Here is a 54,864-nt window from a genome sequence, read left to right as displayed (position 1 = left end):
CGAGCCGGTGTTCTTCGATCCCAAGGGGGAGCGCATCCATGCTCGAGGCACGCTACCGCACCGCCCGGGCGCTCCCGCTCGGCCGCACCGAGGCGCCGGCCGGCGCCGGACTCCTGATCCGGCCGGCCGAAGCCGAGGCGCGCTTCTCCCTGCGCCTGCGCGGTCCCCGCACGTCGGCGGCCGGTTTCCCCCTCGACCGCCCGATCAACACCCTGTCAGGCGACGAGACCCGGTGGATCGCCCGCCTCGGCCCCGACGAGTGGCTGATCGGCGCGCCCGAGACCGATGCCGACATCCTGGCCGCCGCCGTGAGCACCGACCTCGCCGGCCGGACGCACGCCCTCGTGGACGTGTCGCACCGCAATGTCGGGATCGACGTCCGCGGGGACGCGGCCGCGATCGCCTTCAACGCCAGCTGCCCCCTCGGACCTCGGCGACGCCGCCTTCCCGGCGGGCAGCGCCACCCGCACGCTCCTCGGCAAGGCCGAGATCGTGCTGATCCGTCGCCCCGGCCCGGTCCCGACATACCGGGTTGAGTGCTGGCGGTCCTTCGCGACCTACGTGTATGGCTTGCTGCAGGAAGCCGCCTTCGGGGCCGGCCCGCTGGAGAGAGCCGCCGCGCGATGATCAGCGCCTTCGATCTGTTCAAGATCGGGATCGGCCCGTCGAGTTCCCACACGATCGGGCCCATGGTGGCCGCGCGCCGCTTCCGCGACCGCGTCGCCGGCCGGGCCGGCGTCGCGCGGGTGTCCGCGGAGATCTTCGGCTCCCTCGCCTGGACCGGGCGCGGCCACGGCACCGACGTGGCGATCTTCCTCGGCCTGCTCGGCCACGAGCCCGCGACCGTCGATCCGGACGCCGTGACGGGCTACACGCGAACCCTGGCCGAGACCGGCGCCATCGGCCTGCCGGGCGTCGCCTTCGACACGACGAAGGACCTTGTCTTCAACTTCGCCGAGGTCCTGCCCCGCCACACCAACGGCATGCGCTTCAGCGCCCTGGACGCCGACGGCGCCGTGCTGGACGAGGTGGTCTGCTACTCGGTCGGCGGCGGCTTCGTCGAGGAGGAGGGGGCGGGGGAGACCGGCGGCCTCGGCGCCGTCGCGGTGCCTCACCCGTTCGAGAGCGGTGCCGACCTGCTGCGGATCTGCGCCGAGACCGGCCTCACCATCGCGCAGGTGCAGATGGCCAACGAGCGCGCCCTGCGCACCGAGGCGGAGATCGAGGTCGGGCTCGACGCCGTCCGCGACGCCATGCTGGCCTGCATCAGTCGTGGCCTGCGCATGGACGGCGAGCTGCCCGGCGGCCTCAGGGTCCGGCGGCGCGCGAAGCGCCTGCACGAGACCCTCGAGGCGAACCGCCTCACGAACAGCCGGCCGGCCCACGAGATCATGGACTGGATCAGCCTGTTCGCCCTGGCGGTGAACGAGGAGAACGCGTCCGGCGGCCGGATCGTCACGGCGCCGACCAACGGTGCGGCCGGGATCGTGCCGGCGGTGCTGCGTTACATCATCGACTTCTATCCCGGCTGGAGCGAGGCGCGCGGCCGCGACTACCTCCTCGCCGCCGCGGCGATCGGCGGTCTGATCAAGCGCCGGGCCTCGATCTCGGGCGCCGAGGTCGGCTGCCAGGGCGAGGTCGGCTCCGCGGCCGCCATGGCGGCGGCCGGGCTCGCGTCCGTCCTCGGGGGCGACGCGCGGCAGGTCGCCAACGCCGCCGAGATCGCCATGGAGCACCATCTGGGCATGACCTGCGACCCGATCGGGGGGCTCGTCCAGATCCCCTGCATCGAGCGCAACGCCTTCGGTGCCAACAAGGCGGTGGCGGCCGCATCCCTCGCCCTCCACGGCGACGGGGTGCATTTCGTCAGCCTCGATCAGGTCATCGAGACGATGCGCCAGACCGGCCACGACATGCAGGCCAAGTACAAGGAAACCTCCCTCGGCGGCCTCGCGGTCAACGTGGCCGCCTGCTGAGCGCGACGTCCCGCGCGGCCTCGCAGGGGACCGTGTCAGGCCGCCTGCGACGCCCCCGGCAGCGCGAACGGCTCCGGCGCGTGCCCCTCCGCGCGGAGCGCGGCCAGTAGGTCGTCGGGCGCGAGGTTAAGGGTGCGCGTGCTCACCAGGGGATGGACGTTGATCCGCGCCTCTTCGAGCAGGCTGTCCTGGACGAAGATCCGCACGCTGCCCGGCGCGGCGTTGAGGGCGGCGAGCGGCGACACCGCGCCGCTCGCGACGCCGAGCTGCTCGCCGAGCGCCTCGGCACTGGCGAAGGACAGGCCGCCCCGCGCGCCGAGGACGGCCCGGAACGCCTTCAGGTCCACCTGCGCGTCGTGACGGAGCGTGGCCAGGAAGTACGTCTTCTTGCCGTCGCGCAGGAACAGGTTCTTGGTGTGCGCGCCGACGATGTCGCCGCAGGCCGCCATCATCGCCTCGACGGTCAGGACCGGCGCGTGCTCGTAGAGCTTGTAGGCGACCCCGAGCGCGCGCAGCCGGGCCAGGAGATCGTCGGAGGTCATAGCCATCGGGTTCCTCATCGGGATTCGCGGGCCGGCGGGCCGAGGACGCCGATCCGGCGCAGGTGAGCCAGAATCTCCGGGGCGGCCTCGTCGGGCTCGGGCCGGACGAGGAGGCGCCCGCCGCCGGACGCGGCCTCTCCGGTCGCCGCCCTCAGCCGCTCCGCCGCCGAGCCGCCGGACGGCGCACCTTTCACGATTTTCGGCCGGCGGCGATAGGGGCGCTCCTCGAAGACCGGGACGGGGGCCGCCGCCGCGGCCGGGTCGCCCGCAACGGTCTCGATCACGCCGTGCGGCGCCTGCCCGTAGGCGAAGGGGAGCGGCGCGGGCGCGTCGGGATGGATCGTGGCCAGGACCGGCCCGTGCAGGCGCACGCGGCGGCGGGCACCGCGGCCGAGGGTCTGGTCGAGGGACAATTCGCCCGCGTCGCCGGCCGCGAGGGCGCCGATATCGGGGATCAGGAGGCCGTCGAGGGCCTCCGCGACCGCGTAGGGAACCATCCCGGTCTCGTCGCCCCCCTGGCCGGGACGGCCCGCGAGGATCAGGCCGGGCGCCATCCCCGCGAGGCGCGTGGTAGAGGGCCGGCACCGGATCTGCCCCCGCCGGCACGCGGACGTGGACGATCCGGGACAGGCCGTGGCCCAGCGCGTCCGCGACGGCGGCCGCGGCCGGCCCGGCGTGGAGGCCCACGGCCTCGCCGAGGCCCGTCGCGAGGCGGATCGCTTGAGCCTCCAGCCGCGGCAGGGCCGTCGCGCCCGAGACCGGATGCCGTCCCGCGGAGAGGAGCACGACGCTGGTCACGGGCTGCCCACCGGGCACGCGGCTTCCTCGGCCAGGAGCCGCAGCAGGGCGGGCATGACCGCCTGCGCGTCCTGCACGATGGCGAGGCCCGCCCGCTCGATCATCGCCGCGTGCAGGTCGGTGTTGACTGCCACGACGTGCTCGCAGCCCGCGACACCCTGCAGGTGCTGCGGCGCGCCCGAGATACCGAGGGCGAGGTAGCAGGTCGCCGCCAGGATGGTGCTGGAGGCGCCGACCTGGGTCCGGCGCGGCATCTGCCCGGAATCGCACAGGACCCGGCTCGCGCGGAGCGCCGCGACGAGCTGCCGGAACGCGTCGAGGTCGGTGACGCCGCTACCCGCCGCGGTGACGAACGCGGCGAGCGCGAGCGGCACCGTGGCGGGGTCTGCCGGGACGTGCCGCACCGAGAGGACCGCCGTCCCGGCGGGCGCGGGCTTCGCCACCGCGACCGCCAGCGGCCGAGCCTCCCAGGGCGGCCCGGCATACTCGGCCACCGCGTCCGGGGCCGCAGCGTCGAGCAGGCCCGGCGCGGCCCGCTGCTCGACGCTGCGGCCCCGCGCCGGGCGGACCAGCCCGGAGGCGGAGACGCCCTCGGCCTGGGTGAACAGCGGCGCGCCGAGCCGGACCGCGACCCGGCGGGCGACGTCGCCGCCGTCTATGGATTCCGGGAACAGGACGTGCCGCGGATCGAGCGCCGTCAGGGCCGCGGCGATCCGGGCGGCCCGGCCGGCGGGATCGTAGGCGCTATCGTGGAAGGCCCGCACGGCGCCGTCGTCGTCCCGGACGATCGCCACCGAGGTCTTGCCGATGTCGACGACCATGACGTCGCCGGCCTCCGGCACATCGGGCTCGACGCCGACGTAGATCCAGTGGCGGCCGAAGATGACCGCCATGTCGGCCTTGAAGACTTCGGGGCTCAGGTAGAACTCGGCCGGCAGGCTGTAGCCGCGACGGCGCTCGCGCCAGAGACGCTGCAGAGAGGTCGGCGTCACGTCGAGCATGGGACCTCCGGAGCCATTCAGGCCCCGAAACTATCGTCGCCGGACCGGCCGCCCGCTGCCACGCCAGCGACACTCGCTTGGTCAACGGCGACGTGGCGTGGACCGGCCCGTGCCGAGGGCCGGGGCGCCGCTACTCGGCGGCCGACCGCGTGACGGTCTCCGCCCCGTCGTCCACGCCGAAGCGCGCGATGCTGTCCTCCAGCCGCAGCGCGGCGTTGATCAGGGCCATGTGGGAGAAGCCCTGCGGCGTGTTCCCGCGCTGCGCCCCGGTGGCCGGGTCGATCTCCTCGGCGAGCAGCCCGACATCGTTGCACCGGGCGATCAGGCGCTCGAAGGCGGCCCTGGCCTCGCTGGTCCGCCCGTCAAGGGCGAGGCAGCCGACCCGCCAGAAGGCGCAGGCCGTGAACGTGCCCTCGTCGCCCTCCAGGCCGTCCTCCATGCGGTAGCGGTAGATCAGGTCGCCGGCGCCCAGCTCGCGCTCGACCGCCGCCAGGGTCGCGCGCATGCGCGGCTCCCGCGGGTCGAGGGCCCCGAACAGGGCGACGCGCAGGACCGCGGCGTCGAGATGGTGCGAGTCGTAGGCGCCGACATAGGCCCGCTTCTCGGCGCTCCAGCCCTTCTCGAGGTATTCCGACCGGATCTCGGCGGCGACCCGCTCCCACTCGGCGATCCTCGTCTCCGGCACGCCCGCGATGTTGCGGGCGATCCGGGCCGCGTCCCGCAGCGCGACCCAGAGCATCGCCTTGGTGTGGACCTGCTGGCGCGGCCCGGTGCGCAGCTCCCAGATGCCGTTATCCGCGTCGTGGCGGTGACGGATGGCCCGGGCAGTGAGGTTGTCCAGCACCTCCGGCAGCCGGTCGTTGACCTTCTCGGGCGGGTCGTAATCCACCGCCTCGAGGAAGACGCACAGGGCCCGGAGCAGCTCGCCGTAGATGTCGTGCTGGTCCTGGCACTCGGCGATGTTGCCGATCACCACCGGCCCCACGCCGTTCCAGCCGGCGAGGTGGCTCAATTCCTCCTCCGGCTGCATGTCGCCGGCGATGCCGTACATGAGCCGCGTCTCCCGCCCGAAGGTGCCGTCGCGCTCGCGCAGGAAGCGCAGGAACTCGGACGCCTCGCGGACGTAGCCCAGCATCACGAAGGCGGTGACCGTGAAGGCGGCGTCCCGCATCCAAGTGAAGCGGTAATCGTAGTTGCGGTTGCCCGGCACCGCCTCGGGCAGGCCGGCCGTGGCCGCCGCCACGATCCCGCCGGAGGGCGAGTAGGTCAGCAGCTTCAGGCACAGGGCGGACCGCATCACCGCGTCCCGGTAGACGCCGCGATAGGTGCTGCGGGCGCTCCAGCGGCGCCAGTAATCGGCCGTCGTCTCCAGGCGCCGCCGGGCGCCGGCGAAATCGTCGATGCAGGCGTCGTCCTGGTCCTCGCCGTGAGTGAGGACCAGATAGGCCGTCTCGCCCTCCGCGAGGTCGAACCGGACCTCGGCCGCGTCCCCCGCGAGGGTCGGGCACGCGTGCGCGTTGACCCGCACGCGCCAGTCCCCGGCCTCGAACAGGACCGACCCGCCCTCGACCAGCGGGGTGCAGGGGCGGCGGGCGTAGTCGAAGGTCGGGCGGACCCGGAACACGCCCGAGACCCGGCCCTGCTCGCAGGTCAGCAGCCGGATCAGGCGGCTCTCGCTCTCGCCGTCCGGCCCCTCGTCGGGCTCCGGGCTCGGCGGGTTGACCGGCATCAGGTCGACGAGGCGCGCCCGGCCGGTCTCCGTGGTGAAGGTCGTCTCCAGGATGTTGGTGTCGGGCAGGTAGCGGCGCGCGCTCCCGGTCGGGCCGTCGAGGGCGAGGCTGCACGCCCCGCCCTTGTCGTCGTCGAGGAGCTTCACGAACAGCGCCGGCGAATCGTGGCGCGGCCAGCACAGCCAGTCGATGGAGCCGTCCCGGGCGATCAGCGCGCAGGAATGAGTGTCGCCGATGAGGGCGTAATCGCTGATGGGCTTCGACACGGGGCTTCCGGATGGCGGCACCCGGTCCGCCGGGCAGGACAGAGTCCTGAGGTAGCCGGGCGGCGCCGGGCGGGGAGTCCCGATCGACGATTCGCCGCACGGCCGCGCGCGATCGCTCCCGGTCGGTCAGGCCCCGGGCCGCGGCAGCATGCGGTCGCTGATGATCCGCCGCTGGATCTCGCTCGTGCCCTCGAAGATCGTCGTCAGCCGCGCGTCGCGCCAGTAGCGCTCGACCCGGTGCTCGGTGGTGTAGCCGTTGCCGCCGTGGAGCTGCATCGCCTGGTTGGTGACCCGAACCGCCATCTCGGTGGCCAAGAGCTTCACCATCGCCGACTCGCTCTCGGCGGCCTCGCCCTGGTCGAGGAGGTGGGCGACCTGATGCCAGAAGGCCCGCGCCTGCGCGACCTCGGCGGCCATGTCGGCCAGCGCGAAGCGCAGCGCCTGGAAGTCGCCGATCGGGTGTCCGAACTGGACGCGCTCCTGCAGGTAGCTCTGGCAATCCTCGACCGCCGCGCGTGCGACGCCGACGGCCCGGGCCGCCGTGTGCACCCGGGCGATGTTGAGGCCGCGCTGGACGGCGGCGAACCCGCCGGAATCCGCGTCCGCCCCCTGGTCGCCGTAGAGCCCGGTGAGCCGGTCGCTCTCGGGCACGCACACGTCCTCCAGCCTGAGCTCGAAGGTCTGGAAGCCGTGATAGCCGATCTTGTCGATCACCCGGCCGGTCACGCCGGGCGGGAATCTGTCGCGCTCCTTGAGCACGAGGAACGGCTCGAGGCCGGCCGAGCGCGACTCGCCCGGCTCCGGGTCGCGGGTCCGGGCCAGGACCTCGATGAAGTCGGCGCCCTTGGCGAATCCCGCCCAGCGCTTGGTCCCGGTGATCCGCCACCGGTCGCCGTCGCGCACCGCGCGGGTCTGCACGCCGGCGAGGTCGGACCCGGCATCGGGTTCCGACAGCGAGATCGAGCCGATCCACTGCCCCCGGGCCGAGCGCCGGATCAGCTCCGCCCGGCGCTCCGGGTCGAGGGTCTGGGTGCCGAGGCCCTGACCGCGGGCCAGGATGCTGCCCACCGAGAGCCAGGCCCGGGCCAGCTCCTCCGAGACGAGGCAGTACTCGAACACGCCGAGCCCGAGGCCGCCGTGCTCCGCCGGGATCGTGATCCCGAACCAGCCCTTCTCGGCCATGGCGTCGATGAGCGACCGCGGCATCTCGGCCTTGTGACGGTCGAGCTCATCGGCGAGCGGCAGGACGGTGTCGCGGGCGAAGGCCCGGGCCTCGTCCTGCAGCGCCGCCCGCGCCTCGGTGCGCCAGGGCGAGGCGAGTTCCGGCGGCTTCGGCGCGATCAGGTCCTTCCGATCCTCGGTTCCGGTCATCGTTCCCCCCTGCGATGTGACGCCGTGCGGCAACTCAGTTCAGGTCCGTGCGGGAAACACGCGCTTACAAAATGGTTCCGTGCCCCATCTTCGAATAATCGGCGGACGGGGTCATAATAGCTTGATGATGCAGGCCGAACCGCAGACCGACTCCTTCGCGATGAGCGCACCCGCAACACCCCACATCCTCGTCGTCGAGGACGATCGGGAGATCTCGGCGCTGATCGCGCGCTACCTGCGCGGCAACGATTGCCGCGTCACGCTGGCCGGCGACGGCGCCGACATGGACCGGGTCCTGGCGGAAGCGCGGATCGACCTCATCGTGCTCGACCTGATGCTTCCCGGCGAGGACGGGTTGAGCCTGTGCAGGCGCCTGCGCGGCACCTCGCAGATCCCGATCCTGATCCTGACCGCGAAATCCGAGGACGTGGACCGGATCCTCGGCCTCGAACTCGGCGCCGACGACTACCTCGCCAAGCCGTTCAACCCGCGGGAGCTGCTCGCCCGCATCCGCGCCATCCTGCGCCGGGTCGCCGCCGAGGCGCCGGACGCCGACGAGCGGCGGCGCCTGCACTTCTCGGGCTGGACGCTGGACGTCTCCCTGCGTCAGGTCCTCTCGCCCGAGGGTGCGCGGATCTCGATCACCGGTGCGGAGTTCGACCTCCTCCACGCCCTGTGCCTCCGGCCGGGGCGGGTGCTGTCCCGGGACCAGCTCCTCGACCTCACCCAGGGTCGGGCCGCGGGCCCGTTCGAGCGGAGCATCGACGTACTGATCTCCCGGATCCGCCAGAAGATCGAGCGCGACACCCGCAACCCCGAATTCATCCGCACGATCCGCTCCGGGGGCTACCTGTTCACGCCGGAGGTCACGCGGTCATGAGCGGGCTGGGGCGGCTCCGCGCGCGGCTGCGTCCGAAGACCATCGCGGGCCAGATCGCGCTGCTCGTGGTCGCCGGCATCGCGGTGGCCCACGTGGTCGCCACCGCGGCGTTCCTGATGCTGCACGAGTCGCAGAATCCCGACACGCTGCCGGGCGTGGCCGCGAGCCGCCTCGGCGTTCTGGTGAGACTCATGGACGCCGCCGACCCGGCGGCGCGACCGGCGCTGCTGGCGAGCGGCCGCAGCCTGCCGCTGATCCAAGTCGAGCCCTGGGACGGGACGGTGCCGCCGGGGGCGAAGCCGGCCCCCGACCTGCCGGTGATCCGCAAGCTGCGCTACGGCGCCGGCCGGCCGGTGACGATCACCGACCTCGCCGCGGCCGACCCGGCGCGCGACAAGTCGGACGGCCGCCTCCATATCGGCATCGTCACGCCGGCGGGTGTGCGGGTCCAGGCGACGCTGCCGAACGACCCCCTGAGAGGCCCCCGCCAGGGGGCGCTGATCTTCACCGTGGTGTTCCTGGCGCTGACGCTGGCGCTGCTCTGCGTCTGGGCCACGCGCGCCCTCACGGCGCCGCTGAAGCGGCTCGCGGGCGCGGCGGAAGCCTTCGGCGCCCGCGACGACCACGTGGCGCTGCCGGAGGCGGGGCCGCGCGAGGTGCTCGCCGTGTCCCGGGCGCTGGACCGGATGCGGTCGCGCGTCCGCCGCCTGATCGACGACCGGACGCAGATGCTGGCGGCGATCAGCCACGACCTGCGCACGCCGATCACCCGGCTGCGCCTGCGCGCCGAGTTCATCGAGGACGAGAACGCCCGGGCCTCGACCCTGCGCGACCTCGACCAGATGAACGGCCTCGTCGAGGCGGCGCTCTCCTTCGTGCGCGACGGCCAGATCCGCGACGCGAACAGCCACAGCCTCGTGGATCTCGCCTCGGTGGTGCAGACGGTCTGCGACGACTTCTCGGATTTCGGCGCCCCGGTCAGCGTCAGCCGCAGCCGGCACGTCCTGGTCCAGGGCCGGCCGGAGGAGCTCCAGCGGGCGGTGACCAACCTCGTGGACAACGCCGTGAAGTACGGCGGCCGGGCCGACGTGCAGATGGAGGCCTCCGAGCGCGGCGTCCGGGTCTGCATCCTAGACAACGGCCCGGGGATCCCGGAGGCGGAGCGTGAGGCGATGCTCCAGCCCTTCGTGCGCGGCGACCGGGCGCGCAATCTCAACGAGGCCAGCGGCTTCGGCCTGGGCCTCTCGATCGTGCAGGCCATCGTCGAGGCCCATAACGGGCGCCTGCGGCTGGAGAACCGCCCCGAGGGCGGGCTCTGCGCGGCGATCGAGCTGCCCCTGGCCGCCCAGGCCTTCGCGGGGCGCGCGGCGTACAAGCCCGCGCCGCTCCCGGCCGAGGCGGCCTGAGGCCGCCTCGGGTCCCGTCCGCTTCTACGCCGCCCGCACGTTGCGGAGGAACTGCGCCACCTCGGCGCGGAGCTGCTCCGAGCGGGTCGCCAGCGAGTCGGACGCCTGCGCGACCGAGTCCGCGGCCTCGCCGGCATCGCCCGCGACCCGCGCGACCTCGGCGATCTCCAGGGTCATCGTGCCGGTGCCGGCCGACGCCTGCCCCATGCTGCGCACGATGTCCTGCGTGGTGACGCCCTGCTGGTCCACCGCGGCGGCGATGCTGGTCGACACTTGGTTCATCGCCTCGATCTGGGCGGTGATGCCCTGGATTGCCCCGGCCGCGTCGCCCGTGACCGTCTGGATCGAGGCGACCTGACGGCTGATCTCCTCGGTGGCGCGGGTGGTCTGGGCGGCGAGCTCCTTGACCTCGGCGGCGACCACCGCGAAGCCGCGGCCCGCCTCGCCGGCGCGGGCGGCCTCGATCGTGGCGTTGAGCGCCAGCAGGTTCGTCTGCCCGGCGATGGTCGAGACCATGCCGACCACGTCGCCGATGCGCGTCGCGGCGGCGGCGAGGTCGGTCATGGTCTGCTCGGCCCGGCGGGCCTCGCCGACGGCGGTGGCGGACATGCCGGCGGCCTGCTCGACCTGCCGGCCGATCTCCTGGACGGTCGCGCCGAGTTCCTCGGCCGCGGCCGCCACGGTGTTGACGTTGTCGGAGGTCTGCTGCGCGGCCCCGGCGACGCTGGTCGAGCGCTCGGAGGTGCTGGAGACCGCGGCGCGCATCGTGTCCGAGGCGCCCTGAAGCTCCGTGACGGCGCCGGTCAGGCCCTCGACGATGCCGCCGACCGAGTGCTCGAAGCCGTCGGCCAGCTGCTTGAGCATGGCGCGCCGGCTCTGCTCCTCGCGCAGGCGCGCGGCCTCGGTGGTCTGGAGCTGCTGGGCGGCCTCCTCCAGCGACATGTCGCGGATCGTGACCACGGCGCGGGCGATGTCGCCGATCTCGTCCCGCCGCGCGCTGCCCGGCACGTCGGTCAGCGCCTGGCGATCGGCGAGGGCCTTGAGGGCGCGGGTGAGGGCACCGAGCGGCGCCACGATCGAGCGGGCGAGCAGCAGGCCGAGCAGGGCCGTTCCGGCGAGCACGAACAGGCCGGTCAGGATCAGCGTGCGCGACAGGGCCTGGACCGCGTCGATCGCCTCCGCCTGGGTCTGCTCCGCAACAACCGTCCAGGGCGCGCCCAGGACGGTCACCGGCGAGGCGGCCGCCATGTGGGTGCCGTTCTCCGCCGCGAAGTCGACGGGACCGCCGGCCTTGACCCGGTCGGCGGCGAGGCCGATCCCGGCGAGGCCCGCGCCGGCACGGACGCCGGGGTTCAGCGGCGGGTTGCTGCGCAGGAGGCCGTCCGCGCCGACCGCCAGGATCTGGCCCGTGTCGCCGAGACCGGTCCGCTTCGACAGCGTCTGGTCGAACAGGGCGGGCGTGACCCGCATGACGATGAAGCCGATCCGCTCGGCCGCCTGCGCGGTGCCCATGGCGACGTTGGCCCGCTTGGTCATGGCGCGGCCGAGGAAGGCGGCCGGGACCCCGTCCACCGGGTAGGCGGCGAAATCCTCGTACAGGACCGCGCCCGGGTCGGCGGATTTCAGGCGTTCGACGAGGCGCGCGAGCGCCGTCCCCGCCAAGCCGTCCTCCGTGACCGCTTTGCCGAAATCGGCGCCCTTCGTCGTGGTGTAGTCGATCCGGCCGTTGTCATCGATGAACATCAGGTCGGCGTAGCCCGGCTGGGCGACGAGCTTGCGCGCCACCTCCTGAACCTTGACGTGCCGGCGGGCATACATCGACGACATGCCGCTGCCGTCGAGGGCGACCCGCGCCTCGGCGGTCTGCGGCGCGCGGAACGCCGCGATGACGCTCTCGGTGTCGGGCTTCGCCGGGTCGAGGTTCTCGAGCAGGTCGGGGAAGTTCGAGACGATCTGCGGGTGGGCCGCCACCGCCAGGAAGTCGGCCTGCGCCCGATCCGCCACCAGCTCGATCGCGTCCCGGCGCGCCGCCGCGGCGAGTTCGAGGCGCTCGTGGGCCGCGGTCATCAGACCCGCCCGCGCCGAGTACCAGCTGAATCCGCCCATGGCGATGGCGCTCAGGAGCGCCAAGCCGACGGTCGTCGCGGGAAGGCGCGTGCTCAGCCGCGATAGCGAGATCATGATGCCCCTGTATTCTTTGGAAGATTGGTTTGACGTGAACCAATCGCCCAATCCTTATAAAAATCTCGTAAACACCGATACACCGCTCAAAACTTGAGCACACGCGTAACATACAACTTAAAGAACAGTCTGGGCACCATGATTCCAAGTTGTGAATGGTCGAGCGCCCGTTTCGGCAAGATTTCGCCGCGCGGGTCGTCACGGACGCCCGCGCGGCGTTGAGGGATGCGCGGCATCCGGCCAAGTTTCGGCCAGCCCGTTTCGGCCAGCCCGTCGTCCCGCGGCCGCCCCGGACACACCGTCACGGATCTTGCTGGCCGATCCCGTCTCGCGGTCGGCATCATCGGCCGGTTATGAGTCCGGGTGGTAGAGCGACCGCGGAGCACGGGCGCTTCGCGACGGCGATGGAGGTGGGATGAGCGGCGAAGACCAGCCGGACCGGGCGCGCAGCATCGCGCTGATCGGGGCCCCGATCGAGGTCGGGACCAGCGAGGCCGGCGCCCTCATGGGCCCGGCGGCCCTGCGCACGGCCGGGCTGGTGCGGGCGCTCGCCGAACTCGGCCACGCGATCGCGGATCGCGGCGACGTCGCCCCGGACGGACCCGCCGGGACGCGCGGGCTGGACGGTGTCGCCGCCTGGACGCGGGCCCTGTCCCGCGCCGTGGAGGACGCCCTCGACGCGGGGGCGCTGCCGCTGACCGCCGGCGGCGATCACAGCCTGTCCCTGGGCTCCGTCGACGGGGTGATGCGGCACTGCGCGCGGCGCGGCCAGCCCGTCTTCGTCCTCTGGCTCGACGCCCACGCCGACTTCAACACGCCGGCGACCTCGCCCTCCGGCAACGTCCACGGCATGCCGCTCGCCGCTCTGTGCGGCGAGCCGGGCTTCCCGCCGCTCTTCGCCGAGCCGGCGCCGGCGCCCCTGCCGCCCGCCGACGTCCACCTGTTCGGCCTCCGGTCGATCGATGCCGGCGAGCGCGCCCTCGTGACGGAGCGCCGGGTCGGCGTCACCGACATGCGCACGATCGACGAGTTCGGCGTCGTGGCGCCCCTGCGGCGGGTGCTCGACCGCGTCGCCGCGCGGGGCGCGCACCTCCATGTCAGCCTCGACATCGACTTCCTCGATCCGTCGATCGCCCCGGCCGTGGGCACCACCGTTCCGGGCGGCGCCACCTTCCGGGAGGCCCATCTGATCATGGAGATGCTCCACGATTCCGGTCTGGTCCGCTCCCTCGACGTGGTGGAGCTCAACCCCTTCCTCGACGAGCGCGGCCGCAGCGCCCGGGTGCTGGTCGAGCTGGTGGCCAGCCTGTTCGGCCGGCGCATCCTCGACCGGCCGACCCTGCCGATCGAGGCCGTGCCGGCAGAGCCGGCCGGGCGCGCCTGATGCACGGCCCTCTCGCGCCCTCATCCGCGCCCGAGATGACCGCGCCCGCGCGCCAGCGCTCGGACGGGCGCGTCCAGCTGCGTGTCGGACTGGCCCGTCCGGGCGGCGCGACGCGCATCCTGGATCTGGCAGAAGCCGGGCCGTCGCGGCTGCGCTTCCCCCGGGGCACCGGCGCGCCGGAGGCGGTTCTCGTCAACACGGCGGGCGGCGTCGCCTGCGGCGACACCTTCGCCATCGACCTCACGCTCGAACCGGGGGCCGAGCTGGTTCTGACCACGACGGCGGCCGAGAAGATCTATCGCTCTGACGGCCCCGTGAGCCGCATCGTCAACACGCTGAATCTGGGGGAGGGGGCCGGCCTCGCCTGGTTGCCGCAGGAGACGATCCTGTTCGATCGGGCCCGGGTGCGGCGGCGCTTCGTGGCCGATCTCGCCGAGGGGGCCGCGCTGCTCGCCGTGGAGGTCGTAGCGTTCGGCCGCGCCGCCCGGGGCGAGCGGATCGGCGACGGGCTGTTCGCGGATTCCTGGCGGATCCGCCGGGGCGGGCGCCTCGCCTACGCCGACGACCTCCTGCTGGAGGGGCCGATCAGCGACCACCTCGCTCGCCCGGCCATCGGCGGCGGCGCCCGCGCCTGCGCGACGATCCTCGACCTCTCCGCCGGGGCGGAGGCGCGCCTCGAGGAGGCGCGGACCCGGCTGGCCGAGGCCGCGTCGCACGGGACGACGGCGGCGGCGAGCGCCTGGAACGGCCATCTGGCGGTCCGCGCGCTGGGCGACGCGGTCGGGCCCCTGCGCGGGCTCGTCGCCCGCTTCCTCGCGGGCTACCGCGGCCTGCCGATGCCGCGGGTCTGGCAGAGCTGACGCGGTCCGCGCGATCCGGGCCTCGGGGCCGTTGCCTGCGACCGCCGACCTCTGCTAGAGACGCGCACCCGGAGCTGTCCGCCAAGCTCCGGACGGGACGGCAGCGCCGTTCGGGAAGGCCTCGTGGCGGAGTGGTTACGCAGAGGACTGCAAATCCTTGCACCCCGGTTCGATTCCGGGCGAGGCCTCCATCCTTCCCAGACAAATTGTGCCGGCCGTGACGGGCCGGTGCGCGCCCGTCAGGCGCCGTGGACCTGCACCATGAAGGTCTCGATCGCCCGCTGCAGGCTGTGGGTCCCGGCATTGACCCGGGCGGCGCTGCCGCGCACCTGCCCGGCCTGCGCCTCGTTGGACGCGGCCGCGGCCTGAACGCCCGCCACGCTCTCGGAGACCTGCCGGGCCTCCGCGGCCGCGCCGAAGATCGCCCGCGCGATCTCCTGGCTGGCCTGCCCCTGCTGGTCGGTGGCGTCCGCGACCTCGGAGGCGATCAGGCTCATCCGGGCGATGGTCTCGCCGATCGTGCCGATGGCGCCGACCGTGCGCCCGGCGGCCCCCTGGATCGCCCCGACCTGCCCGGTGATGCGGTCGGTGGCGAGCGCCGTCTGGCCGGCCAGCGCCTTCACCTCCGCGGCGACCACCGCGAAGCCCCGCCCCGCGGCGCCCGCGCGGGCCGCCTCGATCGTGGCGTTGAGCGCGAGGAGGTTCGTCTGCTCGGCCACCTCGCGGATCAGCGTGACAACGGCGCCGATCTCCTCGGCCGCCTGCGAGAGGCTCATCACCGTCTCCTTGAGCCCCTGCGTGTCGGAGAGGGCCGAGGTGGCGATCGCGCTGGTGTGACGGACCCGCGCCTCGATCTCCCGCGCCGAGGCCGAGAGTTCCTCGGCCGCGCTGGCGATGCTGTCGACGAGGCCCGCGCTCTGCTGCGACGCTCCGGCGACGACGGCCGACTCGGCCGCCATCGCGCCCGCGTTGCCCGAGAGCGTGTCGGCCGCCGCCTGCATCGCCTCGGCCGAGTCGGCGAGATCGGTGACGGCGCGGTGCGTCTCGGCCTCGAAGGTGCGCGTGGCCGCGGCCAGGGCCTCCGCCCGGCTGCGGTCGCGGTCGCGCCGCGCCTGCGCCTCGGCGTCGAGGTCGCGCTTCTCGATCAGCGCCGTCTGGAACGCCGCGATGGCGGCGGCCATCTCGCCGATCTCGTCGCGGCGGTGCGTGAACGGGATCGCGCGGCCGAGATCGTTGGCGGCGAGCGCCGTCATCCCCTCCTTGAGCCGATGCAGCGGCCGCCGCACCTGGCTCACGATGATCCAGATCGCCGCGAGGAGGCCGAACGCCAGCGCCGCGGCCGGCACGGCCACCAGGGTGATCCGCGCCCGACGGCGGTCGGCCGCGTCCGCGGCGCGACGGGCGTTCAGGCGGTTCAGCACCTCCCGTCCGAGAATGCCGATCTCGGCCACCATGCGCTCGCGGTTCTTCACGGTTGCCTCGTCGGTCGCCTGGATCAGCGCGGCCTTGGGCGAGACCGTGAGACCGAGTTCGGCCGTATCGGTCTGGTAGGCGACGAATTCCTTGACGAAGAGGTCGAACCGCCGCCGACGGTCGGCGGGGAGTTGATCCTCCATGGCCTCGAGGAAGGGCACCCGCACCTGCTCCACGGTGGCGAGGGCGTCGTGGAGCGCCGACAACCGTGTGCGCGCCTCGGTCGTGTCTTCCGCGGTGTAGAGGGCCGTAGCCTGCACCACCGCGTGCTCGATCGCCTGCCCCAGGGCGCCCGCCTGAAGGCCGGCGTTCCAGATCCGGTCGGTGGCGGCCGCCCGCTCCTGCTCCCAGTTCGATTGTCGAACCGCGAAGGCAGCGATGCCGATCGCCACCAGGGCCAGCAGCCCGATCACCGCGGAGAGCTTCAGGCCGAGTGAGATGCGCATGGCGACGAGCCGCTTCTGGCCAGAGATTCGTGTGACCGCAGCTATATCGAAGCAAATCTTTTTGAACAGGTAAATATAGCCGGCAAAAACATTTATCTTATACTCCGAAGATCCGAGATTTTTGCCATCGCGCGGCCCGGCTCAACCTCAGCATCCAGAGGCTCATCGGAGGAAGAATTCGCGGATCTCGGCCGGTGCCGGATTGTCAGTTCAGTCTCGCGAGCGCTGTCGGCAGATGCGCCGGCAGGCAGGAGGACTGTTTCGCCCGGACGAAGCTGGATCGCCGCGCGCCCGACCGCGCGGGACACGGGTCGGCGATCACGGCAGGCGGATCTCGGTCCGACCTGGGATGCACGGCTCCGGAAGCGGTAGGGCGGCCACGATCTCGCGACGGAGATCGTCGCGCTGGGCCTCCACGAGGTCGGGGAGGATATCGGCCTCGTGCTCGTCCAGGGCCGCGATCAGGCGGGGATGGTCGGCGCTCCACTCGAAGGCGACGCGCACCTCGCGTTCGGCGTAGGGGTCCTGTGGGTCGAGGCAGCGATGGGTCGGCATAGCGGCAGGGTCGTCACACCGGCGCGCCGGCAGGCGGTCCCCGTAGGAGCGGGAGACGACAGACGGATGACTTCCACCGGCCGCGGACCGGCAGAGCCGGCGACGGGCCTCGGCGACGATGTTGCCGATCAGTCACATTCCGGGCCTCCCGACCTCCGCGGGAGGCGCCACGCGCTGTGTCGGGGGGCGCAGCGCGTCGGTTTGGACGCGGATCGTGCATCGAGGCCCTTGCGTCCCGCCATCCCGGTGTGTAGAGACCCCCTCGTGATCCCCGATAGCTCAGTTGGTAGAGCAGGCGACTGTTAATCGCCTTGTCGCAGGTTCGAGTCCTGCTCGGGGAGCCATCCACTTACCAACATCTTGATCGAACTGAGTTTTCGGCTCTCTCACCCGTCCCGGGTTCTGAGGTTCGGGAACAGCGTTGCCGTTCCGGCATCCGTCAATACGTGCGACGTGCCGTGTTCGACTGGCGCGATGCGGGCATGCCGGCGCCTCTGCCGACCGGTGCCGTCGCAGATCGATCCTCCACACTCCCCGCGGGATCCGGCGCGCGGTGGCGCCGATGGATGGAGGGATGTTTCGCGCGCCCTCGAACGTCTACGTCGTGCGCCCGTGCCGCCCGCCCCGATGTGGCGCGGCGCGCTGAGCCACGACGACAGGCACGGCGGTGATCCCGATGTCGGGCGGCATGCTCGGTTCCCTGGCCCTGGCGGCCGTCTTCACGCTGGGGTGCTTCGGCATCCACAGCGCGCGCCGGCATCCGGACGCGGTGACCATCGGTCTGTTCCTCCTGCTCGGCCTGCTCGCGTCCCTGTATGTCGGCCAGCACGTCGGACCGGACGCGCACCATCCCACGTGGCAGCACGAGGCCCTGGATCGCGAGAGCGCGCCGACGTCGCATCCGACGATGTGACGGACGTGGCACCGCGCTGTCGGAACGCGCGGCGACATCGACCTCGATTGACCGCGACGGCCGTCGCGTATGGCCGATGGCCTCGCGGTGACCTAGTTCCCGGAGCCCTCCTGCGAGAGACCGGCCATGGCTTTCCCCGATGCGAACGAACCCAGCGTCACGTCGATCAGCGCCCTCGAGCTGGTCAATACCCTGATCGAGCGCAAGGAGAGTGGCGAGCCGGTCGACGCCGACATCCTGTCTTTCCTGACCGACATGGAGCGGCTCGGGCTCACCGACACCGATGCCTACGCGACGCTCGACGCGTATCGGCCTGGGCCCGCACTGGGTGCGACCGGCGGGGCTGACGCGAGCGAGGCGGACGCCTAGCGCCGGCGATCCGCCGCGCCGATCCGGCCGGCCGTGACGATGGCACCTTCATCCCCGCAGACGCCGCGGCGTCGGCGGGGATGGTCCGAGCCGGATGCGGCCGTCGTCAGGACGGTCGCGGCTCACCGGCAGCGGTGGCGACGTCCATCCCGGCCGAGATAGGTTCCGCTCTGCGGGTCGTAGGATCGGAACCGGCGCGCGCAGTAACGGTCGTCGTCCGCGACGCGGTAGGTTTCGGTGTCGGCGTAGCCGTACGTGACGGGCGCATAACCGCCGTAGTACCCGGTGTCGTAGCCGTATCCCGGATAACCGTAGCCGCCGTACAGACCGCCCACGGCGACGCCGAGGCCGCCGAGCCCGTATCCGCCCCGTCCGTAGCCGTAGCCGTAGGGGCGGCCGTAGTAGCCGCGGTTGTAGCCGTAATGGCGATGATGACCGTAGCCCCGGTGGGCGCCTAGCCCGTGCCCGAACCCGGGATTGGCGAATCCGCCGCCGACAGCCGGTCGGCCGAAATTGTGGTTGCCGAAGCCGTTATTGGCGAAGCTACCCCCTCCGGCACCGGCAGCCGGCCCGAAGGCGTGATTGCCGAAGCCCCGGTTGGCGAAGCCGCCGCCCGCGGCGCCAGCCCCGACACCGGGACTGCTGAAGCCGCCGCCGCCGACGGCCGCGGCTCCGAAATTGTGGTTGCCGAAGCCGTGGTTGGCGAAGCTGCCCGCCTGCGCCTGGGCTCCGGTCGGCGCCCCGAGAAGAGCGCCGGCAAGGATTGCCGACGCGAACGCTGTGACTGTCGTGTTCATGGTCGCCACTCAGGCTCTGTTGCGTCTACTCTGATCAACGTCGCGCCCGAGACGGCCAATCCCGCTTCCTTTTGTCCCGCCACAGATCGGAGAGCGGCGCGCCGCTCGTGAGCCGGAGACCTACGAGCGCTGCTGGGCCTTGAGGCTACTCTGCGCCCCGGACTCGTCCGTCTTCGGGTTCGCGAGGCCGCTCGTGTTGCCGTCGGTGTCGGCGCCCGTCTCGGCAACCACCTGCCGGTTGCCGGCGTGGTCCTGGTACTGCTCGGTCTGGACGTTCTTGCTGTCCAGCCCGCGCTCGTCGCTGTGCCGCGACTTGTCGCGGTTGCTGAGCACCATGTTCTCCGGCAGCACGCCTTCGGGCAGGTCCGACATGGCCCCGGATCCGGTCCCCTTGCCCTGAGCGCCGGGACCGACTTTGTGCCGACTGGCATTCGCCATGATCATTCTCCGATGCGGATCATCACGTCTCGGGCACGGCGGGTCGCGGTGCCCGCGCGGATCGGGCGGTCAGCGATCCTGCTGGTAGCCCTGGTTGGTGGTGTTCACCTTGGAGTTTCCGGCCTGGCCGACCTTGTCCGGATCCTCGTTCTGGGATCCGGCGCGCCCCTGCGTGAGCGGCGCTTCGGTGGCGCTGCCGGGGCCTTTGTCGGACCGGTTGGCCGGCGGAACGGGCGGTGGCTTGGTCGTCATGTGCACCTCGTGGTGACGAGTAAAGAGCCAACCCGACAGGGTACTCATCGTTCCGGGCGCAGTTGTTCCGGCCACGCTCGAGAGCTGAGCCGTGGCGCGCGAATAGAACGACACACGCACCTCCGCTCATCGCGACTGCGATAGAGCGATTGATCGACTGTTCTACTTCGGACAATCGCGCGACGATGGCGGCACGTCGCGGCTGTTCGGGAACCGCGCGAGACGATGCGAATGGGCCCGGATCTCCGTGGCGGCGACGGCGACACCGCCCGAGAACCTGCGCCGTCGCGACGACCGGCGCGCGCGACCCGACCGGATCCATGCCGATGCGGTATCTGTCGGCCGGCGCGGCCGGCAGATTCTGCCGCTCGGCCGAACCTGCCGGCCGAGAGCCCGGATGCGCCGCTGAAATCATTGGGAAAATTCTGGAACGACCCGTGCCTGACCACCGTGAGGGCGGTCGCGGAGGCGTACCATGTCGGTCAACACGGTTTCGGGCAGTTCACTCCAGCGGGACCTCGTCAGCGCCCTCAGGCAGGCGCGCGCGGCGAACGTTGCCCGCCTCGATGTCGGCACCGCCGCGACGGCGAACCAGGAGACCGGCAAGCAGGCGGCCGCGGACGACACGGCCCCGTCGACCGGGACGGCCTCGACTCCGACCCTGTCGAACGACCTGATGGCGTCGCTCCTCCAGCTGCAGTCGGACTTCAGCCAGATGGGGCTGCAGAACGGCGTCACGGCGCCCGCGGAAGCCGCGGCCAACGCCGACGACACGTCGACGACCGGCACCGCCACCGGTACGGCGCCCGGTCAGGCCGCGGGCGGTGCGTCCGCCGTCCATCACCATCGCGGCCATCACGGCCACCGGCCGGTGTCGGATGCCGAGCAGAGCGAGGGTGCGGCCCAGGCCGGCACCGCGACCGACGCGTCCGCGGCCTCATCCGCGGCCTCGTCCGCGAGCACGTCCACCAGCACGTCCACCAGCACGTCCGCCACCGCGACCGCCGATCCCGCGACGGCGACCGGCAGCGGCAGCGACCTGCAATCCTTCCTGCAGCAGGTGACCAAGGCGGTGACCGCCTACGCGGCCGGCGGACCGCTCGGCATCGCGGCCGCGCTGACCAGCACCACCAAGGCCTGACGATCCCGGGCCCGGCCCGCGGCTGGAGCGGCGTGGCCGCCTCTGGCATGATCGGGGCAACCGGAGAGCGCCATGGCCCTGACCGTCCCCGTGATCCTCGGCAGCGTTCGGAGCGACCGCATCGGCATCCGCGCCGCGCGCTTCCTGATCGCGCAGCTGGAGTCCCGCGGCCACGCCGCCCCCCTGGTCGATCCGGCCGAGTTGGCGCTCCCGCTCCTCGATAGGATGTACAAGGAATACCCGGCCGGGACGGCGCCGGAGCCCCTGCAGCGCTGCGCCGACCTCTTCCGCCGCGCCGACGCCTTCCTGGTCGTCACGGCCGAGTACAACCACGGTGTGCCGCCGGCACTGTCGAACACTCTCGATCACTTCCTCGAGGAGTATTTCTGGCGGCCCTCGGCCATCTGCTGCTACTCGGCCGGCCAGTTCGGCGGCGTCCGGGCCGCGATGCCGCTGCGGGCCATGCTCGCCGAGATGGGCATGTCCAGCATCCCCTCCCTTCTGCCGATCCCGCGACTCCAGAAGGTCATCGACGCGCAGGGCGTTCCCGCCGAGCCCTGGCTCGCGGCGGCGGCCGGCCGCTTCCTCGACGAGCTGGAATGGCACGCCGAGGCCCTGCGGGACCGGCGCCGGGGCGGCACGCCGTACTGACCCGCGGAGCGCGCTCCGGACGCCGCGGGCCCGGGTCGGACGGTGGCTCGAGCGGTGCGGCCCCAGCATCGCCCCTGCCGGAGCGGAGGTATTCGGACGGCGAACCGGGCCTCCAAGCGGGCGTTTCTGTGCGCTGAATCTGTCGAGACGGCGCATTCGATTCTGGAAATGCCCAAATACTCGGCACACGATTGTAGAACAACTGTGCCGGATCGGGCCCGCGAGACGTTGAACCCGCGGAGCGCTCATGTCGCGAGACAGTATTGCGCTGTTGCAAAAAGGTGGCTGCACACGGCCCCGAAGTATGAGAGCTTGGACGTGTTCCCGAACCCGGACCGATTCCGATGAAGATCGACGAGAGGGCGCTCCTGCAGGAGCGCGTGCGGACGCTTGTCCTGCGCCACGCCCTGGAAGCCGTACTGGACCGCCTCGCGTCGGTGGCGCGCGAGGCCGGGAAAGATGCCGAGACGGAATTCCTGAGCCTGGAGCAGTCGCTCGTCTCGGCCGCGCGCGGTCTCGCCGATCGGGCCACCGCCCAGAAGCTGGCGGTGCTGGTCGCCGTCGAGGACGCGGGCACGACGATCCGGGCCGCGTTCGACAACGCCCATGACCGCCTCGAGGCGCTGCGGCCGGCCCATCTCACCCTCGTCGCACCGACGGCGGCCGTCGCCGCCTAGCTGCGCGCGGTCTCGGGCTGAGCCCGGAGCGCCCGGCGCGGAAGGGATGTCGGTGCGGCCGCGCCTCGGGCTGGGACGCACCGCCGCGGGATCGTCGAGGATAGCGAGGATCCGGAACGCAGGGACCGGAATCCGGGACCGAACGCCCCGCCGCGCAACCGATACAGGCGGCGTCTCCTGCCGCACCGCTCGAAGATCCGGTCCCCGACTCGCCGTGGCTCACCGAACACGTCCGCGAGGCTCCGCGCCGGCGCGGCCGGGGCTGGCGGAAGCCCGGATCGGGCGGGCGCGTCCGCGACGCGCCCGCCAGCTCACTGCCAGCTCACTGCTTGGCGCGGTTGATGATCGCCCAGAGCGCGTGGGCGACGGGCTCGGTGACGGTGCGACGGTACTTGCGGTGAACCAATTGCCCGTTGTGGTAGACGTCCTGCTCCACGTAGAGCCGCTCGCCGTCCCAGCGGACGATGTTGTCGGACTCGGTGGTCTCCTCGACGCCGAGATCGCCTCGGAGAATCGAGTTGCCTGTCTGGGTCAGCATACGCGCGTCCTCGTTCACGCAGTCGGTTCTACCCGGGAAGCGCCGCCGCGGCCCGTGCAGCGCGATCCCAGGCAGCCCCCGATGTGGGCAGCATAGGAGGGCATCGGCGGACTTGCCAGCGAGGTGATGGACGCAAGCGCCCGACCGTCACGTCGTCCCCGCCGGCACCGCGATCCGGGCACGACCTTAACGTTACCCATGTGCGCTTCGGCACGTCCAGCTCGGCCGTAAGGTGCGATCCTTCACAGGCGCACCCAGTCTGTCCGCACGACGCGGGCGGGATCGGCGGCGCGACGGAGGCGTCCATGCTCGCTCGCCCGTTCCGCCTGTTCGCCCCGGCGCTCGCGGCCCTCGGCCTCGTGGCCCTGCGCCTCGCGAGCCCGTTCATCGGGCCGGTGTCGCCCGCGCAACCGGCCGCGAACGACGACGCGGGCGTCGTCTTCCGGCACTATCTCTGACGCTCAACCCCGGCGGCTCAGCACGGGAGCGGCGGCCGGCAGCGGGCAAGACGCGCCGGCCGCGGGCCCGAGGATGATGTCGCCCTGGCGCGGGTTGTTGACGGTGAACGGGGCCGTCTCCTGGAGACCGATGAAGCCGCGCCCGATCTGCGGCACGAACAGGTCGCCCCCGAACCGGACGAAGCAGCGGTCGAGCACCGCCTCGTAATCGAAGGTCCGCTGGGTGACCGGGGTCCCGCCCGCGCCCGGCGCACCGCAATAGGCCGCGATGTCGATCTGGCCCGGCCGCGCCAGCCGCACCGGGAGCGACTGGCCGGGCAGCAGCGTGGCGGGCGGGCCGCCGTCCTGACGGGCGACCAGAACGAGGTTCGACCGGTTGTAGACCCGGCGCAGGCAATCCGCCGACGCGCCGGAGACGACCGAGACCGACCCGACGATGCCGAGCACGAGGCCGGCCCATGCGCACGCTACACGCTTCGTCACCGCAATTCCTCCGCCGGCCGGGCGCTCGACCGGCCGAGGCCGTCGATGGTGCCGTCCCTGACTTGAACAGCGGCCAGCTTGGCCGCGCAAGACGAACGCGGCAAGACCCGCCGCGTTCACGCGCGCATCGTAAATTCCCGCGCCCGCCTCGGGATCAGCGGCGCTCGTAGAGGAGGCGGGCCCGGATCGTCCCCGGGATGGCGCGGATCTCGGTGAGCAGCGCCTCGGCATCCGCGTCGGTGGCGTCGGTCTCCAGCACCACGTAACCGACCTCGCCGTCGGTCTGGTAGAACTGCGCGGCAATGTTGACGTGGCCGCGGGAGAACACGTCGTTGAGCCGCCCGAGCATGCCGGGCAGGTTGCGCTGGACGTGGATGAACCGCGTCCCGGTCGGACGGGCCGGGAGCTGCACCTGCGGGAAGTTCACCGCGCCGACCGTCGAGCCGATATCGGAATAGTCCACGAGCTTGCGCGCCACCTCGGAGCCGATCCGCTCCTGCGCCTCCTCGGTGGACCCGCCGATATGCGGGGTGAGGATCACGTTCTCGAGGCCCTGGAGCGGGCTCACGAACGCTTCGGCGTTCGAGCCGGGCTCCACCGGGAAGACGTCGACGGCCGCGCCCTTGAGATGGCCGTCGCGCAGGGCCGCGGCCAGCGCCTCGAGATCGACCACGGTGCCCCGGGCGTTGTTGATCAGGAAGGCGCCGGGCTTCATCGCCCGGATCTCGGCGGCGCCGATCAGGTTGGCGGTGGCGTCGGTCTCCGGCACGTGCAGCGAGACGACGTCGCTCTGCGCCAGCAGGGCGTGCAGCGTCTCGACCGGCTCGGTGTTGCCGTGGCGCAGCTTGTCGGTGTGGTCGTAGAACAGCACCCGCATGCCCATGGCCTCGGCCAGGGTCGAGAGCTGCGTGCCGATATTGCCGTAGCCGACGATGCCCAGCGTCTTGCCGCGCACCTCCAGCGAGCCCACCGCCGACTTGTCCCATCGGCCCGCGTGGGCGCCCACCGAGCGCGGAACGATCCGGCGCAGCAGCATCACGATCTCGCCGATCGTCAGCTCCGCCACCGAGCGGGTGTTGGAGAAGGGCGCGTTGAAGACCGGGATGCCGCGGTGGCGCGCCGCGTCCAGGTCGACCTGGTTGGTGCCGACCGAGAAGCAGCCCACGGCCAGGAGCCGGTCCGCCGCCTCGAAGGCGGCCGCGTCGAGCTGCGTGCGCGAGCGGATGCCCACCATGTGCACGCCCTGGAGCGCCTCGTGCAGGGCCTCCCGGTCCAGCGCCTTCGGCAGCCGGGTCAGGTTGGTGTAGCCGGCCGCCCGCATCAGCGCCACGGCGCTGTCGTTGATGCCCTCGAGCAGCAGGACGCGGATCTTGTCCTTCGGCAGGGAAAGCTTGTCGGGCGTCATGGGCGTCGATCGTCTGGCAGCAGGCCGGGCCGGGCGGTGCCGGCAGGCCCTGGAGTCGAGCGGCCTGGGATAAGAGGGCGCCGTGTGCGTTGCAACATGGCGCGGTGACGGACCGCCCCGCTTGACCGCAGCCCCGCCCCCGGCCTGCCGCATGGCTCCCGCAAGGCTCTCGCATGGCTCATCGAATGCCGGCCGGTCCGGGCGCGGCACGTCCGGCGCGGGCACCACTCTGCCAAATATTCGGGCAGCTCAAACTGTCTTGAACTGACGTGATCGACGGAACTCGACCCCGGCTCGCGGCTTATTGGGCCCTGTACTGTAACGACCCGCCTGCCGCTCCTCCGGCCGGCGTCCTTCCTCACGGTCCCCGACGATGCATATCCGCACCGGCTTCTCGATCGCCTTCGACACGTTCGGCCCCACGCCGATGAACCTGCTCCTCAACGTGCGCCCGGAGCGGCGGGGCGACCTCCTGACGCCGGAGGTGATCGCCTTCGATCCGCCGGTCGCGGCGTCGCAGCACGTCGACGCCTTCGGCAACGTCTGCACGCGCATCGTCGCGCCGGGCGGCCGGATCACCATGGCGGCCGATTTCACGATCGCCGACAGCGGGCTGCCGGACGATCAGGCCCCCGGCGCCCGACAGATCGCCGTCCAGGACCTGCCGGACGACGTCGTGCCGTACCTGCTCGGCTCCCGCTACTGCGACACCGACAAGCTGTCGGGCATCGCGTGGTCCCTGTTCGGCGGCACGCCGGAGGGCTGGGCCCGCGTCCAGGCGATCGTCGACTTCGCCCATACCCGCCTGCGCTTCGACTACCAGCAGGCCGACGCGACCCGCACCGCCTTCGACGGCTACACCCAGGGCGTCGGCGTGTGCCGGGACTTCGCGCACCTGGCGATCGCCCTGTGCCGGTGCATGAACATCCCGGCGCGCTACGCCACCGGATACCTCGGCGATATCGGCGTGCCGAAGGACCCGGCGCCGATGGACTTCTCCGCGTGGTTCGAGGTCTTCCTCGAGGGCCCCGAGGGGCCGCGCTGGTACACGTTCGACGCCCGCCACAACCGGCCCCGCATCGGCCGCATCGTCATGGCCCGCGGCCGCGACGCCACCGACTGCGCCCTGACGACGAGCTTCGGTGCCGCCCATCTGGTCCGGTTCGACGTCCACACCGACGCAGTGGTCGAGCCGCCGGAGACCCTGGCCCGGGCCGCCTGAGGCGCGCGCCCGCCGCGTCACCCGGCCCAACCCGCTAGATCGCCTCGGCGGTCTCGCGGGCCGGCGCCGGGTTGTTCGCCAGGTGCAGGAACGTCTGGTCGAACTCCGCGACCTCCGTCAGCGCGTCCCAGTTCTCAATCGTCAGGATGCCGCCGCTCAGCGTGACGAGCCCCCGTCCGCGAAGGGTGCGCAGGACCCGGTTCAGGTGGACGCTCGTCAGGCCGAGCGCGTCGGCGAGTTCGGACTGCTTGGGCACCAGCGGGCAGCTCAGGCCGCGCGCGAGCCCGACCGCCTTCTGCCGGAGATAGAGTTCGCAGAACAGGTGGGCCACGCGCCCCAGCGCCTGCCGCCGCCCGAGGCTGGTGATCCGCTCGCGGTAATGGGCGGCGTCGATGAGGCTGTCGCGCCAGAGGGTGCCGGCGAGCCCCGGATTGCGCAGGAGGACCGCGCGCAGGTCGTCGTGCGCGATCAGCGCCACGACGCAGGGCGTCAGGGTGGCGAGGTTGTGATCCATCCGGTGCAGGTGGAGGCTCTGCAGATCCGGCACGTCGCCCGCGATGTAGAACGACAGGATCTGCCGCCCCCCCTCGGCGAGGGCGGCGTAGCGGTAGACCCAGCCCTGGAGGACGAGGCAGCTGTGGGTCGGTCGGTCGCCGAACCGGACGATGTCGTGGCGGGCCGGCAGGTTCCGGACCGTGTGCGGCAGATCGAGAAGCGCCGCGCGGTCGGAATCGGCGAGCCGCGCGATGCTGTCGAGCTTGCGCGCCAGCATCTCCATCGGGGTGTTGTACCCGTTCGGCATCGGGGGCTCAGGCCCCGGATCGCGCGGAGCGCGCAGTGCCGCCGCGCCGACGGCGGGCAGCCCGAGAGTCGAGATCAGGACAACCCACGCTTCACCCCCTTACGCCCCGGATCGCCGACCGGCGCGGACCTCGGTCGAGCGGGGTTGCCCCCTCGGCCGTCGGAAGCGCGACCGCAGACGTTCGACGGCGGACAAGTTTGCCGGATCTGCGGCCGGCGGCAAGACCACCGATATCGCCCGGACCCCGCGGACCGTCCTCCGCCCCGCGAGCCTAAAACCCTAATCGGTTGAAGTCGCAAGGCCGATGCTGTAGGGGACGAGCGTCCTCCCGGATCCGCCCTCGCGCGCTCGTCTTCTGGCGCGCCCGCCGGGCCGCCGGACGGACCGCCCTCGTCATCCGTATCGACGCGTCGGCAAACCGGGTCCCGCGGGACCGGTCGCCTCTCCCGAAAGACTCCGGGAAGGCCGCGGCGAACGGGGGCGCCTGCAACGCGAGCCGCCGACGCAACGGGCCTCCGCCGGGGGCCGTTCAGGAGACAGAATGACCGCAGGTACCGCTCTGGGGCGTGGCCCGAGCCGCGAGGATTTCGCAGCCCTCCTCGAGGAGAGCTTCCTCGAACACGAGATCACCGAAGGCTCCGTCGTCAAGGGTCGCGTCGTCGCGATCGAGAAGGACGTGGCCGTCATCGACATCGGCGCCAAGACGGAAGGCCGTGTCGCGCTCAAGGAATTCACCGGTCCCGGCCGCGAGGGCGAGCTGAAGGTCGGCGACGAGGTCGAGGTCTACGTCGACCGGATCGAGAACGCGCTCGGCGAGGCCGTCATCTCGCGCGACAAGGCGCGCCGCGAGGAGAGCTGGGTCAAGCTCGAGAAGTCGTTCGAGAACAACGACCGCGTCACCGGCACGATCTTCAACCAGGTCAAGGGCGGCTACACGGTCGACCTCGACGGCGCCGTGGCGTTCCTGCCGCGCTCGCAGGTCGACATCCGCCCGGTCCGCGACGTCACCCCGCTGCTGGGCACCCCGCAGCCGTTCCAGATCCTCAAGATGGATCGCCGCCGCGGCAACATCGTCGTGTCGCGCCGGACCGTCCTCGAGGAGAGCCGCGCCGAGCAGCGCTCCGAGCTGGTGGCCAACCTCGAGGAAGGTCAGGTCATCGACGGCGTCGTCAAGAACATCACCGAGTACGGCGCGTTCGTCGACCTCGGCGGGATCGACGGCCTGCTGCACGTCACCGACATGGCGTGGCGCCGCGTGAACCACCCGTCCGAGGTGGTCACGATCGGCCAGACCGTGAAGGTCAAGATCATCAAGATCAACCACGAGACGCACCGCATCTCGCTCGGCATCAAGCAGCTGCTCGCCGATCCGTGGGAGGGCATCGCCGCCCGCTACCCGGAGGGCGCCAAGCTCAAGGGCCGCGTGACCAACATCACCGATTACGGCGCCTTCGTGGAGCTGGAGCCGGGGATCGAGGGCCTGATCCACGTCTCCGAGATGAGCTGGACCAAGAAGAACGTCCATCCGGGCAAGATCGTCTCCACCTCCCAGGAGGTCGAGGTTCAGATCCTGGAAGTCGATCCGGTCAAGCGCCGCATCTCGCTGGGCCTCAAGCAGACCCTGCAGAACCCCTGGGAGGCCTTCGCCGAGAAGCACCCGGTCGGTTCCGAGGTCGAGGGCGAGGTCAAGAACAAGACCGAGTTCGGCCTGTTCATCGGCCTCGAGGGCGACGTCGACGGCATGGTACACCTGTCGGATCTCGACTGGAACCGTCCCGGCGAGCAGGTCATCGAGGAGTTCAAGAAGGGCGACATGGTCCGCGCCCAGGTTCTCGACGTCGACGTCGAGAAGGAGCGGATCTCGCTGGGCGTGAAGCAGCTCGGCGGTGACCCCTTCGCCGAGGCCGGCGAGATCAAGAAGGGTCAGATCGTCACCTGTGAGGTGGTCGAGGTGAAGGATGCCGGCGTCGAGGTGAAGATCGTCGACACCGACATGCAGACCTTCATCCGCCGGGCCGAACTCGCCCGCGACCGCGGCGACCAGCGCCCCGAGCGCTTCGCCACCGGCGAGAAGTTCGACGCCCGCGTCGTCCAGTTCGACCGGAAGGCCCGCCGCGTGCAGGTCTCGATCAAGGCCCTCGAGGTCGCCGAGGAGAAGGAGGCCATGGCCCAGTTCGGCTCCGCCGATTCGGGCGCCTCGCTCGGCGACATCCTCGGCGCCGCCTTCAACAAGAAGCGCTCCGACGACGAGTGAGACTCCGGCTCTGCCGCCCGGCCTGTCCGGGCGGCGGTTCCGCTTCGTTGAGACCCGCGCGGGACCCTGGTCCCGCGCGGGTTTTTCATTTCGCGCCGGCAATCCAAGGTTGCCGGAGGCGGGAGGCGGGCCGGGTCGCGCCGCCCGGCGCGACAGCGACGGGCCGCCCCGTCATTTTCTTCGCGCGCCCCGTATCCAGGCCCGCGGAAAATGCTCTAGAACACCGGCCTCGCTCGGCTCGGGCCGGGCGAGCCGAAGGAAACCAAGGACTTGCCCGGCGCGGGGGTACGCCTCCCGCACCCCGTCGAGGGGCCGGTCGGGGTGCTTTAGGGGAAGCGACAGCATGGCAGCCGATGCCGAACTGCTGATTGACCGGCGGCGCCTGCGCCGCAGGTTGTCCCTCTGGCGCGTGCTCGGCGTCGGCGGCCTCATCGTGGCGGTCGGGGCCCTCGGGTACCGGGTGCGGACGGGCGCGGACGGCGCCTTCGCGGTGCAGCCCCAGATCGCCCGCATCTCCGTCTCGGGCTTCATCGCCGGGAGCGAGGCCACCGCCAAGCTGATGAAGCGGGTCGGCGATTCGGACGCCGTGAAGGGCGTGATCGTCTCGATCAACTCGCCGGGCGGCACGACTACGGGCTCGGAGGAGATCTTCCGCAACCTCCGGGCGCTCGCCGCCAAGAAGCCGATCGTGGCCTTCGTGGACGGCACCGCCGCGTCCGGCGCCTACATCACCGCGATCGCGGCCGATCACATCGTCGCGCGCGAGACCAGCCTGGTCGGCTCGATCGGCGTGCTGTTCCAGTACCCCGACTTCTCGGGTCTGCTGGACAAGGTCGGCGTCAAGGTCGAGTCGGTGAAGTCGTCGCCGCTCAAGGCCGAGCCCTCGGGCTTCACCCCGACCTCGCCGGAGGCGCGCGCCGCGCTGGCCTCCGTGGTGGGCGACACCTACGCGTGGTTCAAGGGCCTCGTCGCGGAGCGCCGCGGCATGGATCCGGCCCAGCTCAGCACCGTCTCGGACGGACGGGTGTTCAGCGGGCGCCAGAGCGTGCCGCTGAAGCTCGTCGACGAGCTCGGCGGCGAGCGGCAGGCGGTGGCGTGGCTGGAGAGCGCCCGCGGCGTCCAGACGAACCTGCCGATCAAGGACTGGAAGCCTGCCTCGGAGAGCCGGTTCTCCCTGTGGTCGGCCGCCGGGATCGGCGCCGACCTCCTCGGCCTGGAAGGCCTGGCGGCGCGGCTGCGATCCGTCGGCGCCGAGGCCGAGGCCGCCCGAGGCGGGATGCTCGCCCTCTGGCGCCCGGAACCCTGAACGACCGCCGCCGCGCAGCCCGCCCCGATCCCGCGAGAAGATCCCACGCCATGATCAAGTCGGAGCTCGTCCTCAAGATCGCCGAGCAGAACCCGCATCTCTACCAGCGCGACGTGGAGATCCTGGTCAACGCGATCCTCGACACCATTTCCGACGCGCTGGCCCGCGGCGACCGGGTCGAGCTGCGCGGCTTCGGCGCTTTCTCGGTCAAGCGCCGGGAGGCGCGCCGGGGACGCAACCCGCGCACGGGTGCCGCCGTTGCCGTGTCCGAGAAGGCGATCCCCGTGTTCAAGACCGGCAAGGAGATGCGCCAGCGCCTGAACGCCGCCGGGATCGGCGAGAATGCCTCGGCCGCCGAGTAGGAAGGACCTGTGAGCGCGATGATCCGTTTCCTGAAGAGCCTCGTGCTGCTGCCGATCGCCGCCCTGGTGATCCTCCTGGCGGTGGCCAATCGCGCGCCGGTGCGGCTCTCCTTCGATCCGTTCAACGTGGACGCGCCGGTCTTCAGCGTCGATCTCCCGCTCTACGCGATCCTGTTCGGCGCGGTGGCCCTGGGCATCGTGGTGGGCGGCATCTTCACGTGGCTCGGCCAGGGCAAGACCCGCGCGCGGGCGCGCTATCACCGCCGCGAGGCCGTCCGGCACGAGCGCGAGGCGACCCGCCTGCGGGCCTACGCGCCGGAGACCGAGACCTCGGGCGTCTACACGGTCCCGAATACCGGCCGGACGGCCCTGCCGGCCCCGCGCTGAGGCGGCCCCCTCAGCGCCGGCCGCGCGCGGCCGCCACGAAGGCCGCGATCTTCGCCGGATCCTTCACCCCGGGCGCCGTCTCGACACCCGACGAGACGTCGACGGCGCCGATCCCCGTGCGGGCGAGGGCGTCGGCCACGTTTCCGGCGTCGAGGCCGCCCGACAGCATGGTCCCGGGCGGGAGCGCGGCGCCGCGCAGGATCTCCCAATCGAAGCGCCGGCCGTTGCCGCCCGGCAGGGCGGCGTCCGGCGGCGCCTTGGCGTCCAGCAGGATCCGGTCGGCGACCGCCGCGTAGGCCGGCAGGGCCGCGAGATCTGCCGACGTCGCGATGCCGAGCGCCTTCATCACCGGCCGTCCTGTCCGGGCACGGATCGCCGCGACGCGCTCCGGGCTCTCCCGGCCGTGAAGCTGGACCAGATCCGGATCCACCGCCTCGACGGACGCGGCGAGAAGCGCGTCGTCCGGATCGACGAGCAGGATGACCCGCTCGGCCCGGCCGCGGGCCAGGGCCGACAGCGCGGCGGCCCCCGCCAGCGCCACGTGCCGGGGACTGCGGGGGAAGTGCACGAGGCCGATCCAGTCCGCCCCGGCTTCCAGAGCGGCGGTCAGGGTCGCTTCGGAGCTGAGCCCGCAGATCTTCACGCGGGTCGGGGGCGGGGAGGAGGCCATCGGCCTCCTATAGCCGATCCCGCACCGACGAGCAGGCCCGCGGCGCGCCGAGCGGTCATACCGGTCGCGCCCGCACCGCCCACCCGGCAGTGCCGGCCGGCAGGGCCGCTCGCCTAGTACAGGGCCGGCACGTAGACGTTCGGGATCGGGAAGCCGCTGAAGACGAGCTTGCCGTCGACGAGCCGGAGGGGCGGGAGCGCCTTCAGCGGCGTCCCGTCGGCCGGCGCGTCGGGGCCGGGACGCTGGGCCAGCCCCAGGAGCCCGCCGACCAGCTGGCCCACCAGGGCGCCCCGGTCCGAGCCGAAGCGCTGGCCGACGATGCTGCCGACCAGCGCGTCGACGCCGGCCGCCCGCAGGTCGATCTGCCCGGCGGGCCGGTGGGCGGCGTCGAGGGCGAGGCTGCCCTTCGCCTGGACGCGCTGCGCCCCCTTGGCCAGCGACAGCGCCGTCAGGTCGAGGGCGCCGCCCGCCTGACGCCAGCGCTCCAGCTCGCGCGCCACCGTCCCGGTGCGCAGCACGGTCGCCTGCGTCAGGGTCGCGTCCAGGGCCAGATCGGCCGGATCCGGCGTTCCAGTGACGGCGTCGAGCTGCGGTACCGCCGCCTGGTTCAGGCGCAGGCTGACATCCACGGCGCCGTCGGAGTCGAAGCGGCCCGGGCTCGGCCGGGCATGCAGCTCGAGATGCCGCCCCGAGACCGCGATCGGGCCGGGCTCGGCGCCCTTCACGGTGATGTCGGGCTTGTCGACGACCAGGGACGCGCGGCTGAAGCCCCCCGCGGCGCCGTGGAAGCTGCCCTGGAGCGCGGTCCAGGACGCGTCGCCGGTCAGCGGGCCCTGCTCGGCGTGGAACGGGCCCGCGCTCTCGAAGACGACCAGGCGGGGCTGGTAGATCTGCGCCACCGCCGTGCTCGGCCCGAGCCGGAAGCGCCCGTCGGCGCGCTCGAGGGTCACGGCGCTGCAGCGCAGCTCCAGGCGGAACGGGTAGCCGCCGAGGGATCGGTCCGCGCAGGTCCAGGTGCGTCCGGCGGTCGCCTCGCGGGCGATCCAGCCGTCGATCTCGCTGGCCGCGCGCTCCCGCATCCACAGCCAGCCGGCCGACCAGCCCACGACCACGAGGGCGAGCAGGATGTAGGGCAGGAACAGCCCCCGCCGGGATCGCCGCGCGCGCCGTACCGGAGCTGTCTCAGCGGCACCCTCCGGCCGCGTCCGATCCTGCACCATGCGTTCCGCTCCCCGACCCGTCCCCGCGGGGACATCGTGACCCCGGCTTGTGGCCACGCAAGGGGCGAAACTGGGGCAGCACCGCCACGGGTCGACCGCTGCGGACGCGATCCGTCCGCGCGCGGCGCGTTCCCGGTCAGACCTGCGCCGGCTCGACGGTGTCGACCTGCAGATCCTCGACGATCGCCGTCCGCTCGGCCTCGTTCTCGGCGAGGCGGTGAACGTGCATCTCGGTGGCACCCCGGCGGCGGACACGGTCGAGCCAGGTCCGGCGCAGATGGTCGCGCGGGCTCTCGCTGGAACTCGCCACCGAGACCATCTCGGCGATGCCGGCGTTGTCCCGGCGGACGGCGATCACCACGGCCTGCGCCATCTCGTCGAGGTCGAAGCCGCCGGCCGGGTGGACACCGACCACGTAGCGCCGGCCGGAGCGGCCGCGCCAGGCCGAGAGCGGGAGCGCTGGGGAGCCGCGCAGACCCGCGGTCGTCTTGAGGCGTTCTTCACGCACATCCTGCCTCCGAGTGCGATCGTCCTTCAGGTCGCGGAGCGCGGCCGACCAGGACAGGGCTCTTCTGTTCGCCATTTGTTCTAACCTAACGCGCGATATCCACAGGCGTCAAGGGCGACGTTCCTAGAGCGAGATGTGGCGACGATGCCCGTTATCCACAAGCCGCCGGGCGACGGTCCGACGCGGAAAACCGCGCTCGCGAACGGCTCAGCGTCGGGCGTCTGCGGCGGCCGGCGTCTCGTCGGCCGGCACGGCGTGCCCATCGGCCGCGAGGCCCTGGAGGCCGCCCTCGACGAGGGCGTTCGAGGCCGTCTCGAGCCGCTCCTGGGCCAGCGCCTGGAACTCCTGGCGGGGCAGGCCCGGCGGGATGGGCGGCAGGAACTCGATCACCGCCCGGCCCGGCCGGCGCACGAGGCTGTTGCGCGACCAGAACAGGCCTGTGTTCAGCGCCACGGGGAGGCAGGGCACGTTCAGGGCGGTGTAGAGGTGCGAGAGCCCCTGCTTGTAGGCGGGCGGCGCCCCGACCGGACGCCGGGTGCCCTCGGGGAAGATGATGAGCTGGCGGCCGTCCCGGATCGCCGCGCCGGCGGCGGCGTTCATCAGGCTCATGGCCCGGCTGCCCTTCGACCGGTCGATCGCCACCATGCCGCTGCGCGACAGGTACCAGCCGATCAGCGGGATGAGCAGCAGCTCCTTCTTCAGGATGTAGGCGAAGTTCGGCAGCACCGTGCAGAGGGCCAGCGTCTCCAGGGCCGACTGGTGCTTGGCCGCCACCAACAGGGGGCCGGCCGGGATGTTCTCCAGCCCGCGGAACTCGACCCGCGTTCCCGCGACGACCCGCAGGAGCCACAGGGTGATCCGCCCCCAGGCGCGGGCGAGCCGCAGCACCGACCGGCCGGAGACCAGCATGGGCAGGCCGGCGAAGGCCAGGACCGTCGTGACGGCGTAGAAGCAGACGTTGAAGGCGAGAGAGCGGAGGGCGAGCATCGGGAACCGTGTCGTGGCGGCTCCCCTGTAGCGCGCCCGCGTGTCCGCGGCCAAGGGCGACGTGCCGGGCGGCGTCAGGTCCCCTCGGGGCGATGCCCGTCTCGGAGGAGCCCCGCGCCGCGCCCGGCGACCAGCCAGTAGACCAGGCCGGCGCTGGCACCGACCGCGAACAGGATCAGCGTCAGGCGCGCCTCGCCCGCGAGGAGGGCGGCGTCGCGGGCGCCGCCGGACCGGAGCGCGCCGCGCGTCAGCCAGGGGAGGGCGGCGGTGAGCAGACCGCAGCCGGCGCCGTACCACAGCAGGCCGCGGCGCCCGAGGATCTCACCACCGAGGCCGATCACGGCCGGGGGCACGAACAGCAGCGCGAACAGCGCCTTGGCGAGGCCGGCGAGGAGCAGGGCGAGCCCCTCCGGCGGCAGCCCGGCCGAGAGGTCCGACAGGGCCATGTCGAGTCCAGCGAGCGCCCCGCCGGACAGCCAGGCCTGCGCGGCCGGGTCGACGAGCAGCGCCAGGACCAGGACCGCGAGGCCCGCGGGGACTGCGAGCAGGAGGGCGAAGGTCCCGAGAATCAGGCGACCGAGGGCGTGCATGCCGCGAGCCTCTACACCGGGCGTCCCCGCCCGTCGCGCGGAAGCCGCGCCCGATCCTCGCGGATCCGGCGCGGCTTCCATCGTTCCGCGACCCGGGGGGCGTGTGCCGTCAGCCGTGGGCCGGGGCCGCGCCGCCGGGATCGCCGTGCGTGTGCTTCTTCCGGAACCGGCCCAGCCAGATCGAGAAGTGGCGGATCACCACGTAGAAGACCGGGGTCAAGAACAGGCCGAAGAAGGTCGCGCCGATCATCCCGAAGAACACCGCGGTGCCGAGCGCCTGGCGCATCTCGGCGCCGGGGCCGGTCGCCACGACCAGGGGCAGGGTGCCGAGGATGAACGCGAAGGCGGTCATCAGGATCGGGCGCAGGCGGAGACGGCAGGCCTCGACCGCCGCCTCGACCGGGCCGCGATGCTCCCGCTGCTCGATGTCGTGCGCGAACTCGACGATCAGGATCGCGTTCTTCGCCGCGAGGCCGATGAGCACGATCAGGCCGATCTGGGTCAGGATGTTGTTGTCCTGCCCCCGGAACTGCACGCCCGCGAGCGCGGCTAGCACGCCGGTCGGCACCACCAGCAGGATCGCGAGCGGCAGCGCCCAGGATTCGTACTGCGCGGCGAGCACGAGGAAGACGAGCAGCACGCCGAGAGCGAAGACCGCGCCGGCCGTGCCGCTCGCCGCCTTCTGCTGGTAGGCGATCTCGGTCCAGTCGTACGAGTAGCCGTCGGGCAGCGCCTTCTTGGCGATCTCCTCCATGGCGGTGAGCGCCTGTCCGGTGGAGACGCCGGGCTTGGCCACGCCCTGCACCGGGACCGAGTAGTACAGGTTGAACCGCTGCACGATCTGCGGACCGGTCACGTCCCGCACCGAGGCGAGGGTGCCCATCGGCACCAGGGCGCCGGTGGAGGAGCGCACCTTGATCTGCGAGATGTCCTGCACAGACGTGCGGAACGCCGCGTCGCCCTGCAGGCGCACCTGGTAGATGCGGCCCAGGGTGTTGAAGTCGTTGACGTAGGTGCCGCCGAGATCCGCCTGGACCGACGAGAACACATTGGCCAGCGGCACGTTCAGCATCCGCGCGATGGTGCGGTCGATGTCGAGGAAGAGCTGCGGCGTCGAGTTATCGAAGGTCGTGAAGACGCGCTGCACGTCCGCGCTCTGGTTCGCCTGGGCGATCACCTCGCCGGCGGCGGCCATGAGCGGGCCGATATCCGAGGACTGGCGGCTCTCGATCTGCATCTTGAAGCCGCCGCCGTTGCCGAGACCGCGGACGGGCGGGGGCGGGATGACGATGACCCGCGCCTCCTGGATGTCCGAGGTCGCCTTCAGCACGTCGCCGGTGATGACGGCCGCGCTCCGACCCACTTCCGCGCGCTCCTTCGCCCCCTTGAGGGTCAGGAACATCACGCCGGCATTGGTCGTGTTGGTGAAGGTCGCGCCGTCGAAGCCCGCGATGATCACCGCGTTGGCCACGCCGTCGACCGTCCGGGCCTGTTTGGCGGCGCGCAGGATCACGTCCGTCGTCCGATCGAGGGACGAGCCGGACGGGAGCTGGACGACGCCGATCAGGTAGCCCTGGTCCTGGTCGGGGATGAAGCCCGTGGGGGTCGTCTGCGCGAGGTGGAGCGTGCCAGCGATCACCGCGGCGTAGACCAGCAGCATCACGCCCAAGCCCACGATCCCGCCGGTGAGCACCCGGATCGTCCGGCCGTAGGCGTTCGACGTGGCGTCGAAGGCGCGGTTGAAGCCGTTCGCCAGCCAGTTCACGAACCGGGTCAGGAAGAACTTCGGCTCCTTGCGGGCGTGGTGGGGCACCAGCAGCAGCTTGCAGAGCGCCGGCGACAGGGTCAGCGAGTTGAAGGCCGAGATCAGGGTCGAGGCCGCGATGGTGAGCGCGAACTGCTTGTAGAACTGGCCCGAGATGCCCGGGATGAACGCCGTCGGCACGAACACCGCGGCGAGCACCAGCGCGATGGCGATGACCGCGCCGCCGACCTCGTCCATGGTCTTGTGTGCGGCGTCGCCCGGCGACAGGCCCTCGGCCATGTTGCGCTCGACGTTCTCCACCACCACGATCGCGTCGTCGACCACGATGCCGATCGCGAGCACCAGCCCGAACAGGGTCAGGTTGTTCAGCGAGAAGCCGAAGGCGGCCATCGCCGCGAAGGTGCCGATCAGCGAGACCGGGATCGCGATGACCGGGATCAGGGCGGTCCGCCAGCTCTGGAGGAACACCAGCACCACGATGACCACGAGGCCGACCGCCTCGAACAGGGTCTTGTAGACCTCGTGGATCGATTCCTCGATGAACTCCGTCGGGTTGTAGGCGATGCGGTACTCGACGTCCGGCGGGAAGTTCTTCTTGACCTCCTCCATCACCTTCTTGACCGACGCCGCCGCGTCGAGCGCGTTGGTGCCCGGCCGCTGGAAGGCGCCGATGCCGACCGCGGGCGTGTCGTTGAGGAACGAGTTGGTCGTGTAGTCCTTCTGGCCCATCTCGACGCGGGCGATGTCCTTGACCCGGACGAGGCGCCCGTCCTGCGCCTTGATGATCACCTCGGCGAACTGCTCGGGCGTCTTGAACCGGGCCTGCGACTGCACGACGAGCTGGAACGCCTCGCCCTTGGCGGCCGGCGGACCGTTCAGCTGGCCGGCGGCCACCTGCACGTTCTGCTCCTGCAGGGCCGTCGTGACGTCGGTGACCGAGAGGCCGTAGGCGGCCAGCTTGTTCGGGTCGACCCAGACGCGCTCCGCGTACTCGTTACCGCCGAAGATCGTGATGTCGCCGACGCCGTCGAGGCGCAGCAGCTCGTCGCGGATGTTCAGGTAGATGTAGTTGGCGAGGTAGTTCTGGTCGTAGGTCTTGTTCGGCGAGAGCAGGTGCACGACCAGCATCAGGTCGGGCGAGGCCTTGCGGACCGTGACGCCGAGGTTGCGCACGTCCGGCGGCAGGCGCGGCTGCGCCACCGAGAGCCGGTTCTGCACTAGCACGTTGGCGATATCGAGGTTGGTGCCGACCTTGAAGGTCACGGTCAGCAGCATGTTGCCGTCGTTGGTCGACAACGACGTCATGTAGAGCATGTTGTCGACGCCGTTGACCTCCTGCTCGATCGGCGTCGCGATCGTGGCGGCCACGGTCTCGGCGTTGGCGCCCGGATAGGAGGCGCGCACCGTCACGGTCGGCGGCACGATCTCGGGGTACTGCGAGACCGGCAGGCTCTCGTAGGCCACGAAGCCGAGGATCAGGAAGACGATCGACGTGACGGACGCGAAGATCGGTCTGTCGACGAAGAAATGGGCGAAACGCATCGGTCAAACCTCTGAGGCCCGCCGGTCTCCCGGACGGGGCCCTGCGTCGTCGGTGCGGGGCGCGCCGCGCGGCGCGCACCTAGGCGTTCGTGTCGAGCCCCGGGGGCTCAGGTCTTGCTCGGGGGCAATTCGATCGTCTCGGGGGTGACCTTCGCGCCCGGACGGACACGGGACAGGCCGTTGACCACCACGGTCTCGTCGCCCTTCAGCCCTGACTGGATCACCCGGTAGCCGTCGACCTTCGGTCCCAGCACGACGTCCTTCTGCTGGATCACGTTCTCGGGCCCGACGATGTAGACGATCCGCTTGTCCTGGTTGGCAGCCACGGCGTCGTCGGGCAGCAGGATGCCCTGGAACGGCTTGGTCGCCGGCATCGAGACGATGCCGAACAGGCCGGGCTTGATGAACAGGTCGGGGTTCGGGACGGTCGCGCGCAGCAGGATCGTGCCGGTGGCGTTGTCGACGCGGTTGTCGACGAAGTCGAGCGTGCCCTTGCGGGTGGGCTTCGCTTCCCCCGACAGGGCGATCAGGATCGGCACGCCCTTACCCTGCTGGGTCTGGCCCATGCCGATGCCGAGGCTGTTCTGGTACTTGAGGAACGACTTCTCATCGACGGTGTAGCTGAAATAGATCGGGTCGAGGGACACGATCGTCGTCAGCATGGTCTGGTCGGCGCTGACGATGTTGCCCTCGGTCACCAGGCGGCGGCTGATGCGGCCGTTGATCGGCGCCTTCACCTCGCTGAAGTCGTAGTTCAGCTGGGCGTTGTTGAGAGCGGCCTGGGCGCTGTCGACGTCGGCCTGGGCGGTCTGCGAGGCCTGCCGGCGCTGGTCGGTGACCTGCTCGGAGATGTTGCCGCTGCGGGACAGGGTCTGCGCGCGCTCCAGGTCCGTCTGCGAGAAGGACTGGCGCGCCTTGGCGGAGGCCAGGGCCGCCTGGGCCTGCTCCAGCGCCGCCTTGTAGGGGCGCCGGTCGATCACGAACAGGACGTCGCCCTTCTTCACCGTCTGGCCGTCGACGAAGTTGATCTTCTCGAGGTAGCCGGTGACGCGGGCGCGGACCTCGACGTAATCGATCGCGTCGAAGCGGCCGGTATACTGATCCTGCTCGACGATCTGGCGCACCACGGGCTTGGCCACGGTGACCTTGGGCGGCGGGCCGCCCGGCGCCTGCGCGCGGGCCGGAGTCGCGAGGGGGCCTGCCGCGAGAGCCGCGATCAGGCCTGACAAGACGGTGAGTAGGCTGGGAAGCCGGCTGCGCATCGGGTCCTGCTGTCCGTTGGCCGACCGTCCGGTCGCGCCGAGCTTGACGATTGTTCCGCCGCGGGTGCGCCGTAACCCGCGGTCGACGGTGTTGCTTGTGCGCGAACGCACATCACGGTCCCGCGAGCCGGATTGAAACGGCAGATCAGGCGACCGTTTCGCCCGCGCTGTACCAGTCCTTGAAACCGCCCTTGTAGTGTTCGGCGAGGTCGAGCCCGGCATTCTGCGCCGCCATGAGCGCGTGGACCGAGCGGACGCCCGAGGCGCACGAGAACACCGCCCGCCGGCCGTCCTCGGCGACGAGGGTCGCGACCGCCTGTGGGTCGAAGCCGGAGAGCGGGTGCGAGACGGCGCCGGGGATGTGCCCGGCCTCGTACTCGTGCGGCTCACGGACGTCGATGATCAGCATCGAGCCGTCATCGAGCCCCTGCTTGACCGTCTCGCGATCGAGGTCGACCACCCGCATCGGCAGGATCTCCGTTCCGCCCGCTCTCGGCCAGGCTGGCTGACTGACGCTTTTCCTTATTCGTCAGACCCCGGCGGCGCAACGTGCGTCGTCGTCCCGCGGTCGCGGGCCGCGACCGTCGGCCGGCGGGCAGGCGTCTGGGTCCGGCGCGGATCGGCGGTCGCCGTCAGAGCGCCGCGAGGGTCGGCGCCACGGCCGCGAAATGCGCGGGCCAGTCCGGCGGCCGGTACCCGGTCAGACGGCCGGCCAGTTCGGCGCGGAGCGACCCGTCGGGCCGCGCGAGCGCCTCGATCGCCTCGATCCAGCCCGGACCGTCCAGGGGATCGCGGAACAGCGCGAAGCCGTCGGCGATCTCGCGGTGGACGGCGATGTCGGAGGCGATCACCGGCAGCCCCGAGGCCGCGGCCTCGACGACGGGGATGCCGTAGCCCTCGGTGAAGGACGGCATCAGCAGGGCGGTGCAGCTGCGCATCAGCGCCGCCAGACCGTGGGTCGACAATCCCGAGACCTCGATGACGTGGGCGCGCACGCCGGGGCAGCGCTCCAGCATGTCGATGGCGCTCTCCGCCTCCCAGCCCCGGCGCCCGACCACGACGAGCCGGGGTGCCGCCGCCCCGTGGCGCTCGGCCAGGAGCCGCCAGATCTGGAACAGCAGCAGGTGGTTCTTGCGCGACTCGATGGTGCCGCAGACCAGGAAGGTCGGCCGGTCGGGGGTGAATCGGGGCCCGGCGTGGCCGAAGGCGGCCTCGACCCCGAGATGCCCCACGGCCACCGGCGGCCGCCCGAACCCCTCGGCGGCGAGATGCGCGAGGGTGCGCCTGCCGGTATCCTCCGAATTCACCAGGATGGCGGAGGCGTGCCGCCCGATCGTGCGCAGGCGCGCCCGGTGCCGGTCAGCCTCACCGGACCGGCCGTATTCCGGGTGGGTGATCGGGATGAGGTCGTGGACGAAGAACGCCGCCCGCACGTCCCGCCGGGTATAGAGCCAGTCGAACCGCCGCGGGTCGTCGAGGCGCAGGTGCGAGGTGTGCAGGTAGAGCGCGTCCCGGGGCAGGATCGCGACCGACCGGCCGCGCAGCGCGATGTCGACGGTCTTGCGCGCCTGGATCCGCCGCCGGTCGGTGGACCCGGCCTGCGGTGCGGTGACGGGCGGCGGCGCGGCGGCGGGATCGCCGCAGCGGGACGCGAGCCGCCGGTAGACCGGGTCCGACGCGGCGTCCCGGTCCTCGACCCAGCCGGCCGCCACGGCCTCGACGATCTCCAGCGCCTGCGCGCGGTCGAGGATGCGCGGCCCGAACGCCGTGGAGACGACGCCGACGCCCGTATCCGCCCGGCCGAGATAGGCGCGCGCGTAGGCGAGGTCGACGCGGTCGATGCCCGACGGGCTCGCGTGGCGCAGCCGCGTGACGAGGCGCGTGAGATCGAAGGCGATCGGTCGGTCCGTCATGATCCTCTGGCAATCGCGGGGGCGAGGCCTCCCCGTAGCGGGCCTGACCCGCGAGAGCCAGCACATCCGCGCGGCCCGCGCGCGCCGAAGGGCTTGCGCGGGCGCGGCGCGGAGGCTAAGAGCCGCGAGCCCTAGCGGCGTCGGAGTGTAGCGCAGCCCGGTTAGCGCACTAGTCTGGGGGACTAGGGGTCGTGGGTTCGAATCCCGCCACTCCGACCATTTCAAGCCTTTGGGCAACAAGGCTCTGTCCTGGAACGATCGCTGGTCAGTCCGCGAGCAAAGGCGGAACGCGCGGTGCACGTGGGCACTATGGGCCACCAGAGCCACCCAGGGTCTGTTCTCGGTCGGTGCATTCCTGGCGGCGAAGGGTCGCCGAAGCCCATGGCCTCGAACCCGACCGTCTCCGCGCTTCGCGAGGCCGCCGAGCTCTCTGACGAGGCGATCGACTTGGATCCTCAGCAGCGCGGCCGGCGGCAGAGGCGCGCCTCCCCGACTTTCATCGCCCGCAGGTAGGCGCGGCCGTCCAGGCTTCGCCCTGCCTGGGCCACCTCGGATCACTCCACCGCACGTCGACGAAGCGGTGCGGAGCTGCGGGTGCTGTCGGTGTGCCTGGTGACGACGCGGCGCGGAGGGTCAGGATCGACGGCGCTGGCGCCCGGCCGATCTCAAACCCTGCACGCCGACACGCGCCGGAACCGCGACCTCTCCGGACTCGTGATCACGGGACCTGCGGGAGGCGCATCTCCTTGCGGAAGCTCCTGTCGAAGGCGGTGGCCGGCACGAAGCGGCGCAGCAGGCTGACCTGCCTCGCCTTGGGGCCCGCCGTGTAACGGCGCTTCGGGCTCGTCGCGGTGGCGGCTTCGACGATGACCTTCGCCACGACCTCGGGCGCATCGGCGGACTTCATGACCTCGCTCAGGAACCGGTCTCGACCGGCGCGCTCCGCCTCGTAGATGCCGAGCGGCGCGTCGGGGCGCACGAGGTTCCGGTCGAAGGCCGTCCGGGTGAAGGCGGGCTCGACGAGCACGATCCGGATCCCTTGCCCACGAACCTCGTGGTCCAGCGACTCGGAGTAGCCTTCGACGGCGTGCTTGCTGGCGCCGTAGAGCGCCATGTAGGGGGCCGGGATCAGGCCCTGAACAGAGCTGACGTTGACGATCCGGCCGCCCTTCTGCGCGCGCATCAGGGGAAGCACGGCGCGGGTCGTCCGGATGACGCCGAACAGGTTCACGTCGAACATGGCCTGAGCCTGCGAGACCGACGATTCCTCGGCCGCGCCGCTGATGCCGAAGCCGGCGTTGTTCACGAGGAGGTCGATCCTCCCCGTCTCGCCGAAGACGGTCTCGACCATCTCAGTGACCGATCTCTCATCGGTGACGTCACAGACGATGGTAGCCATCCCGCCGTCCACGGCCGGAGACGCCCTCCGGCTGGTCCCGAATACGCGGTAGCCCGCAGCCTGAAGGGCCTTCGCCGTCTCCAGCCCGATGCCGGACGAGGCGCCTGTGACCACCGCGGTCTTGATGCTGCCCTTGCTCATATCGCCCTCCGATCCACGCGGCACCTTGCCCGCTGCGACCCAATATAAATTATGATCATCATTTTTTAAAGCAAGCCAGATCCGAGTGCCTCGCCAATCCGGTCCAGGGTCTCGGAGGATTCATCGGCGATCTCCGTCATCGATCGCGAGCGCGGGTCGGTCGGTTCGAGGATCCTGCCGAACTGCTCCTCGGGTGCTCCCAGCACCGTCGCCTCGAGATGGGCGGGCGCCCCGCTCATCCCGAAGGAGACGCGGCCCCGGGACGCGGACGCCGTTCGCCTCGGAGGCGCCGGCACCCATCGGCCTCAGCCGCGTCGCAGGCCTCGTCTCAGCGTCCCGAATTGGCGGCCGCCGTCAGGCCCGGCGGAACAGGTGATGTGCTCAGACCGGGACCCGCCAGGAACATCCGGCCGGTCGCGAAGGCCGCCGCGTTGACGAGGCCCATGGCGACGAAGCCGGCCGAGAGGGCGACGAACATCCCGACCAAGCCCAGCCCGAGCCTCGCCGCGATCCAGGCTCCCCCCAGGGCCACGGCCATCCGAAGGACGCTCGCGGCGAGCGGCCAGCCGACACGGCCGGCCCCCTGGGCCGCGAAGTAGAGGGCGAGGCCGGCCCCGAAGAATCCGTAGAACGGTCCGACGACGCGCAGGTAGGTCGAGCCGGTGGCGAGCATCGCCGGATCGAGCCCAAACAGGCCGAGCCACCCGGCAGGATGGAGGGCGGCCGTGAGGCCGATGGCCTCCGTCAGGACACCCGCCACGAGGGCGCCGGTCAGCGCGGCCTGACGGGCGCGTGCGTGCATCCCGGCCCCGAGGGCGGTCCCGACGAGGGCGGCGATCGGCGAGCCGAGCCCGAACACCAGGGGGACCAGCAGGTACTCCAGCCTCGCGCCGGTCCCGTACCCCGCCACCGCCGCCGGTCCCGCCGTCCCGACGAAGCCGGTCGCGGCGATGACGGTGACGTTGGAGGCCATGCTGGCGATGCCGGAGAGCAGGCCGACGCGCAGGATCTCGCGGGACGGCGCCCAGGTCAGCCTCGGCGGGCGAGGGCTCGGGCGCAGGACACCCCGGCCGGACCAGATGTAGGCGGCGAAGACGGTGGCGCCGACGGCGTAGTAGGCGGCGAAGGCGACACCGCCGCCCACGACCCCGAGGCGGGGGAACGGCCCCCACCCGAAGATCAGCGCGGGCGAGAGCGGGATCAGCAGGACGGCCCCGGCGCAGGTGACGCCGGCCGGGAGCGCCATGTTGCCGGTCCCGCGGATCACCGCCGCCAGCGCGTTGAACAGCCAGATCAGGATCGCCGCGCCGAACACGACGGTTGCGTAGGCCGTCGCGGCGCTGAGCGAGGCACCCGTACCGCCCATCGCCGCGTAGAGGCGCGGTCCCAGGGTCAAGGCGAGCAGGCTGGTCACCGCGCCGAGGCCGAGGCCGATGGCGGCGGCGTGCCACGCGAGCAGACCCGCCGCGTCCTGCCGACCGGCGCCCAGGGTGCGCGAGACCGCCGACTGGATGCCGCCGCCCATGCCGCCCGCGGACAGCATCTGGACGAGCATGACCACCGGGAAGACGAGCGCCATTCCGGCGAGGGCGTCGGTGCCGAGCTCGGCGACGAAGTAGGTCTCGATCAGGCCGATGGAGGTCTGGACGACCATGACCGCGACATTCGGCACGGCCATCCGGGCCAGCGTTGGCAGGAGAGGGGCCGTCAGCAGTCGGCGCGTCCTGATGTCCATGAGGGCTTCCTCGTCCGTGACAGCTTCGGCGGCCGGCTACGCGATGCCCGAGGAGCGCACTCGGGAGGTCGGGCCCCCTCGTCCGGCTTCGGGGGTATTGGACAGGAGCCCCGGCCGGCCATCCGAGACCTGGATGTTGGCGTCGACGATCGTCACGCCGGTGGGGCCTCCGAACTGCTCAAGGCCCTCGATCTCGGCGCCGCTACCCTCGACCATCCCCGCGGCCGGCGCGACCTCGGAGGCCTGGACCAAGGCTGGCTTCAGGGTCACGGAAATCCGGGCCGCCCAGGCCGGTGCGTACGATGACCAGTCCGCATCCATCGCCGGCTCCCCCGCGGGCACTCGACGGTTTGATATGACGCCCATAATCTATTATGATCGTCATCTATCGTCAACGGCCTTCCCGTCTGCCAAGCGAGGCTTTCTTGGACAATCGGGCCGCGCATCCCGAGCCGGCGGTCGGCGAGGCCCGGGGCCCACGCGAGGTCCTCGAAGCCCGGGGCGTTGCCTGTGTCAGCGCCGATCTCCCGGCCGTCGCGACGCGCGGTCGTCACGCCCTCCCTGGTCAAAGGGATTCTGCGGGACCTCGAGCCTTTCGCGACGCCCGATGCGCCGAACCCGATCCTGGCCCGCTTGCCTGCAATCCGCTCGCAGCAGTGCGGTGACACGGCAGCAGCCGCAGCGCCCGCACTCGGATGCCAGGGTGATGATGGCAGGGGTCAACGCGACTTCTTCGGCCGACACGGAGGGCACATCGCGTCGCCTGCCGCGGTGCTGGTCGACGGTCCGGCAGGCGTGGCGTTCCGGGAGACTGTACCTCTCCCGGATGTCTGCAACCGCCTAGCGGCGTCGCTCGGATGCTACGAGGCTCCGGCCGCCACGTCCGCCAACATCTGCTTCTTCAAGGTCAGATCGGCCACGAGCCGCCGCAGCCGAGCCTTCTCGCGCTCCGGATCCTTCATCTTCCGAGCCTGATCGACTCGGAGACCGGCGTACGCCTTGCGCCAGCGTGAGGCACTCTGCTCAGAGATCTCCGCTTCCGCGCACGCAAGCGCCAAGTTCTTGCCCCGGGCTGTCTGCACCTCGATCTGGTGCAGCTTCGGCGCGACCTGCTCCGCGCGCGTCGTCCGACCGCGCCGCCTGTCCGGCTCCTCCGGTCCTGGCAGATCCTCTCGATCAGCTCGGTCCGAAGGCGGCTGGTCAGGTCAGCCTGGACGCAGGCCGGGCGCCGTCCTCGTCGGAGGCTTAAACCGTCCCGCCTGCCCACGCGTCGACCGGGCCTCGGCATGCCCTCGAGGCTACGCCTTCAGCCCCGACGGCACCGCCGCGCGGGACGTTCTCGCTGCCGCTGCACGCCCGCCGGGGCTCGAATCCGGACGGGCCGCCCGGTTCGCCGGTCGGAGCTTTCCTGTCTCGCCCCTAGGCCTTCATCTCGGCGAGCATCTTCGCGCCCTCGGTCAGAAAGAACGCCTTGATCTTCGGATTGCGGACACGCAGGGCGCAGTGTCTCGCGATCTCGCTCATCGACCGGTTCTTCGGATTGTTGAGGAGATCGGTCAGGTACGTCTGAGCCTGGGCCTCGGTGTCGATGGTGAATGGCTGGGGGTCCACGAAGCACCTCTCGCTTTGACCTGCCCGGCGCGCCGTGGCGCGCCTCTCGATGCCCCGCCGACCGATGAATGGCGAGTCCGTGTCGAGCGCCCTTAGCGCGTCGCCTGCAAATCGATGATCGGGCCGCCGATGTCGAAGAATTCGTCGTCGGTGAACTCTGCCAACTCGATCTCCGCGCGCGGACGCTGAAACGGCAGGAACGCGGAGATCATTCCGAGACACAGCGCCCCGGCAATCAGGACGGCCAACAGCGCGAGGGTCATGGTCAACATCGGAACGCAATGCGATGTCAGACATATAGAACGGTAATCTTAAAACTTGCTTTCGGTGCATGGGATACCGCCCGGTAACCGCGGGCCGCGAACCTGCCGCCGGGCCGCGTTGCGTATCGGCTCGGCTCACACGCTGGTGAGATCAGGCGCTCCCCCGCCCCGTGAGCAGATCGGGGCGGGGCCGAGCGGACTTACCGACCGAGCGACGGGCCGCCCGACGTGCCGCCAGTGCCGGGCGGCCCACTCGTGGGGGTGCCGCCAATGTTGACGCCCGGCGTCGTGCCCGGGATCGACGAGTTGCTCGGGTTGGCCTCATTTCCACGGGTGACCGGGCTCGGTCCGAGATCCCGGGCACCCGGGCCGGCACCTCCGGTTGTCGCCGGCGGGGCGACCCCGGTGTTTCCCGCGCCGCCCGTCACCGTTTGCGCTGAGACCGGCGCGGCCAGGGCGATGGACAAGGCTCCTGCGAGCGCCGCGAGCGTGCGAGTCATGAAGTCGTCCCTGCGATTGCTGTGGCACAGGAACGGTTGATGTCGAGGGAAGTTCAGGGACGGGCGCGTCCATCACCCGCGCGCCGCTCGCCAGCCCGCGGCCTCGACCTCGCGGCAGAGTAAGCGCTCGCCGGAGCCCGTGTCGATCACGGTCCGGGCGGAGTCCCTGCTTCCGGGAAGCTGGTCGATCTCGTCGCCCTCGCGCGCGATGTCGCTCTCGATCGCGCAGACAGCCCGCGTGGGCGCTGCCGCGGGCGCCGCGGGCTTCTCCATTTCCGGCCGGTCTCGACGCCACTGGCGCACTCGGCACGCTTCCAGTCCGACGGCGGATGCGGGTCCCGCAGATCAACCCGGTGCCGCCGTCGGTGACCGAAACGCGGCCGATCGGTAAACGCTCGGATCAGCCCGCAGCGATGAAAACCGGTCAGACTGACCTGACCCGCAGCCTGTTCCCTCGGCGACAGCGCTATCGAGGGGGGCAGCAACGGCGGTGCGCATCTCGGTGCACCCCGAGGGTGACTGATCTGAGCAGGCTTCTCGCTGCTCCAGAAATAAAGAGTTCGTCGCGGGACCGTCGAGCATTTCGCCTGTGCGAGACCACCATTCGTGCTCGAATGTATCACCACGCGACGTTATTTAGTTGCAGGCCCGCGCATTGGCCGCGATTCCAGCTCAATCGAACAATGTTATATCATCATCGACGGGTAAATTATTACTGAATTATCATCTGGCCGACATCGAGGCTCAGCGTATGGAAATATAGATCCAGCTCGTCCGGCTGAATTCTGCAGTGGCCCCTCACTGCTGCCGGAGGGAGCCGCATTCCATGTACATCGTGAGACAAAAGTGCAAGTGCTCGACCCGCGTTCGGTATCAAATCGGGCAATCGCTTGGTTCACGCAACAAGTGCGCGCATCCGGTCGTGCGCTGGATCGGCTTCTCTAAACGTCGACGTAGTGAGATATCTCGGAGACGATCTGTCGGACAAGAAAGAATCAGCGTCATTCAGTTGAGTTGGGCACAGACATTTGGTCGACCGGTCAGTGTAGCGACGACCGGAATCGTTCAGCCTATGGCGACGGTGGTGCCGTTCGAATCGCCCTCGCGTTGACCGGCTCGAAGCCGATCGCGAGACGAAGAGACCGTTCTCGAGACGGCCGGTCTGGGGGTTCGCGGCCAAGGGGCGCGGCTAACGATCAGCCCTGCAGGCTGTCGGCGACGTCGTCGGGGATCTGCACCCCACTGTCCGGAAATCGTGACGCTCTCCGCCTCGCCGGTCTCACCGCCGGCCACCACCTTCGGCGCCGCTGCGCCCGGCATCCGGCGTCCGGCATCCGCTTGGCCAGATTCTCGGCCTTCTTCGCCACCCCGCTCCCGGCCTGCGCCGGCGTCCTGTCCGCGGCCGACGGTTCCTCGAAGGCGCGCTGGAACTGCCCCGGTGGCGCGTGCCGAACCCGCCCGCCACCTTCCTGCGGCGTAGCGCGGGCTCGTCAGGGAGGGCACCGGCAAGTTCGCGTTGCGCACCCCGCGTTGCGCGACGCAAGTGAGCGAACTGCCGGTTGCGCACTCACAGGGTGCGCACCGTCCGGCTTCGCGACTGCCTGGGATGGAGAGCGGAAGGCACCTCAGGCCAAGGGTCGACACTGGACAGGCGGCCTCGCACAGCTGAACGTCAAGATTGACGCGGATCATTCTGCGGATCCCGTCGTAACTTCGCTTTCGCCGTTCGACGGGGCAGCGCAAGCGCCGCCGTCGCGCTAGGATGGTTGAACGTCGTGATGAAGCGATCATGAAAGCGGATCGACCGGACGGTGTGAGGCCGCGCCGTGTCCTCTTCCTGGGAGCGACCGGCACTATCGGCCGGGCAACGGTTCGGGCACTGGTCTCGCGCGGCCACGAGGTCGTCTGCCTCATCAGGCGCCCTGCCGAAACCGCAATCCCGTCAGGCGCTACCGCGCGCTTCGTGAATCTGACCGACACGGTGTCGCTGGCGCGCGACGGTGTCCGCGGCGAACGCTTCGACGCCCTGGTGTCGTGCCTCGCCTCGCGCACGGGGCTGCCCGACGATGCCTGGGCGATCGATTACGGCGCGCAGGTCGAGGCCTTGCACGCGGGCCGCACGGCCGGCGTCACGCATGTCGTGCTTCTGTCGGCGATCTGCGTCCAGAAGCCGATCCTCGCTTTTCAGCACGCCAAGCGCGCCTTCGAGGCAGAGCTGATCGCATCGGGGCTCGACTACACGATCGTTCGGCCCACCGCCTTCTTCAAATCGCTCTCGGGACAGATTGAACGCGTGAAACGCGGCAAGCCATTTCTGGTGTTCGGGGACGGGACCTTGACGGCCTGCAAGCCGATCAGCGACGACGACCTTGGCCGCTATCTCGCGGACTGCCTCGACGATGGGGACCGCCGCAATCGCGTTCTGCCGATCGGCGGCCCGGGCGAGGCGATCACGCCACGCGCGCAGGGCGAGCGGCTCTTCGCCCTTCTGGGGCGCGAACCGCGCTTCACGCACATTCCGGTCGTGTCGCTGGACGCGATCGTCGCCGTTCTGACGACGATGGGCCGATGGGTGCCGGCCCTGGCCGCCAAGGCCGAACTCGCGCGGATCGGGCGCTACTACGCGACGGAGTCCATGCTCGTCCTGGACCCGGCGACCGGGCGATACGATGCCCAGGCCACTCCGTCGACAGGATCGGAGACGCTCTTCGACTACTATGCGCGCGTGGTCCGTGGCGAGGCGGTCGCCGAGCGCGGCGACCACGCGGTGTTCTGACGACGCGCGACAGGAGGTGTCGGCATTTCCGGCGGTTTCACTCCGGAGCAGACCGGCATCTTTCGGCCAGCTTCTGCCGCCGCGCATGGCTCTCCCCAACGTCTCAGATGGATGGTTCCCTGCCCGACCGCATCTGGATTGTGGACGCATCGAAGCGGGCGTAGCCGTGGACATCGCTCGAGATCCTCTCGAGGTCGCTCGCTGCATCCGCTTGGCGCACTTGAGACAAGAGCGGTTAACTCCGCGGGTGGAAGATGCAACCACGCCCTCTGCGGTCGTCTCTTCATCATTCCAGCGTTGGCTAACCCGCTCCCATGATCCGCATTCTCGGCAAGGCCAGTTCGATCAATGTTCGCAAGGTGCTTTGGACCTGTGCCGAGATCGGATTGGATTACGATCGCCAGGACTACGGCAGCGGCTTCCAAGCAACGGATACCCCGGAATTTCTGGCTCGCAACCCGAACGGCCTCGTGCCCGTGATTGAAGACGCGGCAGGGGCCTTGTGGGAGTCAAATACGATCTGCCGCTACCTCGCTGCGAGCGCCGCTCGGACGGATCTGCTCCCTGCTGACCCGCGTGGACGCGCTCTGGTTGAACAATGGATGGACTGGCAAGCGACCGAGTTGAACGCGTCTTGGCGGGCGGCTTTCCTCGGCCTCGTTCGTCGTGATCCGGCCTACGCCGATCCAGACCGGATAGTGGCGGGGGTCGAGGCCTGGAACGCGAATATGGGGATCCTTGACCACCATCTCTCCTCAACCGGAGCTTATGTGGCCGGAGGAGCCTTCACGTTGGCGGATGTCGTTCTCGGCTTGTCCGTAAACCGTTGGCGCATGACGCCAATGGAACGCCCGAGCTATCCCGCCGTCTCGGCCTATCATGATCGCCTTCTCGCTCGATCCGGCTACCGAGACCACGGGGCGAATGGGATTCCTTAGTGGGATGCCAACCGCGCCTTCAATCCGAGGTTGCTGGACGATCGATGAGTGGCGGCTTTCGGCAGGCAACGACCGCTCTCCGAACGCCTGGGTTGGGTAGCTTGCGAGTCGGCAACGTGGCGTGGATTCCCGCCGGTCAGCTTCGGCGTCGCAGATCTGTCGGAGCGCACGCCGTCATCCAGCCGCGTCGATATCCCTTCCGGCCCCCGGCGGGTACAGGTCAATGATCGGAACGGCAGAACAAGAACTTCATTAGCGCTCTTGCTTTTTGTGGCGAAGGCTATAGACAGTACCGACGACTAAGATGATAAATCAACAGCCTCCGCGTCGGCGCAAAGCGCCACTCTCGAGTTTAAGAAAGACGTTCTTGGTCGACATCTTACCGGGAGAAGGGAGCAGAATATCTGCTTCGGCCGCCACAGCTCCGTTCATTTATTTGCATCCAAATCCGTTCGATTAAGACTGTGGCCCCAAATGAATACGCGCTCACCCGATAGCAAGAACTCGAGAGGCCACCCGTGACCGAGAGATGGTCTGATTGTTGCTCCGACCGCAGAAGATAGCAATCCGTTTCGTCAGGACATCATCATGCGATATGAACATGGTGTTTCTGTTGTTCTTGCCACGCATAACGGATCGAGATTTATCCGCGAACAGCTTGAAACCCTCGTCGGGCAAACAGTACATCCTCTTGAGATCATCGTTTCCGACGATGCATCTACGGATGACACGCTAGAAATTGTCCGAAATTTCTCTTGCGGCAGCGCAATCGAGTTCAAAATCCATGAGAACGTGCCCGCGCTCGGCTTTCGAAGCAATTTCTTGAGAGCCGCTCGGTTGGCGCGTGGAAAATTCGTCGCCTTCTGCGATCAGGACGATATCTGGGACACGAAGAAGATCGAGTTTTGCTCGCCCTATCTGGACGATCGCAGCGTCTCGATGATCGCCCATACGGCCATCACTATCGACTCCAGCAATCGCGAGCTTGGCGTCTTTCGGCAAGGCATTCATCGTACCGGCCTCAGAAAACCGCTCACCTACGATCCGTGGTTGACGTTCTTCGGATTTTCGATTGTCTTTCGACGAGAACTCTTGGATCTGTGGGATGTCGATGACCGTTTCATCGATTTCATTGTCCCCAGCGAGATGATCGCTCACGACCGGTGGGTAATGTTTCTGGCGCAAGTCGTCGGTCAGACCGTCGAGATCGATGTACCCCTGGTCCGCTATCGGCAGCACGCCCATAATCTGTTCGGACACGGTGAGCGCGAGCGGAGCGCGGGTCGGAGGACGGTAGCTGGGGGCTTGGATCCCTACAGGGAAGCCACGACCGCCATGATCGATATCGTCGAGCGGCTTCCGGAAGCGACGGCTGAGCATTTTCCACTCTTCGATCGGGCAAGGGCGGCCGCTTTCTTTCGCAGCGCGCTTGACCAGCTCGAGAAGCGCGAAGCGATCTATCGAACTGAGACGCGCCTGGAGGCACTCCAGGGCCTGTCGGCACGTGTCGCCGGCGGAACCTATCGGGCGGTTCACAACGGCCGTCCACGATGGCGATCGATCGCGAAAGATCTCAGATTCGCACTCCTTCGTCGTTGACCGCCTTGGCGGGCTTGCAACAGGTCCCGTCGAACGTCTTCATCCACGCCTTTACGACACAGCATCGCCTACCCTTCTGAATTAAGCTTCGGTTTTACCGGACACTGGGTTTAGGCTTGCTATGCCGCCGAGATTTACCGGCGATCGGCGAAAATTTCGCTCCACGACGAGCACTGCGATCGAGCAGGGAGTTTGGGCCAACGCTTCGAACGGTCGTCGCATCATGGTCGAGATGCCGGGTCCCGCCCCGAACAAAGATTGCCGAACCGCCGACGGATGGCCGCTCGCGAACCTTCATACAAACCTCGCCACATGGTCACGCGTTACCGGATGGCTGCGTTGCGCAGCCAGTCGATCAGCATCCCGACGTGTCCCGCCTGGGCCGGATGTCGTGGGTGGACGACCCAGTAGGGGTGCGCGTCGAGGACGGGCCCGAAGGGCTGAACCAGCGTGCCGCTCGCCAGGTCGTCGGCGGTCAGTACGACCGAGACCAGCGCTATGCCCTGACCGGCGATCGTGGCCTGGATGACGTGACCTTCGTCGCTGAAGCGGATGCCCGCACCGCCATCGATATCGGTGATCCCGGCCTTCCGCAGCCAGGCCGGCCAGTTCGGGGTCTCGTCGGTCAGGTCGGGCCACTCGAAGTGCAGCAGGGGGTGGCGGGCCAGATCGCTCTCGGATCGAATGGCGAGACGCGGACTGCAAGCGGGTGCGACCCGGTCGACCACCAGCCTGTGCGCGTCGAGGCCGGGATAGGGACCGGGCCCGTATCGGACGGCGACGTCCACGCCGTCGCGGGCGAAGTCGACCAGGCTGTCGGACGCGTGCAGTCGCAGATCGCAACCGGGATGCGCGGCCCGGAAGTCGGCGAGCCGGGGCACGAGCCACTTCGCCACGAAGGCGGTCGGGGCCGAGAGCGTGAGAACGCCGGCCGCGTGCCGGCCGCGGATCTCATCGATGGCTCGGGCGAACGCGTCGAAACCGTCGCGCAGCACGGGCAGGAGAACGGTGCCCTCGGCGGTCAGCCGGACCCGGCGCGTCTCGCGGTGGAAGAGACGCAGCCCCAGGGTCTGCTCGAGAAGCCGGATCTGATGACTGATGGCGGTCGCCGTGACACCCAGCTCGTCGGCGGCAGCGCGGAAGCTCAGGCGGCGCCCGGCCGCCTCGAAGGCCCGGAGCGCCGCGAGGGGAGGAAGCGATCTCCGCATCGTCATGGCTGAACGTAGCTCATCGGCCTCGTGAGGAGAACGCGTTCGTCATCCCGCAGCCCGGCTGACACAAGGTTGGCCGGTCAGGACGGGAGGCTCTCTTGAAGGCGATGGTGTTGACGAAGTTCGGGGGGCCGGACAGCTTCGAGCTCCGGGAGCTGCCAGACCCTCGGCCGGGACCCCGGCAGGTCCGCGTGGCCGTGCATGCCACGTCGATCAACCCGCTCGACGGCCAGATCCGCCGCGGCGACTACGCCGCTCAGGTCGCGCTGCCGGCCATCATCGGGCACGACGTGTCCGGCGTCGTCGACCAGGTCGGATCCGACGTGACCGAGTTCCGCGCGGGGGATGAGGTCTATTACACGCCGCGGATCTTCGGCGGTCCGGGATCGTACGCTGAGTACCACGTCGCGGATGCCGGCATCGTCGCGCGCAAGCCGGTCAACCTCACCCATTCCGAGGCCGCGAGCGTCAGCCTCGTCGGCGTGACCGTCTGGGAAGGGCTGGTCGAGCGGGCCCGATTGCAGGTCACAGAGACCGTCCTCGTCCACGGCGGTGCCGGGGGCGTCGGGGCGATCGCCGTCCAGGTCGCGAAGGCCATCGGGGCACGGGTCCTGGCGACGGCGCGCGGCAGCGACGTGGCGCGCGTCGAGCGGCTCGGCGCCTCCGCCGTCATCGATTTCGAGCGCGAGGACTATGTAGACGCCGTCGATCGCCTGACCGAGGGCAGGGGCGTCGACGTCGTCCTGGACACGATCGGCCGCGACACGCTCGCGCGCTCCCCGCGCATCCTCCGCGAGGACGGGCGCGTCGTCACCCTGGTCGACACCGCGACGCCTCAGAACCTCATCGACGCTTGGGGCCGGAACGCCACCTACCACTTCGTCTTCTCGCGCCAGGACGGCCGCAAGCT

52 protein-coding genes, 3 tRNA genes and 4 pseudogenes (2 of these 59 cut by a window edge) are annotated in these 54,864 nt (G+C 70.6%); 26 read left to right on the top strand and 33 right to left on the bottom strand.

Features of this window, described 5'->3' with window-relative positions:
* The 3 genes and pseudogenes from BM419_RS19860 to BM419_RS19850 form a co-directional block, all read left to right on the top strand.
* Positions 1–43, top strand: a pseudogene (locus tag BM419_RS19860) (glycine cleavage T C-terminal barrel domain-containing protein); its annotated part reaches 416 nt to the left of the window's first position; the annotation flags it as partial.
* Complete coding sequence (locus tag BM419_RS19855; protein WP_244540805.1) at positions 39–536, top strand: aminomethyltransferase family protein; 498 nt, start codon at positions 39–41, stop codon at positions 534–536. The pseudogene BM419_RS19860 and the gene BM419_RS19855, both read left to right, overlap by 5 nt.
* Positions 537–623: 87 nt before the next feature.
* Entirely contained in the window at positions 624–1,976 is a 1,353-nt protein-coding gene (locus tag BM419_RS19850; protein ID WP_091927448.1) for an L-serine ammonia-lyase, read from the top strand.
* Positions 1,977–2,011: 35 nt separating this feature from the next.
* Here the strand turns inward: BM419_RS19850 and BM419_RS19845 are convergent, their stop codons facing one another.
* The 5 genes and pseudogenes from BM419_RS19845 to BM419_RS19820 form a co-directional block, all read right to left on the bottom strand.
* On the bottom strand, positions 2,012–2,524 hold the full coding sequence (locus tag BM419_RS19845; protein ID WP_091927447.1) for a prolyl-tRNA synthetase associated domain-containing protein: 513 nt from the start codon (positions 2,522–2,524) through the stop codon (positions 2,012–2,014).
* Between the two features lie 8 nt (positions 2,525–2,532).
* A pseudogene (locus BM419_RS19840) lies at positions 2,533–3,316 on the bottom strand (electron transfer flavoprotein subunit beta).
* A complete protein-coding gene (locus BM419_RS19835; protein ID WP_244540804.1) occupies positions 3,313–4,317 on the bottom strand; it encodes an FAD-binding protein in 1,005 nt (334 codons plus the stop codon). The pseudogene BM419_RS19840 and the gene BM419_RS19835 overlap by 4 nt, the downstream one beginning before the upstream one ends.
* Before the next feature lie 130 nt (positions 4,318–4,447).
* Positions 4,448–6,313 carry a glycoside hydrolase family 15 protein gene (locus BM419_RS19825; RefSeq protein ID WP_091927446.1) on the bottom strand — a complete coding sequence of 622 codons (1,866 nt, stop codon included), beginning with the start codon at positions 6,311–6,313 and terminating at the stop codon, positions 4,448–4,450.
* A gap of 126 nt (positions 6,314–6,439) precedes the next feature.
* On the bottom strand, positions 6,440–7,684 hold the full coding sequence (locus BM419_RS19820; protein WP_091927445.1) for an acyl-CoA dehydrogenase family protein: 1,245 nt from the start codon (positions 7,682–7,684) through the stop codon (positions 6,440–6,442).
* A gap of 124 nt (positions 7,685–7,808) precedes the next feature.
* On the opposite strand from BM419_RS19820, the gene BM419_RS19815 reads away from it, so the two are divergent.
* Entirely contained in the window at positions 7,809–8,564 is a 756-nt protein-coding gene (locus BM419_RS19815; protein WP_020092151.1) for a response regulator, read from the top strand.
* Complete coding sequence (locus tag BM419_RS19810; RefSeq protein WP_091927444.1) at positions 8,561–9,970, top strand: ATP-binding protein; 1,410 nt, start codon at positions 8,561–8,563, stop codon at positions 9,968–9,970. Before BM419_RS19815 ends, BM419_RS19810 begins: the two co-directional genes overlap by 4 nt.
* Positions 9,971–9,994: 24 nt before the next feature.
* Here BM419_RS19810 and BM419_RS19805 read toward each other — a convergent pair whose 3' ends face one another.
* Positions 9,995–12,151: a methyl-accepting chemotaxis protein gene (locus BM419_RS19805; protein WP_091927443.1), complete on the bottom strand. Its 2,157-nt coding sequence runs from the start codon at positions 12,149–12,151 to the stop codon at positions 9,995–9,997.
* Between BM419_RS19805 and BM419_RS32455 the strand changes: the two genes are divergently transcribed.
* From BM419_RS32455 to BM419_RS19790, 4 genes are all read left to right on the top strand, one after another.
* Complete coding sequence (locus tag BM419_RS32455) at positions 12,075–12,248, top strand: hypothetical protein (RefSeq protein WP_175556330.1); 174 nt, start codon at positions 12,075–12,077, stop codon at positions 12,246–12,248. The two genes, BM419_RS19805 and BM419_RS32455, sit on opposite strands and share 77 nt — an antisense overlap.
* 318 nt (positions 12,249–12,566) lie before the next feature.
* Positions 12,567–13,535: an arginase gene (rocF, locus tag BM419_RS19800; RefSeq protein ID WP_091927442.1), complete on the top strand. Its 969-nt coding sequence runs from the start codon at positions 12,567–12,569 to the stop codon at positions 13,533–13,535.
* A complete protein-coding gene (locus tag BM419_RS19795; RefSeq protein WP_091676672.1) occupies positions 13,535–14,395 on the top strand; it encodes an urease accessory protein UreD in 861 nt (286 codons plus the stop codon). The genes rocF and BM419_RS19795 overlap by 1 nt, the downstream gene beginning before the upstream one ends.
* A gap of 117 nt (positions 14,396–14,512) precedes the next feature.
* Positions 14,513–14,586, top strand: a tRNA-Cys gene (locus BM419_RS19790).
* Positions 14,587–14,634: 48 nt separating this feature from the next.
* Here the strand turns inward: BM419_RS19790 and BM419_RS19785 are convergent.
* A complete protein-coding gene (locus BM419_RS19785; RefSeq protein WP_091927441.1) occupies positions 14,635–16,314 on the bottom strand; it encodes a methyl-accepting chemotaxis protein in 1,680 nt (559 codons plus the stop codon).
* Positions 16,315–16,632: 318 nt separating this feature from the next.
* Positions 16,633–16,869, bottom strand: coding sequence for a hypothetical protein (locus tag BM419_RS19780; protein ID WP_056527886.1), 237 nt, complete (start codon positions 16,867–16,869; stop codon positions 16,633–16,635).
* A gap of 268 nt (positions 16,870–17,137) precedes the next feature.
* Between BM419_RS19780 and BM419_RS19775 the strand changes: the two genes are divergently transcribed.
* From BM419_RS19775 to BM419_RS19765, 3 genes are all read left to right on the top strand, one after another.
* A tRNA-Asn gene (locus BM419_RS19775) sits at positions 17,138–17,213 on the top strand.
* A 344-nt stretch (positions 17,214–17,557) separates the two neighbouring features.
* Positions 17,558–17,782 (top strand): hypothetical protein, encoded by a 225-nt coding sequence (locus tag BM419_RS19770; protein WP_244540803.1) that lies wholly within the window; start codon positions 17,558–17,560, stop codon positions 17,780–17,782.
* A 126-nt stretch (positions 17,783–17,908) separates the two neighbouring features.
* Entirely contained in the window at positions 17,909–18,151 is a 243-nt protein-coding gene (locus tag BM419_RS19765) for a hypothetical protein (protein WP_091927440.1), read from the top strand.
* Positions 18,152–18,273: 122 nt separating this feature from the next.
* Here the strand turns inward: BM419_RS19765 and BM419_RS19760 are convergent, their stop codons facing one another.
* The 3 genes from BM419_RS19760 to BM419_RS19750 form a co-directional block, all read right to left on the bottom strand.
* Entirely contained in the window at positions 18,274–18,948 is a 675-nt protein-coding gene (locus BM419_RS19760; protein WP_091927439.1) for a BA14K family protein, read from the bottom strand.
* Between the two features lie 120 nt (positions 18,949–19,068).
* Positions 19,069–19,386, bottom strand: coding sequence for a hypothetical protein (locus tag BM419_RS19755; protein WP_091927461.1), 318 nt, complete (start codon positions 19,384–19,386; stop codon positions 19,069–19,071).
* A 69-nt stretch (positions 19,387–19,455) separates the two neighbouring features.
* Positions 19,456–19,638, bottom strand: coding sequence for a hypothetical protein (locus BM419_RS19750; protein ID WP_091927438.1), 183 nt, complete (start codon positions 19,636–19,638; stop codon positions 19,456–19,458).
* A gap of 475 nt (positions 19,639–20,113) precedes the next feature.
* On the opposite strand from BM419_RS19750, the gene BM419_RS19745 reads away from it, so the two are divergent.
* The 3 genes from BM419_RS19745 to BM419_RS19735 all read left to right on the top strand — a co-directional run bounded on the left by BM419_RS19745 (position 20,114) and on the right by BM419_RS19735 (position 22,107).
* A complete protein-coding gene (locus tag BM419_RS19745; RefSeq protein ID WP_091927437.1) occupies positions 20,114–20,779 on the top strand; it encodes a cell wall anchor protein in 666 nt (221 codons plus the stop codon).
* 72 nt (positions 20,780–20,851) lie between these two features.
* Entirely contained in the window at positions 20,852–21,430 is a 579-nt protein-coding gene (locus BM419_RS19740; protein WP_042671666.1) for an NADPH-dependent FMN reductase, read from the top strand.
* Positions 21,431–21,774: 344 nt separating this feature from the next.
* Positions 21,775–22,107, top strand: coding sequence for a hypothetical protein (locus BM419_RS19735; RefSeq protein ID WP_020092164.1), 333 nt, complete (start codon positions 21,775–21,777; stop codon positions 22,105–22,107).
* Positions 22,108–22,429: 322 nt separating this feature from the next.
* On the opposite strand, the gene BM419_RS19730 is transcribed toward BM419_RS19735, so the two are convergent.
* Entirely contained in the window at positions 22,430–22,645 is a 216-nt protein-coding gene (locus tag BM419_RS19730; protein ID WP_020092165.1) for a hypothetical protein, read from the bottom strand.
* Positions 22,646–22,950: 305 nt separating this feature from the next.
* On the opposite strand from BM419_RS19730, the gene BM419_RS32450 reads away from it, so the two are divergent.
* Positions 22,951–23,103: a hypothetical protein gene (locus BM419_RS32450; protein WP_175556332.1), complete on the top strand. Its 153-nt coding sequence runs from the start codon at positions 22,951–22,953 to the stop codon at positions 23,101–23,103.
* Positions 23,104–23,106: 3 nt separating this feature from the next.
* Here BM419_RS32450 and BM419_RS19725 read toward each other — a convergent pair whose 3' ends face one another.
* Together BM419_RS19725 and serA are read right to left on the bottom strand one after the other, a co-directional pair.
* On the bottom strand, positions 23,107–23,586 hold the full coding sequence (locus BM419_RS19725; protein ID WP_056530092.1) for a hypothetical protein: 480 nt from the start codon (positions 23,584–23,586) through the stop codon (positions 23,107–23,109).
* A gap of 154 nt (positions 23,587–23,740) precedes the next feature.
* Entirely contained in the window at positions 23,741–24,991 is a 1,251-nt protein-coding gene (serA, locus tag BM419_RS19720; protein WP_091927436.1) for a phosphoglycerate dehydrogenase, read from the bottom strand.
* Between the two features lie 373 nt (positions 24,992–25,364).
* Between serA and BM419_RS19715 the strand changes: the two genes are divergently transcribed.
* On the top strand, positions 25,365–26,213 hold the full coding sequence (locus tag BM419_RS19715; RefSeq protein ID WP_091927435.1) for a transglutaminase-like domain-containing protein: 849 nt from the start codon (positions 25,365–25,367) through the stop codon (positions 26,211–26,213).
* Positions 26,214–26,247: 34 nt separating this feature from the next.
* On the opposite strand, the gene BM419_RS19710 is transcribed toward BM419_RS19715, so the two are convergent.
* Positions 26,248–27,015 (bottom strand): Crp/Fnr family transcriptional regulator, encoded by a 768-nt coding sequence (locus tag BM419_RS19710; RefSeq protein WP_091927434.1) that lies wholly within the window; start codon positions 27,013–27,015, stop codon positions 26,248–26,250.
* A 541-nt stretch (positions 27,016–27,556) separates the two neighbouring features.
* Between BM419_RS19710 and rpsA the strand changes: the two genes are divergently transcribed.
* From rpsA to BM419_RS19690, 4 genes are all read left to right on the top strand, one after another.
* On the top strand, positions 27,557–29,269 hold the full coding sequence (gene rpsA / locus BM419_RS19705) for a 30S ribosomal protein S1 (RefSeq protein ID WP_010683172.1): 1,713 nt from the start codon (positions 27,557–27,559) through the stop codon (positions 29,267–29,269).
* A gap of 343 nt (positions 29,270–29,612) precedes the next feature.
* The gene (sppA, locus tag BM419_RS19700; protein ID WP_020092171.1) at positions 29,613–30,575 is read left to right on the top strand and encodes a signal peptide peptidase SppA; all 963 of its coding nucleotides are present in this window, start codon (positions 29,613–29,615) and stop codon (positions 30,573–30,575) included.
* A gap of 50 nt (positions 30,576–30,625) precedes the next feature.
* Entirely contained in the window at positions 30,626–30,937 is a 312-nt protein-coding gene (locus BM419_RS19695; RefSeq protein WP_012319412.1) for an integration host factor subunit beta, read from the top strand.
* Between the two features lie 18 nt (positions 30,938–30,955).
* The gene (locus tag BM419_RS19690; protein WP_026604778.1) at positions 30,956–31,324 is read left to right on the top strand and encodes a LapA family protein; all 369 of its coding nucleotides are present in this window, start codon (positions 30,956–30,958) and stop codon (positions 31,322–31,324) included.
* A gap of 10 nt (positions 31,325–31,334) precedes the next feature.
* Here BM419_RS19690 and BM419_RS19685 read toward each other — a convergent pair whose 3' ends face one another.
* From BM419_RS19685 to BM419_RS19645, 9 genes are all read right to left on the bottom strand, one after another.
* On the bottom strand, positions 31,335–31,994 hold the full coding sequence (locus BM419_RS19685; RefSeq protein ID WP_091927433.1) for a phosphoribosylanthranilate isomerase: 660 nt from the start codon (positions 31,992–31,994) through the stop codon (positions 31,335–31,337).
* A 113-nt stretch (positions 31,995–32,107) separates the two neighbouring features.
* Positions 32,108–33,214 (bottom strand): DUF2125 domain-containing protein, encoded by a 1,107-nt coding sequence (locus BM419_RS19680; RefSeq protein ID WP_091927432.1) that lies wholly within the window; start codon positions 33,212–33,214, stop codon positions 32,108–32,110.
* Between the two features lie 136 nt (positions 33,215–33,350).
* Positions 33,351–33,797 carry a hypothetical protein gene (locus BM419_RS19675; RefSeq protein WP_012319408.1) on the bottom strand — a complete coding sequence of 149 codons (447 nt, stop codon included), beginning with the start codon at positions 33,795–33,797 and terminating at the stop codon, positions 33,351–33,353.
* 132 nt (positions 33,798–33,929) lie between these two features.
* Positions 33,930–34,709: a lysophospholipid acyltransferase family protein gene (locus BM419_RS19670; RefSeq protein ID WP_091927431.1), complete on the bottom strand. Its 780-nt coding sequence runs from the start codon at positions 34,707–34,709 to the stop codon at positions 33,930–33,932.
* A gap of 74 nt (positions 34,710–34,783) precedes the next feature.
* The gene (locus tag BM419_RS19665) at positions 34,784–35,299 is read right to left on the bottom strand and encodes a hypothetical protein (RefSeq protein WP_091927430.1); all 516 of its coding nucleotides are present in this window, start codon (positions 35,297–35,299) and stop codon (positions 34,784–34,786) included.
* Positions 35,300–35,408: 109 nt separating this feature from the next.
* Positions 35,409–38,606, bottom strand: coding sequence for an efflux RND transporter permease subunit (locus BM419_RS19660; protein WP_091927429.1), 3,198 nt, complete (start codon positions 38,604–38,606; stop codon positions 35,409–35,411).
* Positions 38,607–38,713: 107 nt separating this feature from the next.
* Positions 38,714–39,868, bottom strand: coding sequence for an efflux RND transporter periplasmic adaptor subunit (locus BM419_RS19655; protein ID WP_091676637.1), 1,155 nt, complete (start codon positions 39,866–39,868; stop codon positions 38,714–38,716).
* A gap of 145 nt (positions 39,869–40,013) precedes the next feature.
* On the bottom strand, positions 40,014–40,334 hold the full coding sequence (locus BM419_RS19650) for a rhodanese-like domain-containing protein (protein WP_091927428.1): 321 nt from the start codon (positions 40,332–40,334) through the stop codon (positions 40,014–40,016).
* Between the two features lie 166 nt (positions 40,335–40,500).
* The gene (locus BM419_RS19645) at positions 40,501–41,781 is read right to left on the bottom strand and encodes a glycosyltransferase family 4 protein (RefSeq protein WP_091927427.1); all 1,281 of its coding nucleotides are present in this window, start codon (positions 41,779–41,781) and stop codon (positions 40,501–40,503) included.
* A 141-nt stretch (positions 41,782–41,922) separates the two neighbouring features.
* On the opposite strand from BM419_RS19645, the gene BM419_RS19640 reads away from it, so the two are divergent.
* Positions 41,923–42,000 (top strand) — tRNA-Pro (locus BM419_RS19640).
* 499 nt (positions 42,001–42,499) lie between these two features.
* Here BM419_RS19640 and BM419_RS19635 read toward each other — a convergent pair.
* From BM419_RS19635 to BM419_RS32915, 8 genes and pseudogenes are all read right to left on the bottom strand, one after another.
* Positions 42,500–43,321: an oxidoreductase gene (locus BM419_RS19635; protein WP_091927426.1), complete on the bottom strand. Its 822-nt coding sequence runs from the start codon at positions 43,319–43,321 to the stop codon at positions 42,500–42,502.
* Between the two features lie 328 nt (positions 43,322–43,649).
* Positions 43,650–45,056: an MATE family efflux transporter gene (locus tag BM419_RS19625; protein ID WP_091927424.1), complete on the bottom strand. Its 1,407-nt coding sequence runs from the start codon at positions 45,054–45,056 to the stop codon at positions 43,650–43,652.
* A gap of 36 nt (positions 45,057–45,092) precedes the next feature.
* Positions 45,093–45,326, bottom strand: a complete 234-nt coding sequence (locus tag BM419_RS19620; RefSeq protein ID WP_139257080.1) for a hypothetical protein — start codon at positions 45,324–45,326, stop codon at positions 45,093–45,095.
* Positions 45,327–45,635: 309 nt separating this feature from the next.
* A pseudogene (locus BM419_RS32920) lies at positions 45,636–46,222 on the bottom strand (transposase); the annotation flags it as partial.
* A gap of 253 nt (positions 46,223–46,475) precedes the next feature.
* The gene (locus BM419_RS19615) at positions 46,476–46,667 is read right to left on the bottom strand and encodes a hypothetical protein (protein ID WP_020095026.1); all 192 of its coding nucleotides are present in this window, start codon (positions 46,665–46,667) and stop codon (positions 46,476–46,478) included.
* A 92-nt stretch (positions 46,668–46,759) separates the two neighbouring features.
* The gene (locus BM419_RS19610; protein WP_244540802.1) at positions 46,760–46,930 is read right to left on the bottom strand and encodes a hypothetical protein; all 171 of its coding nucleotides are present in this window, start codon (positions 46,928–46,930) and stop codon (positions 46,760–46,762) included.
* A gap of 572 nt (positions 46,931–47,502) precedes the next feature.
* Positions 47,503–47,703, bottom strand: a complete 201-nt coding sequence (locus BM419_RS19600; protein ID WP_091927421.1) for a nuclease — start codon at positions 47,701–47,703, stop codon at positions 47,503–47,505.
* 923 nt (positions 47,704–48,626) lie between these two features.
* Positions 48,627–48,830 (bottom strand): annotated as a pseudogene (locus BM419_RS32915) (hypothetical protein); the annotation flags it as partial.
* Positions 48,831–49,219: 389 nt separating this feature from the next.
* Here BM419_RS32915 and BM419_RS19585 point away from each other — a divergent pair.
* From BM419_RS19585 to BM419_RS19575, 3 genes are all read left to right on the top strand, one after another.
* Positions 49,220–50,206, top strand: a complete 987-nt coding sequence (locus tag BM419_RS19585) for an NAD(P)H-binding protein (protein WP_091927420.1) — start codon at positions 49,220–49,222, stop codon at positions 50,204–50,206.
* A gap of 314 nt (positions 50,207–50,520) precedes the next feature.
* Positions 50,521–51,144: a glutathione S-transferase family protein gene (locus tag BM419_RS19580; protein WP_091676605.1), complete on the top strand. Its 624-nt coding sequence runs from the start codon at positions 50,521–50,523 to the stop codon at positions 51,142–51,144.
* Positions 51,145–51,732: 588 nt separating this feature from the next.
* Entirely contained in the window at positions 51,733–52,743 is a 1,011-nt protein-coding gene (locus BM419_RS19575) for a glycosyltransferase (protein WP_091927419.1), read from the top strand.
* Positions 52,744–53,066: 323 nt separating this feature from the next.
* Here the strand turns inward: BM419_RS19575 and gcvA are convergent, their stop codons facing one another.
* A complete protein-coding gene (gene gcvA / locus BM419_RS19570) occupies positions 53,067–53,957 on the bottom strand; it encodes a transcriptional regulator GcvA (protein ID WP_091927418.1) in 891 nt (296 codons plus the stop codon).
* 95 nt (positions 53,958–54,052) lie between these two features.
* On the opposite strand from gcvA, the gene BM419_RS19565 reads away from it, so the two are divergent.
* Positions 54,053–54,864 carry the 5' portion of a zinc-dependent alcohol dehydrogenase family protein gene (locus BM419_RS19565; RefSeq protein ID WP_020095033.1) on the top strand. 145 nt of this gene lie beyond the right edge of the window, so 812 of the gene's 957 nt are visible here — the first part of the coding sequence; it begins with the start codon at positions 54,053–54,055; its stop codon lies beyond the right edge, outside the window.

This window comes from Methylobacterium sp. yr668, assembly GCF_900116245.1.
Lineage (GTDB): Bacteria > Pseudomonadota > Alphaproteobacteria > Rhizobiales > Beijerinckiaceae > Methylobacterium.
Note: the sequence above shows the minus strand (reverse complement) of the source record. Positions and strands in the feature narration are given on the sequence as shown.

Bases quoted from the DNA above. Each gene is read 5' to 3' on its own strand.
- BM419_RS19855 (WP_244540805.1), top strand. From the start codon at position 39: ATGCTCGAGGCACGCTACCGCACCGCCCGGGCGCTCCCGCTCGGCCGC.
- BM419_RS19850 (WP_091927448.1), top strand. From the start codon at position 624: ATGATCAGCGCCTTCGATCTGTTCAAGATCGGGATCGGCCCGTCGAGT.
- BM419_RS19845 (WP_091927447.1), bottom strand. From the start codon at position 2,524: ATGGCTATGACCTCCGACGATCTCCTGGCCCGGCTGCGCGCGCTCGGG.
- BM419_RS19835 (WP_244540804.1), bottom strand. From the start codon at position 4,317: ATGCTCGACGTGACGCCGACCTCTCTGCAGCGTCTCTGGCGCGAGCGC.
- BM419_RS19820 (WP_091927445.1), bottom strand. From the start codon at position 7,684: ATGACCGGAACCGAGGATCGGAAGGACCTGATCGCGCCGAAGCCGCCG.
- BM419_RS19815 (WP_020092151.1), top strand. From the start codon at position 7,809: ATGATGCAGGCCGAACCGCAGACCGACTCCTTCGCGATGAGCGCACCC.
- BM419_RS19810 (WP_091927444.1), top strand. From the start codon at position 8,561: ATGAGCGGGCTGGGGCGGCTCCGCGCGCGGCTGCGTCCGAAGACCATC.
- BM419_RS32455 (WP_175556330.1), top strand. From the start codon at position 12,075: ATGGCGATGGCGCTCAGGAGCGCCAAGCCGACGGTCGTCGCGGGAAGG.
- BM419_RS19805 (WP_091927443.1), bottom strand. From the start codon at position 12,151: ATGATCTCGCTATCGCGGCTGAGCACGCGCCTTCCCGCGACGACCGTC.
- rocF (WP_091927442.1), top strand. From the start codon at position 12,567: ATGAGCGGCGAAGACCAGCCGGACCGGGCGCGCAGCATCGCGCTGATC.
- BM419_RS19795 (WP_091676672.1), top strand. From the start codon at position 13,535: ATGCACGGCCCTCTCGCGCCCTCATCCGCGCCCGAGATGACCGCGCCC.
- BM419_RS19785 (WP_091927441.1), bottom strand. From the start codon at position 16,314: ATGCGCATCTCACTCGGCCTGAAGCTCTCCGCGGTGATCGGGCTGCTG.
- BM419_RS19780 (WP_056527886.1), bottom strand. From the start codon at position 16,869: ATGCCGACCCATCGCTGCCTCGACCCACAGGACCCCTACGCCGAACGC.
- BM419_RS19770 (WP_244540803.1), top strand. From the start codon at position 17,558: ATGCTCGGTTCCCTGGCCCTGGCGGCCGTCTTCACGCTGGGGTGCTTC.
- BM419_RS19765 (WP_091927440.1), top strand. From the start codon at position 17,909: ATGGCTTTCCCCGATGCGAACGAACCCAGCGTCACGTCGATCAGCGCC.
- BM419_RS19760 (WP_091927439.1), bottom strand. From the start codon at position 18,948: ATGAACACGACAGTCACAGCGTTCGCGTCGGCAATCCTTGCCGGCGCT.
- BM419_RS19755 (WP_091927461.1), bottom strand. From the start codon at position 19,386: ATGGCGAATGCCAGTCGGCACAAAGTCGGTCCCGGCGCTCAGGGCAAG.
- BM419_RS19750 (WP_091927438.1), bottom strand. From the start codon at position 19,638: ATGACGACCAAGCCACCGCCCGTTCCGCCGGCCAACCGGTCCGACAAA.
- BM419_RS19745 (WP_091927437.1), top strand. From the start codon at position 20,114: ATGTCGGTCAACACGGTTTCGGGCAGTTCACTCCAGCGGGACCTCGTC.
- BM419_RS19740 (WP_042671666.1), top strand. From the start codon at position 20,852: ATGGCCCTGACCGTCCCCGTGATCCTCGGCAGCGTTCGGAGCGACCGC.
- BM419_RS19735 (WP_020092164.1), top strand. From the start codon at position 21,775: ATGAAGATCGACGAGAGGGCGCTCCTGCAGGAGCGCGTGCGGACGCTT.
- BM419_RS19730 (WP_020092165.1), bottom strand. From the start codon at position 22,645: ATGCTGACCCAGACAGGCAACTCGATTCTCCGAGGCGATCTCGGCGTC.
- BM419_RS32450 (WP_175556332.1), top strand. From the start codon at position 22,951: ATGCTCGCTCGCCCGTTCCGCCTGTTCGCCCCGGCGCTCGCGGCCCTC.
- serA (WP_091927436.1), bottom strand. From the start codon at position 24,991: ATGACGCCCGACAAGCTTTCCCTGCCGAAGGACAAGATCCGCGTCCTG.
- BM419_RS19715 (WP_091927435.1), top strand. From the start codon at position 25,365: ATGCATATCCGCACCGGCTTCTCGATCGCCTTCGACACGTTCGGCCCC.
- BM419_RS19710 (WP_091927434.1), bottom strand. From the start codon at position 27,015: ATGCCGAACGGGTACAACACCCCGATGGAGATGCTGGCGCGCAAGCTC.
- rpsA (WP_010683172.1), top strand. From the start codon at position 27,557: ATGACCGCAGGTACCGCTCTGGGGCGTGGCCCGAGCCGCGAGGATTTC.
- sppA (WP_020092171.1), top strand. From the start codon at position 29,613: ATGGCAGCCGATGCCGAACTGCTGATTGACCGGCGGCGCCTGCGCCGC.
- BM419_RS19695 (WP_012319412.1), top strand. From the start codon at position 30,626: ATGATCAAGTCGGAGCTCGTCCTCAAGATCGCCGAGCAGAACCCGCAT.
- BM419_RS19690 (WP_026604778.1), top strand. From the start codon at position 30,956: ATGATCCGTTTCCTGAAGAGCCTCGTGCTGCTGCCGATCGCCGCCCTG.
- BM419_RS19685 (WP_091927433.1), bottom strand. From the start codon at position 31,994: ATGGCCTCCTCCCCGCCCCCGACCCGCGTGAAGATCTGCGGGCTCAGC.
- BM419_RS19680 (WP_091927432.1), bottom strand. From the start codon at position 33,214: ATGGTGCAGGATCGGACGCGGCCGGAGGGTGCCGCTGAGACAGCTCCG.
- BM419_RS19675 (WP_012319408.1), bottom strand. From the start codon at position 33,797: ATGGCGAACAGAAGAGCCCTGTCCTGGTCGGCCGCGCTCCGCGACCTG.
- BM419_RS19670 (WP_091927431.1), bottom strand. From the start codon at position 34,709: ATGCTCGCCCTCCGCTCTCTCGCCTTCAACGTCTGCTTCTACGCCGTC.
- BM419_RS19665 (WP_091927430.1), bottom strand. From the start codon at position 35,299: ATGCACGCCCTCGGTCGCCTGATTCTCGGGACCTTCGCCCTCCTGCTC.
- BM419_RS19660 (WP_091927429.1), bottom strand. From the start codon at position 38,606: ATGCGTTTCGCCCATTTCTTCGTCGACAGACCGATCTTCGCGTCCGTC.
- BM419_RS19655 (WP_091676637.1), bottom strand. From the start codon at position 39,868: ATGCGCAGCCGGCTTCCCAGCCTACTCACCGTCTTGTCAGGCCTGATC.
- BM419_RS19650 (WP_091927428.1), bottom strand. From the start codon at position 40,334: ATGCGGGTGGTCGACCTCGATCGCGAGACGGTCAAGCAGGGGCTCGAT.
- BM419_RS19645 (WP_091927427.1), bottom strand. From the start codon at position 41,781: ATGACGGACCGACCGATCGCCTTCGATCTCACGCGCCTCGTCACGCGG.
- BM419_RS19635 (WP_091927426.1), bottom strand. From the start codon at position 43,321: ATGAGCAAGGGCAGCATCAAGACCGCGGTGGTCACAGGCGCCTCGTCC.
- BM419_RS19625 (WP_091927424.1), bottom strand. From the start codon at position 45,056: ATGGACATCAGGACGCGCCGACTGCTGACGGCCCCTCTCCTGCCAACG.
- BM419_RS19610 (WP_244540802.1), bottom strand. From the start codon at position 46,930: ATGACCCTCGCGCTGTTGGCCGTCCTGATTGCCGGGGCGCTGTGTCTC.
- BM419_RS19600 (WP_091927421.1), bottom strand. From the start codon at position 47,703: ATGGAGAAGCCCGCGGCGCCCGCGGCAGCGCCCACGCGGGCTGTCTGC.
- BM419_RS19585 (WP_091927420.1), top strand. From the start codon at position 49,220: ATGAAAGCGGATCGACCGGACGGTGTGAGGCCGCGCCGTGTCCTCTTC.
- BM419_RS19580 (WP_091676605.1), top strand. From the start codon at position 50,521: ATGATCCGCATTCTCGGCAAGGCCAGTTCGATCAATGTTCGCAAGGTG.
- BM419_RS19575 (WP_091927419.1), top strand. From the start codon at position 51,733: ATGCGATATGAACATGGTGTTTCTGTTGTTCTTGCCACGCATAACGGA.
- gcvA (WP_091927418.1), bottom strand. From the start codon at position 53,957: ATGACGATGCGGAGATCGCTTCCTCCCCTCGCGGCGCTCCGGGCCTTC.